Origin of the sequence: Bradyrhizobium sp. CCBAU 51627, assembly GCF_028128765.1 — a bacterium.
Classification (GTDB): Bacteria; Pseudomonadota; Alphaproteobacteria; order Rhizobiales; family Xanthobacteraceae; genus Bradyrhizobium.
The window spans coordinates 1-54603 of the sequence record NZ_LBJG01000078.1 but is presented as its reverse complement, the minus strand read 5'-3'; the positions used below and the strand labels follow the sequence as shown (position 1 = coordinate 54603).

The 54603-nt window shown below is 59.6% G+C and carries 47 protein-coding genes and 6 pseudogenes; 30 read left to right on the top strand and 23 right to left on the bottom strand.

Features of this window, described 5'->3' with window-relative positions:
- Positions 1 to 1237: thioesterase domain-containing protein (locus tag XH88_RS27685; protein WP_271671396.1), on the top strand; the 1237-nt coding region annotated here is incomplete at its 5' end.
- Positions 1238 to 1566: 329 nt separating this feature from the next.
- Here the strand turns inward: XH88_RS27685 and XH88_RS27680 are convergent.
- Positions 1567 to 1818: a hypothetical protein gene (locus XH88_RS27680; protein ID WP_271671395.1), complete on the bottom strand. Its 252-nt coding sequence runs from the start codon at positions 1816 to 1818 to the stop codon at positions 1567 to 1569.
- Positions 1819 to 2181: 363 nt separating this feature from the next.
- On the opposite strand from XH88_RS27680, the gene tnpA reads away from it, so the two are divergent.
- The 5 genes from tnpA (at position 2182) to tnpC (ending at position 6511) form a co-directional block, all read left to right on the top strand.
- Positions 2182 to 2502, top strand: coding sequence for an IS66-like element accessory protein TnpA (gene tnpA / locus XH88_RS39300; protein WP_442868481.1), 321 nt, complete (start codon positions 2182 to 2184; stop codon positions 2500 to 2502).
- Positions 2503 to 2577: 75 nt separating this feature from the next.
- Positions 2578 to 2796 carry an IS66 family insertion sequence element accessory protein TnpB gene (gene tnpB, locus XH88_RS27675; RefSeq protein ID WP_139486059.1) on the top strand — a complete coding sequence of 73 codons (219 nt, stop codon included), beginning with the start codon at positions 2578 to 2580 and terminating at the stop codon, positions 2794 to 2796.
- Positions 2797 to 3357: 561 nt separating this feature from the next.
- Positions 3358 to 4584, top strand: coding sequence for a group II intron reverse transcriptase/maturase (gene ltrA / locus XH88_RS27670; protein ID WP_271671394.1), 1227 nt, complete (start codon positions 3358 to 3360; stop codon positions 4582 to 4584).
- A gap of 33 nt (positions 4585 to 4617) precedes the next feature.
- Positions 4618 to 4812: an IS66 family insertion sequence element accessory protein TnpB gene (tnpB, locus tag XH88_RS27665; protein WP_271671393.1), complete on the top strand. Its 195-nt coding sequence runs from the start codon at positions 4618 to 4620 to the stop codon at positions 4810 to 4812.
- Between the two features lie 46 nt (positions 4813 to 4858).
- Positions 4859 to 6511 carry an IS66 family transposase gene (tnpC, locus tag XH88_RS27660; RefSeq protein WP_271671392.1) on the top strand — a complete coding sequence of 551 codons (1653 nt, stop codon included), beginning with the start codon at positions 4859 to 4861 and terminating at the stop codon, positions 6509 to 6511.
- 819 nt (positions 6512 to 7330) lie between these two features.
- Here the strand turns inward: tnpC and XH88_RS27655 are convergent.
- Both XH88_RS27655 and XH88_RS27650 read right to left on the bottom strand, forming a co-directional pair.
- Positions 7331 to 8544, bottom strand: a pseudogene (locus XH88_RS27655) (diaminopropionate ammonia-lyase).
- Between the two features lie 905 nt (positions 8545 to 9449).
- Positions 9450 to 10133 (bottom strand): helix-turn-helix domain-containing protein, encoded by a 684-nt coding sequence (locus XH88_RS27650; RefSeq protein ID WP_128948542.1) that lies wholly within the window; start codon positions 10131 to 10133, stop codon positions 9450 to 9452.
- A 542-nt stretch (positions 10134 to 10675) separates the two neighbouring features.
- Here XH88_RS27650 and XH88_RS27645 point away from each other — a divergent pair.
- On the top strand, positions 10676 to 10942 hold the full coding sequence (locus XH88_RS27645; RefSeq protein ID WP_128948543.1) for a DUF3551 domain-containing protein: 267 nt from the start codon (positions 10676 to 10678) through the stop codon (positions 10940 to 10942).
- Positions 10943 to 11193: 251 nt separating this feature from the next.
- Here XH88_RS27645 and XH88_RS27640 read toward each other — a convergent pair whose 3' ends face one another.
- Both XH88_RS27640 and XH88_RS27635 read right to left on the bottom strand, forming a co-directional pair.
- Positions 11194 to 11718, bottom strand: a complete 525-nt coding sequence (locus tag XH88_RS27640; RefSeq protein WP_128948544.1) for a MarR family winged helix-turn-helix transcriptional regulator — start codon at positions 11716 to 11718, stop codon at positions 11194 to 11196.
- Between the two features lie 154 nt (positions 11719 to 11872).
- Positions 11873 to 12115: a cold-shock protein gene (locus tag XH88_RS27635; protein WP_271671391.1), complete on the bottom strand. Its 243-nt coding sequence runs from the start codon at positions 12113 to 12115 to the stop codon at positions 11873 to 11875.
- Positions 12116 to 12272: 157 nt separating this feature from the next.
- Between XH88_RS27635 and XH88_RS27630 the strand changes: the two are divergent.
- From XH88_RS27630 to XH88_RS27620, 3 pseudogenes are all read left to right on the top strand, one after another.
- Positions 12273 to 13019 (top strand): annotated as a pseudogene (locus tag XH88_RS27630) (IS256 family transposase); the annotation flags it as partial.
- A gap of 71 nt (positions 13020 to 13090) precedes the next feature.
- Positions 13091 to 14451, top strand: a pseudogene (locus tag XH88_RS27625) (transposase).
- A gap of 67 nt (positions 14452 to 14518) precedes the next feature.
- Positions 14519 to 14977: pseudogene (locus tag XH88_RS27620) on the top strand (transposase); the annotation flags it as partial.
- A 209-nt stretch (positions 14978 to 15186) separates the two neighbouring features.
- Here XH88_RS27620 and XH88_RS27615 read toward each other — a convergent pair.
- Positions 15187 to 15594: a hypothetical protein gene (locus tag XH88_RS27615; protein WP_271671390.1), complete on the bottom strand. Its 408-nt coding sequence runs from the start codon at positions 15592 to 15594 to the stop codon at positions 15187 to 15189.
- A gap of 224 nt (positions 15595 to 15818) precedes the next feature.
- Positions 15819 to 16205 carry a hypothetical protein gene (locus XH88_RS27610; RefSeq protein ID WP_271671389.1) on the bottom strand — a complete coding sequence of 129 codons (387 nt, stop codon included), beginning with the start codon at positions 16203 to 16205 and terminating at the stop codon, positions 15819 to 15821.
- Between the two features lie 110 nt (positions 16206 to 16315).
- On the opposite strand from XH88_RS27610, the gene XH88_RS27605 reads away from it, so the two are divergent.
- A complete protein-coding gene (locus XH88_RS27605) occupies positions 16316 to 16474 on the top strand; it encodes a hypothetical protein (protein ID WP_271671388.1) in 159 nt (52 codons plus the stop codon).
- A 414-nt stretch (positions 16475 to 16888) separates the two neighbouring features.
- Here XH88_RS27605 and XH88_RS27600 read toward each other — a convergent pair whose 3' ends face one another.
- Both XH88_RS27600 and XH88_RS27595 read right to left on the bottom strand, forming a co-directional pair.
- Positions 16889 to 17113, bottom strand: coding sequence for a hypothetical protein (locus XH88_RS27600; RefSeq protein ID WP_128948547.1), 225 nt, complete (start codon positions 17111 to 17113; stop codon positions 16889 to 16891).
- 11 nt (positions 17114 to 17124) lie between these two features.
- Positions 17125 to 17847, bottom strand: a complete 723-nt coding sequence (locus XH88_RS27595; RefSeq protein ID WP_271671387.1) for a hypothetical protein — start codon at positions 17845 to 17847, stop codon at positions 17125 to 17127.
- 254 nt (positions 17848 to 18101) lie between these two features.
- On the opposite strand from XH88_RS27595, the gene XH88_RS27590 reads away from it, so the two are divergent.
- The 4 genes from XH88_RS27590 to XH88_RS39295 all read left to right on the top strand — a co-directional run bounded on the left by XH88_RS27590 (position 18102) and on the right by XH88_RS39295 (position 19934).
- Positions 18102 to 18404 (top strand): hypothetical protein, encoded by a 303-nt coding sequence (locus XH88_RS27590; RefSeq protein WP_128948548.1) that lies wholly within the window; start codon positions 18102 to 18104, stop codon positions 18402 to 18404.
- A 72-nt stretch (positions 18405 to 18476) separates the two neighbouring features.
- Positions 18477 to 19058 carry a DUF6088 family protein gene (locus XH88_RS27585; protein ID WP_442868480.1) on the top strand — a complete coding sequence of 194 codons (582 nt, stop codon included), beginning with the start codon at positions 18477 to 18479 and terminating at the stop codon, positions 19056 to 19058.
- A 52-nt stretch (positions 19059 to 19110) separates the two neighbouring features.
- Positions 19111 to 19782 (top strand): nucleotidyl transferase AbiEii/AbiGii toxin family protein, encoded by a 672-nt coding sequence (locus XH88_RS27580; RefSeq protein ID WP_442868479.1) that lies wholly within the window; start codon positions 19111 to 19113, stop codon positions 19780 to 19782.
- Entirely contained in the window at positions 19779 to 19934 is a 156-nt protein-coding gene (locus XH88_RS39295) for a hypothetical protein (protein WP_442868478.1), read from the top strand. Before XH88_RS27580 ends, XH88_RS39295 begins: the two co-directional genes overlap by 4 nt.
- A 280-nt stretch (positions 19935 to 20214) precedes the next feature.
- Here XH88_RS39295 and XH88_RS27575 read toward each other — a convergent pair whose 3' ends face one another.
- Entirely contained in the window at positions 20215 to 20427 is a 213-nt protein-coding gene (locus tag XH88_RS27575) for a hypothetical protein (RefSeq protein ID WP_271671385.1), read from the bottom strand.
- A 1149-nt stretch (positions 20428 to 21576) separates the two neighbouring features.
- Positions 21577 to 22308 carry a hypothetical protein gene (locus XH88_RS27570; RefSeq protein WP_271671384.1) on the bottom strand — a complete coding sequence of 244 codons (732 nt, stop codon included), beginning with the start codon at positions 22306 to 22308 and terminating at the stop codon, positions 21577 to 21579.
- Between the two features lie 24 nt (positions 22309 to 22332).
- On the opposite strand from XH88_RS27570, the gene XH88_RS27565 reads away from it, so the two are divergent.
- Positions 22333 to 22563, top strand: a complete 231-nt coding sequence (locus tag XH88_RS27565; protein ID WP_271671383.1) for a hypothetical protein — start codon at positions 22333 to 22335, stop codon at positions 22561 to 22563.
- A gap of 316 nt (positions 22564 to 22879) precedes the next feature.
- Here XH88_RS27565 and XH88_RS27560 read toward each other — a convergent pair whose 3' ends face one another.
- The 4 genes from XH88_RS27560 to XH88_RS27545 all read right to left on the bottom strand — a co-directional run bounded on the left by XH88_RS27560 (position 22880) and on the right by XH88_RS27545 (position 27613).
- Positions 22880 to 23833 carry a DUF3616 domain-containing protein gene (locus XH88_RS27560; RefSeq protein WP_271671382.1) on the bottom strand — a complete coding sequence of 318 codons (954 nt, stop codon included), beginning with the start codon at positions 23831 to 23833 and terminating at the stop codon, positions 22880 to 22882.
- A gap of 127 nt (positions 23834 to 23960) precedes the next feature.
- On the bottom strand, positions 23961 to 24779 hold the full coding sequence (locus XH88_RS27555) for a S1/P1 nuclease (RefSeq protein WP_271671381.1): 819 nt from the start codon (positions 24777 to 24779) through the stop codon (positions 23961 to 23963).
- Positions 24776 to 25552 carry a hypothetical protein gene (locus XH88_RS27550; protein WP_271671380.1) on the bottom strand — a complete coding sequence of 259 codons (777 nt, stop codon included), beginning with the start codon at positions 25550 to 25552 and terminating at the stop codon, positions 24776 to 24778. Before XH88_RS27550 ends, XH88_RS27555 begins: the two co-directional genes overlap by 4 nt.
- Before the next feature lie 60 nt (positions 25553 to 25612).
- Positions 25613 to 27613 carry a DNA/RNA non-specific endonuclease gene (locus XH88_RS27545; protein WP_271671379.1) on the bottom strand — a complete coding sequence of 667 codons (2001 nt, stop codon included), beginning with the start codon at positions 27611 to 27613 and terminating at the stop codon, positions 25613 to 25615.
- A 354-nt stretch (positions 27614 to 27967) separates the two neighbouring features.
- Here XH88_RS27545 and XH88_RS27540 point away from each other — a divergent pair, with 354 nt between their 5' ends.
- Complete coding sequence (locus XH88_RS27540; RefSeq protein ID WP_271671378.1) at positions 27968 to 28591, top strand: hypothetical protein; 624 nt, start codon at positions 27968 to 27970, stop codon at positions 28589 to 28591.
- Positions 28592 to 28699: 108 nt separating this feature from the next.
- On the opposite strand, the gene XH88_RS27535 is transcribed toward XH88_RS27540, so the two are convergent.
- Both XH88_RS27535 and XH88_RS27530 read right to left on the bottom strand, forming a co-directional pair.
- The gene (locus XH88_RS27535) at positions 28700 to 30025 is read right to left on the bottom strand and encodes a DUF3422 family protein (protein ID WP_271671377.1); all 1326 of its coding nucleotides are present in this window, start codon (positions 30023 to 30025) and stop codon (positions 28700 to 28702) included.
- 597 nt (positions 30026 to 30622) lie between these two features.
- Positions 30623 to 30817 (bottom strand): hypothetical protein, encoded by a 195-nt coding sequence (locus tag XH88_RS27530; protein WP_271671376.1) that lies wholly within the window; start codon positions 30815 to 30817, stop codon positions 30623 to 30625.
- Positions 30818 to 31245: 428 nt separating this feature from the next.
- Between XH88_RS27530 and XH88_RS27525 the strand changes: the two genes are divergently transcribed.
- Positions 31246 to 33717 (top strand): putative bifunctional diguanylate cyclase/phosphodiesterase, encoded by a 2472-nt coding sequence (locus tag XH88_RS27525; RefSeq protein WP_271671375.1) that lies wholly within the window; start codon positions 31246 to 31248, stop codon positions 33715 to 33717.
- A 154-nt stretch (positions 33718 to 33871) separates the two neighbouring features.
- Here the strand turns inward: XH88_RS27525 and XH88_RS27520 are convergent, their stop codons facing one another.
- Positions 33872 to 34678, bottom strand: coding sequence for a polysaccharide deacetylase family protein (locus XH88_RS27520; RefSeq protein WP_271671374.1), 807 nt, complete (start codon positions 34676 to 34678; stop codon positions 33872 to 33874).
- A gap of 286 nt (positions 34679 to 34964) precedes the next feature.
- Between XH88_RS27520 and XH88_RS27515 the strand changes: the two are divergent.
- Positions 34965 to 35394 (top strand): annotated as a pseudogene (locus XH88_RS27515) (pyruvate kinase); the annotation flags it as partial.
- Positions 35395 to 35629: 235 nt separating this feature from the next.
- Here XH88_RS27515 and XH88_RS27510 read toward each other — a convergent pair.
- Both XH88_RS27510 and XH88_RS27505 read right to left on the bottom strand, forming a co-directional pair.
- Positions 35630 to 37264 carry a recombinase family protein gene (locus XH88_RS27510; RefSeq protein ID WP_271671373.1) on the bottom strand — a complete coding sequence of 545 codons (1635 nt, stop codon included), beginning with the start codon at positions 37262 to 37264 and terminating at the stop codon, positions 35630 to 35632.
- A gap of 482 nt (positions 37265 to 37746) precedes the next feature.
- Entirely contained in the window at positions 37747 to 38694 is a 948-nt protein-coding gene (locus tag XH88_RS27505) for a FadR/GntR family transcriptional regulator (RefSeq protein WP_271671372.1), read from the bottom strand.
- A 39-nt stretch (positions 38695 to 38733) separates the two neighbouring features.
- Here XH88_RS27505 and XH88_RS27500 point away from each other — a divergent pair, with 39 nt between their 5' ends.
- The 6 genes and pseudogenes from XH88_RS27500 to XH88_RS27475 all read left to right on the top strand — a co-directional run bounded on the left by XH88_RS27500 (position 38734) and on the right by XH88_RS27475 (position 45955).
- Positions 38734 to 39699 (top strand): dihydrodipicolinate synthase family protein, encoded by a 966-nt coding sequence (locus tag XH88_RS27500; RefSeq protein WP_271671371.1) that lies wholly within the window; start codon positions 38734 to 38736, stop codon positions 39697 to 39699.
- Between the two features lie 32 nt (positions 39700 to 39731).
- On the top strand, positions 39732 to 40844 hold the full coding sequence (locus XH88_RS27495) for a BMP family ABC transporter substrate-binding protein (RefSeq protein ID WP_271671370.1): 1113 nt from the start codon (positions 39732 to 39734) through the stop codon (positions 40842 to 40844).
- A 9-nt stretch (positions 40845 to 40853) separates the two neighbouring features.
- Complete coding sequence (locus XH88_RS27490; RefSeq protein WP_271671369.1) at positions 40854 to 41930, top strand: ABC transporter permease; 1077 nt, start codon at positions 40854 to 40856, stop codon at positions 41928 to 41930.
- A 3-nt stretch (positions 41931 to 41933) separates the two neighbouring features.
- Entirely contained in the window at positions 41934 to 42860 is a 927-nt protein-coding gene (locus XH88_RS27485) for an ABC transporter permease (protein WP_271671368.1), read from the top strand.
- Between the two features lie 40 nt (positions 42861 to 42900).
- A complete protein-coding gene (locus XH88_RS27480; protein ID WP_271671367.1) occupies positions 42901 to 44415 on the top strand; it encodes an ABC transporter ATP-binding protein in 1515 nt (504 codons plus the stop codon).
- Between the two features lie 41 nt (positions 44416 to 44456).
- Positions 44457 to 45955: pseudogene (locus XH88_RS27475) on the top strand (CoA-acylating methylmalonate-semialdehyde dehydrogenase).
- Positions 45956 to 46139: 184 nt separating this feature from the next.
- Here the strand turns inward: XH88_RS27475 and XH88_RS27470 are convergent.
- On the bottom strand, positions 46140 to 47036 hold the full coding sequence (locus XH88_RS27470; RefSeq protein ID WP_271671366.1) for a LysR substrate-binding domain-containing protein: 897 nt from the start codon (positions 47034 to 47036) through the stop codon (positions 46140 to 46142).
- 110 nt (positions 47037 to 47146) lie between these two features.
- On the opposite strand from XH88_RS27470, the gene XH88_RS27465 reads away from it, so the two are divergent.
- From XH88_RS27465 to XH88_RS27445, 5 genes are all read left to right on the top strand, one after another.
- Positions 47147 to 47896, top strand: a complete 750-nt coding sequence (locus tag XH88_RS27465) for an SDR family NAD(P)-dependent oxidoreductase (protein ID WP_128948180.1) — start codon at positions 47147 to 47149, stop codon at positions 47894 to 47896.
- Between the two features lie 22 nt (positions 47897 to 47918).
- The gene (locus XH88_RS27460; protein WP_271671365.1) at positions 47919 to 48758 is read left to right on the top strand and encodes a transketolase; all 840 of its coding nucleotides are present in this window, start codon (positions 47919 to 47921) and stop codon (positions 48756 to 48758) included.
- Positions 48755 to 49765 carry a transketolase family protein gene (locus XH88_RS27455; RefSeq protein ID WP_271671364.1) on the top strand — a complete coding sequence of 337 codons (1011 nt, stop codon included), beginning with the start codon at positions 48755 to 48757 and terminating at the stop codon, positions 49763 to 49765. The genes XH88_RS27460 and XH88_RS27455 overlap by 4 nt, the downstream gene beginning before the upstream one ends.
- Before the next feature lie 180 nt (positions 49766 to 49945).
- Complete coding sequence (locus tag XH88_RS27450) at positions 49946 to 50971, top strand: TRAP transporter substrate-binding protein (RefSeq protein ID WP_271671363.1); 1026 nt, start codon at positions 49946 to 49948, stop codon at positions 50969 to 50971.
- Between the two features lie 35 nt (positions 50972 to 51006).
- Positions 51007 to 52860 (top strand): TRAP transporter large permease, encoded by a 1854-nt coding sequence (locus XH88_RS27445; protein WP_271671397.1) that lies wholly within the window; start codon positions 51007 to 51009, stop codon positions 52858 to 52860.
- 44 nt (positions 52861 to 52904) lie between these two features.
- Here XH88_RS27445 and XH88_RS27440 read toward each other — a convergent pair whose 3' ends face one another.
- Positions 52905 to 53396: an SMP-30/gluconolactonase/LRE family protein gene (locus XH88_RS27440; protein ID WP_271671362.1), complete on the bottom strand. Its 492-nt coding sequence runs from the start codon at positions 53394 to 53396 to the stop codon at positions 52905 to 52907.
- Between the two features lie 366 nt (positions 53397 to 53762).
- Positions 53763 to 53993, bottom strand: coding sequence for a hypothetical protein (locus tag XH88_RS27435; RefSeq protein WP_271671361.1), 231 nt, complete (start codon positions 53991 to 53993; stop codon positions 53763 to 53765).
- Positions 53994 to 54603 lie beyond the last annotated feature (610 nt).

Below are 54603 nucleotides of genomic sequence, written 5' to 3'. Positions count from 1 at the left end.
CGGGGTTGCGGGCACCTTGCGGGCGCACTTAAGTGCGCGACTGCCGGACTACATGGTGCCGAGTGCGTTCGTGCAGCTGGCGGCGCTTCCGCTGACGGTGAACGGCAAGCTCGATCGGAACGCGCTGCCGACGCCGGCCGATCAGGCCTATGCGCTGGCGGCCTACCAGTCGCCGCAAGGTGCGGTCGAGACGGCGCTGGCGCAGATCTGGGCCGAGCTTCTTGGTGTCGAGCGCATCGGGCGCAACGACCACTTCTTCGAACTGGGCGGCCACTCGCTCTTGGCCGTGCAGATGCTCGGTCGAGCATCAAATCTTGGGCTGAGTTTTAGCGCCACCGACCTCTTCCGCGCACCTGTTCTGAAGGAACTCGCATCGAAGATTCGTTTGCAAGTGCAGCCCAGTCACTCGGCGGTGATTTCCGTTCGAGCGAACGGATCGCAGCCACCGCTCTTCTTTGTCCCAACAGGCTTTGGCGATTGTTCGTATGTCCTCGGTTTGGCGGCGGAAATGGATGCAGACTGCCCGGTCTACGCTCTGCCCTGGCCGCATTTCGATGACGTTCGTCCACCGACTCTTGAGGCGATGGCCGCGGAGGTGATTGTTGCGATTAAACAGATCCAGCCACGGGGCCCATACCGCTTTGCTGGATACTCATCAGGTGCAATCCTGGCGTATGCTATTGCCGAGAGGTTACTGAGTGTTGATGAAGTTGTGTCATTCATGGCGTTCATCGATGTCTGTCTACCTGCGGCTTCTTCAAACGGATCACTGAAGAATTTGGCGCGAGAATTTGTTTTGGATCGTTGTGGGATCTTGCGCGATGAATATCGCGAGGTTTTTGAGCGCGACACGGAACAATGCTCCATCTCTGAGTTGCTCGAAAAGGCGCAGCAAACAGGAGCGTTAGCTCCAGATCACGATCTTCACAGTGACGTTTCAATGTATCAAAGGGCCGCGTCATTTCACCGGGCGCTACAATCGTATCGCATTCCGTCGCTCCCAATTGAAATATTCCAGTTTTATGCCAGTGAGCCTCTCAGTCGTTGGGTACCGCCTGACAAGCAATCTGGTCGCGATGCAAACCTGCCAAAGCTTGGCTGGGACCTGGTCATCGATGCGGGGGCCATTCATGCCGTACCTGTTCCAGGCAACCACGCGACAATGGTGAGCAACCCAAAAAACCGCCAAGTTCTCGCTCGAGCCATTTCAACGGCCCTAATCAGGACTCTTGAATAGACTCAAAGGATTTTCTCCGAAGGCTCAGGTTCGAAGTTTAGTTTCTAGACTAGCCCCAAATATCCATCCCACAAGACAGAACAGGAGTAGATTTGCGGGTAATCGTACCCGACGATGTTCCATTCAGCGACACGAGAACCGATTGCGGAAATCCTTGTCCCTGCGCTGCCGGACGCGGCAGCCGTTCCAGTGTCTTGTTTAGGTCGTAAGAAAAGAAGCCGGTCACACCGCCCTGAGAAGATCGCAGCGATGCTGCTGCCGATTGTGGGAGAGGAGCGCGCGGAGAGCGTCCCATGGACCGCCGTCGAGAGCCTCACCGTCGTGTCGGTTCACCTGATGATACCGAGACCGTCTTTCACGGTGAGTGTGCCGTGGCAAGCAATATGGTACTTGCGCCCAACAACAGGCATCTCGTCAGCCTGGGAGAATGACGGCACGTTGATCGATAGCTCTTTTACGAGAACTTCCTCATATCCGCCATCTCTCTCCATGATCACGCGCCACCTCCATTCGCCGCCCGGGCTTTCGTCCGCCATTGTGTTGTAGCGAAGGCGAATCAAAGTACTCATTGAAGTGCTCATCGAGATGATCTCCGACCCCATAGGTCGAAGGAAGCCATTGCCTATCCCAAACGAGGGCGAGCAGGTCGTCAAGCCCAGGAAGCCTCTCCGATGTTAGCGCACTCTTTGGGCGGTTCAACTTAGCTGCTCGAAGCGTCCGTCCAATACATACAAACGTTTGTGCGGGGCCGGTTTGGTAGATGGCTCCAAAAGAGCGCGTGGCACGACGCCGGCAACTCCGCGGACAGCCCTGATTGCAATTGCCGGTTTTCGCTCTCATTCAAATGTTGGAAATGACTGCGCAGGGTATCCCTCCGCCAAAGGCCGCCTTGTTTGACGAACGCGATCGCTGCAGGTCCTAGGGGTAATCCTAGGAGAAGCGCTATGACGATTTCGCGGGCGGAGGTGATCACATCGGTCGAGCGGCGGCGCCGGTGGTCGCAGGATGAGAAGGAACGGCTAGTAGCAGCATCGCTCGAGCCCGGAGCCAATGTTTCCGAGGTGGCTCGCGTGGCCGGCCTTCATGTGAGCCAGCTATTCAGGTGGCGCAAAGAGCTTTGTAAGCAAGGTGAAGCGAGTATAGCGCCGTTCGTGCCGGTCGAGATTGGGCCGTCTGCCGCCGCGGGAGGTGGCCGAAGCGCCATTGACGACGACGGCGGCGCGTCGACGGAAGAGCCAGGGCATCATCGAGATCGATCTTGGTAGCGGGCACCGCATCCGGGTCGATGGCGACGTTGATGGAGACGCGCTACGTCGCGTTCTCGATGCTTTGGTACGCCGATGATCCCGGTTCCAACGGGCGCGCGAGTGTGGCTCGCGACAGGCTACACGGACATGCGCCGAGGCTTTCCGTCGTTGGCACTCCAAGTGCAGGAGGTGCTGCGCAAGGACCCGCTCAGCGGTCATCTGTTCGTCTTCCGCGGTCGCCGAAGCGATCTTGTGAAGGTGATCTGGCACGGTGTGCTGCAGAGCATGAAGGAGGTGAATAACCGAATTTAATGCGTACAGCTTTATGAGAGATGGAGGACGGCCCTCCTGCATCGGCGTTTCAGGCGCAGGTGCAAAACCACGACACTGTGGCTTCGCTTAAAAGGCGCGGTCATCAGCAAGTGTTGCAAAAGTCCCGGGTTTACGGGGCAGGTAGGTATCCAGAAGGCGAGCGAAAGCGAATCTTCCGATGACGCGTCGAAAATTACTAAGATGTCGCCAAAATCAGGGGCGCGTGCCATCCCTGAGATCAATCCGTGAGGCGCCTGGATTACTGCGCGGATGGCGACCGGCGTTTAGGGGACGCGATCTGGATACAGGCTCTTGTAGAGAACTGCAGGAACCAGTCGTTGTGATGCCAAGGGAGAAGTGCAAGCGGCGCACACCGCGAGACGAGAGTACCGAAGCACAACACTGGGGCGGATCGGCTCGTAGTAGTGATGAAGGTGCTGTAATGGAGCTGGAGCGAAGGGGCCGAAACAAGTGCGTTGCGCCCATATGCAACTGTGATGAGCAGGAGGACATGTGAGTGTAACCGGACGTAAGCAGTACGATATCGACAAGCAAACAGTGATGAAGGCCTACAAACTGGTCAAAGCCAATGCGGGCGCGGCCGGCGTGGATAAGGTATCGCTCGAAGCTTTTGAGAAGGACTTGAAGGGCAACCTTTACAAGGTCTGGAATCGAATGTCTTCTGGCAGCTACTTTCCACCTGCCGTTCGGGCTGTCCCCATTCCCAAGAAGAACGGCGGACAACGCATTCTAGGTGTGCCGACAGTAGCAGATCGCGTGGCGCAGACGGTCGTCAAGCTGCAGATTGAACAAGCACTCGAGGAAATCTTCCTTCCCGATTCCTACGGCTACCGGCCCGGAAAATCCGCGCTAGACGCCGTCGGCGTCACCCGGCAACGGTGCTGGAAGATGGATTGGGTGCTGGAGTTCGACATCAAAGGCCTGTTCGACAATATCAGCCACGAGCTGCTCATGAAGGCTGTCAGGAAGCATGTGCAAGACGAATGGGCTCTGCTCTACATCGAACGCTGGTTAATAGCGCCGATGCAAGGCAAAGATGGAGCGGTCACCGCCCGCGACCGGGGCACACCCCAAGGCGGCGTGATCAGTCCCGTCCTTGCCAATTTGTTCTTGCATTATGCGTTCGATACATGGATGGCGCGGAACTTCCCGCGGTCACCATGGTGTCGATACGCGGACGACGGGCTCGTTCATTGCCGAACCAAGGCTGAAGCGGAAGCCATCAAGGCTGCCCTGAAGGCGAGGTTCAGGGAATGCGAACTCGAAATGCATCCCGACAAGACCAAGATCGTCTACTGCAAAGACAGCAATCGCCCGGGTAGCCATGCCAGTCAGTCATTTGACTTTCTGGGATTTACCTTTCGACCGCGCAGGGCAAGAAACCATCAGAAGAAAGAAAACTTCTGTACGTTCTCGCCAGCGGTCAGCAGGGCGGCGATAAAGTCTATGCGTATGACGATCCGGCAGCTCCGGCTCAGGCTTCGCTCGCAGACGGAAGTCGACGCAATCGCCTTGGAACTGAACCCCGTCCTTCGTGGATGGATGCAGTACTACGGCAGATATGGGCGGTCAGAAATGCACAACCTGTATCGGTACGTCGATGAATCTCTTAACCGCTGGGCGCGACGCAAATACAAAGGGCTGAAGAATGGAAAAGTCAGAGCCTCCACCTGGCTCAGATCGATCCGCTGCCGTAGGCCGAAGCTGTTCGCTCATTGGACGATGTTGAGTTCTGCTTCGTTACTTGTTGAGAGCCGTATGACGTGAGAGCGTCACGTACGGTTCGGAGAGCGGCTCCGGGTGCAACTCCCGGGGCCGACTCACCATGGCCAGGGAGCATGCCTGTTCACCAAGAGACTCGAGAGAGGAAGGTTCATCTGGCCATCGGTTGCCGGCGAAGCAGTAACGATCTCACCGGCGCAGATGAGCTACCTGTTGTCCGGAATCGATTGGCGCAACCCTCAAGAAACCCAGCGTCCGACGCGGGTCGGATAGTCGTTTTACGATTTGAATCTGCTGCTTGATCTGATTCAATAGCTTCATGATATCGAAGCCGGACGACCTTCCATCGGACCTTGTCAGTGCCCTGGCAGCGCTGCAGGCCGAGCGTGAGGCGCGGCTGCGAGCTGAGGCGATGGCTGCCAGTGCGCGAGCGGAGCTGTCGGGTAACGAGGCGCTGATCGCGCATCTCGAGCTGCGGATCGAGAAGCTCAAACGCGAACTGTACGGGCAGCGCTCCGAGCGCACGGCGCGTCTAATCGAGCAGTTGGAATTGGAGCTCGAAGAACTTGCCACCACGGCGAGCGAGGATGAGCTTGCCGCGCAGGCCGCGGCGGCGAAGACGCAGAACGTCCGCCCCTTCACGCGCAAGCGACCAGTGCGCAAGCCCTGGCCGGACGACATCGAACACGAGCGCGTCGTCATTGACGCTCCGACGAGCTGCGCCTGCTGCGGCGGATCGCGACTGGCGAAGATCGGCGAGGATGTGACCGAGACGCTGGAGGAGATCCCGCGTCGCTTCAAGGTCATCGAGACAGTGCGCGAGAAGTTCACCTGCCGCGATTGCGAGAAGATCAGCCAGCCGCCGGCGCCGTTCCATGCCACGCCACGCGGCTTCATCGGCCCGCAATTGCTGGCGACGATCCTGTTCGACAAGTTCGGTATGCACATCCCGCTCAATCGCCAGAGTGCGCGCTTTAAGGCCGAGAGGATCGACCTGCCGCTGTCGACGCTGGCGGATCAGGTCGGCCACGGGACCTTCGCTGTCATGCCGCTCTTCCATTTGATCGAACGTCATGCGCTTGCTGCCGAGCGCCTTCATGGCGACGACACCACCATCCGGATCCTGGCGAAGGGCAAGTGTACGACCGGGCGGATCTGGACTTATGTACGGGATGACCGGCCCTTTGCCGGCTCTGCGCCGCCGGCGGCGGTCTATTACGCCTCGAGCGACCGACGAGGCGAACACCCGCAGAGGCATCTGGCGGCCTTTGCCGGCATCCTGCAAGCCGATTGCTACAGCGGCTTCGAGCCGATGTTCGATCCGCAAAGGAAAGCGGTGCCGATCACGCCGGCATTTTGCTTCGCTCATGCGCGGCGGGGGTTCTTCGAACTGGCCGATATCGAGAAGAATGCCAGGGAAGGCCAGAAAGGCAAACCCATCTCCCCGATCGCGCTGGAGGCGGTCAGGCGCCTCGACGGGCTGTTCGAGGTCGAACGCGCCATCAACGGTCGCAGCGCCGACGAGCGGCGTGCCGTGCGCCAGGAAAAGAGCAAGCCGCTTCTCGACGACATGCACGCCTGGCTGCTGCGCGAGCGAGAAACCCTCTCGCGCTCTGCCGAGGTTCTGAAGTCCATGAATTACATGCTCAGGCGCTGGGACGACTTCGCCCACTTCCTTGACGATGGCAGAATCTGCTTGACCAACAATTGCGCTGAGCGCGCATTGAGAGGTATCGCCTTGGGAAGGCGCAACTGGACCTTTGCCGGCAGCCAGCGTGGTGCCGACCGTGCCGCCATCATGCTGACGATGATCACGACCTGTCGTCTCAACGACGTCGATCCCAAGGCCTGGCTCGCCGACGTCCTCGCCCGCATCGCCGATCTTCCCGCATCGCGTCTGCACGAACTGCTGCCCTGGGAATGGAAGCTTCTGCGCCAAGCCGGCAAGCCCGACGATCAGCAAGCCGCCTGACCTTCACCCAACGCTATCATACAGCTCGCCACGCCCGCGCGCATGCGTCAATCAGGCGGCCTTCGTCGTATGCGTACTGCGCAGGTGCCGTCCAATTCGTTGCGCCCGATCGCCTGGTAGCTTTGAAAGCAGGTGAGTACGACACGATCGAATGGCTGAACCAGTCCGAGCTTGCAAAGCGGCTCCAGGCTTTGCGAGCAGATCATGCCGCGTGCCGCCTGCCGCGCGATACCGGACCATCTATGCTTGCCGGCGCCCAACCGAAAACAGCCCCGGTTCAGACGGAGAGCCGTGGGAGCATTCCGTCGGGCCGCATTCCTGCCACCCATATCCGCAAGTCAGGCGCTACTCCGGACGGACAGTGCTGCCCTCCAAGAAGTGCCCGGATGTTTCCGGCACGGAGCGCCTCTCGCCATTCCATTTGAGGCCATGCATCGGCAACTCGAATATGGGAGCGGCACCGTCTGAAGCCGGAAAGGCTGTTCGAGTCGATCATCAAAAGATACCAATTTGATATCCGTGACGGCGGCCAATTTATCCGTGACGATGAAGGTGTCGAGCTGGACATAACGAAGCTGCGCGCGAAGAGGCGACTACTACGCTCTCAGAAATGGCGCGCGAATAGGCCAGAAGCAGGCCGCATCACCGCGTGGCAATTGAAGTTCGCGATGATCATGGACCTGTCTTGCAGGCGAGCGTTAGCTTCGCGGTGAAACCACTCGAGCGACTTGAAAGGCTTCGGCAGGAATCGAAACAAAAAGTGGGGTGCCGACCCGGACAATTGGGATCCATCACGCCGTAAGGCTCGCAAGCGTTACGCTACTGGTCCTTGGTCAGTGTAGTATTTCGCGCGGTCACCTGCGCTGGCAACAGGCCGACGAGCTCCTCGTACAGACGAGGATCGGTCGCGCCCTCGGTGTTGATTACGAAGACCCGCGCATTTGGTCCAAGACCGCTCTTTTCCCGCAGGTTCTGGTCGGAAGCAACCTTCAGCAAGCCCGCGAGACCGACACCGCCGCTCTCGCCTGCGACAACGGCCGGGTCGCCGTGCCTAGGATTCGCAAGCCGCCTCATGACGCTGATAGCATCCGCATCATCTACAGTCATAAACGCATCCGCTACCCGTGAAAGGATGCGCCAGGCAACGAGCGAGGGTTCGTAGCATTCGAGCATCGCCATCACAGTCGGTTGCCATGATCTACCTTTACCGGGTGTCCGGCCCGGGCGCTTTCAAACAGGCACGCCGCCCGCGCGGGGTCGACAACCGTAAAAAACGGGCGGCTATCGCCCAGCAGAACTGAAAAATGCCCTGCGATCGCTGCTGACACTCCTCCCACACCCGACTGAACGAAGACGTGGGTTGGAGCTTGGGGCAACTGGCGCAGTGCTTCGCTCACGAGGGCGGTATATCCCTGCATTACGAGTCCGGGGATACGCTCGTAGCCCGGCCAGGATGTGTCAGACACCGTGATCCAATCATTTCCCGCAGCAACTTTGGAGGCTTCGGCGACGGAGTCGTCGTAGTTGCCGTTGATGCGAATGATCTGCGCGCCAAAGCGAGCGATCGCCGCGATACGCTCATCGCTGACACCTGCGTGAACGAAGATGACGCACTTCGCGCCGACGAGCTGAGCACCTTGAGCCACTGATCTGCCATGATTGCCATCTGTGGCGCACGATACAGTCATTTCTCGTGCGATGGCCTTCACTTCAGGTGTGTGCAGCTCTGATATGTTGATGACGCTGCCGAGCCTCCGGGTTGCTTCCTCAAGCACAAGCCGGATCACGGCATAAGAGCCGCCCAAAGCCTTGAAACTGCCAAGACCAAGCCGATGCGCCTCGTCCTTGAGGTAGATCGAGGCGACGCCGATCTCACGAGCAAGGCCTGGCAACGAAAGGAGCGGCGTTTCCTTGTGACCTTCGCGATGCCGAAGAAAACACTCGACCTTGCGAGCGGCCTCGACACTTAAGTCGTCTGCATCGCAAGGATCTAGGATAGCTCGGTGATCGACGTGCGAGTTGAGGAGCAACATGAACCAACTCTCTTCCGATTTCAGTGTCTAAGACTCAGGCCTTGGCTCTGGCGACAGTGAAAACATATAACCGGCATACTCATCAAAATGAGCCCCTTTCGGTGATTTCGTCCGCGCCACTCTTTACCTGGGAGTGGCACGGCGTCCCTCAACTGCGACAGCTTCTCGCAGTGGCCTATGTTGACGCGGAAACGAGTAGCAACAGGGGACGTCCTAGTTCTACATCCAATTGCGGGCCGCTGTTATGTCTGATCGTCTGTCAGAGCAAATCAACCCACCGAATTTGGAAATCTGCGTCAATCGGCGCTTTAAGCGTGGTGCCGAACCGCTCTGCAATACTTCAGCTCGCCTGGCGAACCAATCTGTCTGCCATTTTCCGTTAGGGAAGTAGCAGGCTAGGTCTGTCCGCCGACCTCACCGCTGATCCAGTGCGGATGCGCTGCTGCCATGAAGATCGGATGCTCTATCGCGAAAACCGATGTTTGCCGGGGACCAGCATGCTACGGATCGCTCGCACGAGGCGGCCGAAATCCTCAAACAGTGGAAGGTCAACGCACCGTAAGCGAGGTCAAAAGTGGCCTTCGGTAGTTCCAACGTGTCGAGATCGGGCAATCCGATACGTGACGGCGCCGTACGGTGTGTCCGCTTTTGCTCGCGCGATCGTTCGAAGCGGCGGTCGAGTCTATTGCAATGGGTTGCCGTCGTCACCGGTGTTGGCTCAAGAGCCTATATGATCCGGCAGTGTTTACCGGCACCGCCCGAAGGCACATCGCAGCGTTCGGGAAATAGCACTCGATAGCTGATTGGTTGCGCCTCGGAGGTGAGATCAATTTATTCCTGAATGTGCGGTAGTTGCTGCGCGGGCGATCCTAACCGCGACCGAAGGGTTTCACGCCATCCGCATCTTAGCTTTGCAGGTCAAGGCTCGCGAGCCGCTGCCGGTCCAGAATCACGATCTCGCGTTGGGTATTGCCGATGAAATCGAGAACGCCATCAGTGTGCAATTGCGATACTGCACGCGAAACGGTCTCGACGGTCAAACCAAGGTAATCCGCGATGTCGCGCCGAGACATTGGGAGCGAGATCACGTCAGCAGCCGTGAGTCGTTCATCCATCTCGTGCAAGAACGCGGCAACGCGCTCCAGAGCAGTTTTACGTCCGAGCAGCAGCATATGGTCTTCGGCGTGTTGCAAGTTATTCGTCGTCAAGCTGAGCAAGGTGCGCCAGACAACCGCGTCATGCTCGGCGACCGTCTCAAGGTGTTGCCGTCTGATCAGGCGAACAGTGGTTTGGATGATCGCTTCCGCCGTAAATCGGTAGATTCCGCCGTTCTCGAGTCCAAAAATATCACCCGGCAAATGAAATGCACCAATCTGGCGCCGCCCATCGGTGAGTAATTTGCAGGTCCGTACCGCGCCTTTCCTGACCTGGTAGACGTACTCGGCTGGCTCACTCTCGATGTAGATGGTTTTACCTTTCTTGTAAGTGAATTCACTCAAGCTGACGATCGGATTCGAGCCGCTCGATATGCCGAGCTCACTGAGCGAATTGATTCGGGACCTATGGTCTTTGGTGATGCTCACGAACATGGTCCGACACTCCTGAACCAGAACATGCGAAGTGAATTGGAGCCTCGCGAATCGATCCGGCGCAATCTATGGATGTCATTGTAACAGCGGCTATGAAGAGAAGAAGTCGTGTCGTTGTGACGCAGCGCGCGCAACTGTTGAGGGTGACGCAATGTGTGGCCTCCGGTCGACGTTGGGGGCCCCGCAACACGCGTCGGAGCGAACGAAGCGATCGTTAATCGACTGCTATACGAATGTTCTGCTGCGCAAAGGAGCCAAGTCGCGCTTAAAAGATGCATTTCACTGCGGAGTATCTTTGAAAGGCGGCTTCGGATTGCGAGTGAGTGTGTCCTGGACCAAGGACGGGGGCGGATAATCGGCTCCAGCCCTCTTATTACCCCCACCCTGATATCAACGTCTGCTCAAGTGCCCCCGTCGAGGCTCCACGGGTGATTGTCTTGATGACGATGGTCCAACTGGACCCGACAGCGGCAATTGACTAAGATCAAATCATCTAATTCGGATACTCTATCCTTCAGCGAATTAAGGAGGCAAGAGATCTCATGCGTTACCTTCTCGCGACTGGAATCCTAGCACTTCCTATCCTCGTCAGCTTTGGATCAGGTTCGACCGCTGCTTCACGGGTTCATTCGTACACCCCACCGGCTCGCCAAGACGTTTATTGCCTGCAGGGCCGAGCCTGGGGATATCCGGGCAACTGCCAGTTCTCGACCTACAGTCAGTGCATGGCTACCGCATCCGGCACCTATGCTTATTGCGGTATCAATCCGATCTACGCCTTCGAGCGACAGGGAAGGCAATTGCGCTGAGGCGAACGTCGTCAGGTCAGCCAAGCAGCTTTGAATGGACGGGCGGGCCGTTCAAACTCTTGTTGCGGTTCGTTCGACCCCAGCCGCTGAATCGGCTGATTGAGCCCTTCGTTCGACTGCGCCCGGCGCCGTGCTTGCATCTGGACGGCATATCCGCTCCCGGGGCGGGGCGACACTGTTCGAAAGGGATCTGCTGGCTCAGATGGTCTCTCGGAAGATAGCAGAAGGCCCGCGTTCTTCCCAGTACTGTCTCAATCTGTCTCAGAGTCCAGCGCAGCGTGCAGCCGAGCCTTCTCCAACCGAGACCTGAGTCCACTCAAACAGGCCGCCAGTTTGGCGAACTCCTGAATGCTGAGATAATCAAAGACGAACTGCTCAAGCTCCTCCTGCTGCCTTGCAATGCTCGCAAGGCTCTTGCGAGCGATGTCCGTGAGCGACAAAAGGACATACCTGGCATCATTCATGTCAGATTTCCGGCGCACGAACCGCTTACTCTCGAGCTCCTTCGATTGCTTGGTGATGAAACCCGACTCAACTCTCATCAGCCTGGCGACGGCATTGACGGGAACACCATGCTCTTCTTCTAGCTCCGTGAGAGCCATCAAGATCATCATTTGCGGACCAGTAATGCCAAGCGCATTCGCGTGGTAGGACCGAAGATCGTCAAGACATATGTCGATTGATCTGATCTCCCACGTAAAACGCCTGAGTAGATCCTGGCTGACGCGCGGCTCCTTCCGGGAGCGTGTTGCTAATGCAGGCAGCTTGGGTGGCATCTGATCTCAGGAGCTCCATCCTCAAAATATTGCTTGCTTGCTGGCTGGGCTCAGCAAAGAGGACCGATCCTCGCTGATCACTTTGACGCCCAAAGCGCCCGATCAATCAGGCGCCACAGCCAGACCATTCGTTCCGGTTCGATTTATGAGGATATCACCCAGGGCCGGCTTCGAGTGTACCACGCAAATTCGCAAAATCGTTGCGATTAAATCCGTCAAAAACTCGATGGTCTCCGCCGTATTTATGTCCAGCGCCGCCCTTATGCGCATTTGAGCTGCAATGCAGCGCGAGAACGTGAGCAGCGAGGCACCAAGCGGCTTCGGCTTCGCCATCATCGGGCTTGATAAATCCATAACCCTTTGTCGCGCTGAAGCACTTCACAATACCGGTTGCCACGGTCGTGTCCCCAGTGATGGTGTAGTTCGGTAGAGCAAAGCCGTCCGCCCGCGCGCCCTCAAATAGCGCCGTAGCGGGTGGACGGCTTTGCGGTGGTCACCGGCAATTCGCCGGTAGGGTCGGGTTGCTGACACCAACCTGATTCGAGGAACCACCGATGACCGACGAGATGATGAACCTTCGCGCGCTTGTGGAGAAGGCCCCCGACGCCGACCTGCTGCGCGAGATGATTGGCTTTGCCGCCCAGCGGCTGATGGAGTTGGAGGTCGCCGGGCTGACCGGCGCGGCCTACGGCGAGAAGAACGCCGAGCGCCTGGCCCAGCGCAACGGCTACCGCGATCGGAGCTGGGAGACGCGCGCCGGGGTCGTCGAGCTGCGCATTCCCAAGCTGCGCAAGGGAAGCTACTTCCCGGGTTTCCTGGAGCCGCGCCGGATGGCCGAGAAGGCGCTGACCGCCGTGATCCAGGAAGCTTATGTGCAGGGCGTCTCGACCCGCTCGGTCGACGACCTCGTGCAGGCGATGGGCATGAGCGGGATCTCCAAGAGCCAGGTGAGCCGGCTGTGCGGTGAGATCGACGACAAAGTGAAGGCCTTCCTCGCCCGCCCGATCGAGGGCGACTGGCTGTATCTGTGGATCGACGCCACCTACGTGAAGGTGCGCCAGCAGGGGCGCATCGTCTCGGTCGCGGTGATCGTCGCAGTGGGTGTCAACAGCGATGGCCGGCGCGAGATCCTGGGCATGGATATCGGCCCCTCCGAGGCCGAGACGTTCTGGACCGCGTTCTTGCGCAAGCTCGCCCGCCGCGGGCTGCGCGGCGTCAAGCTCGTGATCTCCGATGCGCATGAGGGCATCAAGGCCGCCGTCAGTAAGGTGCTCAATACCGCTTGGCAGCGCTGCCGCGTGGGGTCGTTGAAAAAGCTGCAATTGGCTGATTCCGTTCTCATCGGCGATTCGCGATCGGCGGAGCAAACGAGATGCTGGGGCGCAAGGAGCGGGATCAGTTGGAGCTCTTCATCACTGGCACGCTCAGACAGCTCGTCCCAGATGAGCACGTGCTGGCGCGGGTCGATCGCGTGCTCGACGTATCTTGGCTAAGGGAAGAGGTTTCCGACTGCTATTGCCCGAACGATGGTCGGCCAGGCATCGATCCGGAGGCCGCGGTCCGCCTGATGCTCGCGGGTCTGCTCACCGGCATCGTACACGATCGCAAGTTGATCCGGGAGGCTCAGGTTAACATCGCCATTCGCTGGTTTGCTGGTTATGGCCTGCATGAGCAGCTACCACACCATTCCAGCCTGACGCGCATCCGCCAGCGCTGGGGCGAAGAGCGATTCCGTAGGATCTTTAAACGCACGGTCCAAGCCTGTCTGAAGGCCAAGATCGCAACAGCCGAAGTGGTTCACATCGATGCGTCGCTAATCCGCGCCAACGTGAGTTGGGACAGCCTCACCGAGCAGCATGTGGTGGATGTGCTGAGCGAAAATCAAAGCGAAGATGAGAGAAAGGCCCGGCAAAGCGGGAAGTACAAAAAGGTCTGCACGACTGATCCCGATGCGACAATGGCTACGAATGCCCGAAACCGGCGGCTGGAACCCGCTTATAAGCAGCACACTGCCGTCGATGACAAGGTCGGTGTCATTCTGGATGTCGCGGTCACGACTGGACAAACGAACGAAGGAGAGATGATCGAGCCGCAAGTCGATGAGGTTGAAGCGATTACGGGCATCGACATAAAGGTGGTCACCGCCGATGCGGGCTATGCCTACGCTAAAGTCTACGGCGCGCTCGAGCGGCGCGGCATTGATGCCCTCATCCCAGCTAAAGCGGAACCAATCAAGAGTCGCGTACCGCTCAGACGCTTCCGGTACGATGCCAAGAACGACATCTTGAAGTGCCCGCGAGGGCGTATCTTGCGCCCCGCTCGGCCCATCAAGCACGGCCGTTTCTTTTACTCGAAGGCGAAGGATTGCACCCGGTGTCCGCTCAAGGGCGATTGCCTATCCAAAGGGCGGGTTAACAAAGCGGTCGTTGTCGGTGACCATTATCCGGCACTGCTGCGTGCCCGCCGCCGTCGCGAGCGATGGACTAAGCAGGATCGACATCTCTATCAACGCCATCGCTGGCGCTCGGAGGGCTTCCACGGCGAAGCCAAAACTTGGCATGGGCTGGCGCGCGCCATACGGCGCGGTCTACCGAATATGAAGATCCAGGCCTACCTCACGGCCGCCGCCATTAACTCAAGCGGCTGGCAACCGCTCTCCTTGCGCTTATTCTGTCTTGGATTGTCCCTCAGAATGCGTTTGCGGCTTCAGATCGGTCGTGGCGCGAGCTTTGACGCGGGGGCCAGGATAGCCCGTCGCTGCATCGCGCCGAAATCTATTGGCCACTTCTTCAACGACCCCCGCGTCCACTTCATGCGCAACGTCCTGGCCGATGCCGGCAAGAGCGGAAGACGCGTCCTCTCCGCCTTCATCGCCACCGCCTTTGCCCAGGACGATGCCGAAGCGGCCAAGGCTCAGTGGCGCAAGGTCGCCGACCAGCTCCGTCCCAAACTGCCAAAGCTGGCCGCCTTCATGGATGACGCCGAGCCCGACGTGCTCGCCTATATGAGCTTCCCGCCTCAGCACCGTGCCAAGCTGCATTCGACCAATCCGATCGAGCGCCTCAACGGTGAGATCAAGCGGCGGACCGAGGTGGTCGGCATCTTCCCAAACGAGGACGCCATTGTTCGCCTCGTCGGTGCGATCCTGCTCGAACAGAACGACGAATGGGCCGTCCAGCGCGCCCGCTACATGACGCTGGAAACCATCGCTCCCTTGAGCGATGATCCCATCGTCGGCTTGCCCGCCGTGGCAGGCTGATGCCTTCCGACCCGCCGGAAAATTGGCGGTGGCCTGCTGTCAGTTACACCACGCCACGGGGCACGATCGGTTGCCACTACAATGTCCCCGTCTCAAACAACCGCGATCTAAGTATGGCTTCGAGGCATCAGGCCCGTGCGCGGGGGGGCAATGTTGCTCCGGCACGATATGGAGCAACATTGTCGCCGGGCGTGAGCTTTACGGAGAAGCTAGGTGGAACGCCCATCGCGCGCCCTCAGCCGCTTTCGGCGGAGGTGCCGGCGACTGGCACTGTGACCTTGTCGGCCCGGCGCAAGCGCGGGAAGCTTACTTGCAAGGGGGTTCTCAGCCATGCCTTCGAGCGTTCGCTCCTGAGAGTCAGGTACGCTCTTCTGTTCCAGAAGAGCAAGAAAGGCCCGGCCTTTGTCGGTTATGATCCATTGTCCGGGTTCTCGCGTAACCAGCCCTTGTCCGAAAATATTGAGATCCAGCGCCCGCGCCGCCAATCGCTTCGTACGATCCGTCCACTCCGGACCGCTGGTGTAGAACACCGCCAGGTACTCCTTCAGGACGGCAAGGCTCGCCCGGCCCTCCGGTTGGCCGGCGAGAATCTTAAGTATCGAGATCTGAAAACTCACCTTCTCCAACCAAGCGCGGTAGCACCAAAACCGCAAATCTTAGCGGCACCTGCCGGACCCCGCGCTCGACTTTAGAACAAGAATTTCAAAACAAATGCTGATGCGGATACGGCAGATTGGGGCGCGAGTTTAGACCGTCCTTGTCGAGCTGGGGAGGCCCTTTAAAGGAAATAGAGAAGCCCAGCGACGGCACCCCAGAAAATTATGCCGGCGAACGCCATGTCTTAGCCGCCTGAGCGCCCAAGCCGCTGCGCTGTGCCGATTTCATCGATCGCGTCCGCCAGCCCTTCTAGGAACACTTGGTGCCACGCATCATCGTCGGGCAGCTCCCACTCGGGAAGGCCGGCGACGTATCTGGTCAGAGCGATAGCGCCCGCGATCGTGGTTGGCTTTGAACGGATGAGCACATTTGCATGCTCCGAGAGAGCCAGGTTCCTTTGGCCGCTGATCTCGTCGGCGGCAAAAAAGTCGGCAACATCCTCGAGCTTGGCTGAAACCGACGCCGCCGCATCGTGGTGCGCGGACAGCTCGCGATGACGCTCGATCACTACGAAGATCGGATCCCGATCTTCTGCAGCAGCCGACTCGGTGGAAATTTCTCGCGATGGCAATGATTGGCCCCGGGCAAATAGCGGGCCGACGCTAGCATAGTGTCCGCGGCGATTATCAGCGTAAGGGAGCTTTCTTCCGCTGTCTTTCTGCTCAATCCGCTAGCCAAATCATGGGTTTGATCGACTCCGCGGAGGCAAGGCTTCTCTTTACCAAAGTTCTGGAACTGACCGCCGAGATGCTCGGCTTAACCGACGCACTCAAGGAGGCCGCTCACGAACGTTCGCATCTCGTCGGACGGATCACCACCCATCACGTTTCTTTACTCTGAAGCTGCTCTAAAAGAGCCTGCAAAGCCAAAAGAACCTGTTAAGATGTCGAGGCCAAAACCTGCTAGGAGCAACAGTAATGCAATCCACCGACCTGCTCCCCCGCTCCCAAGCCAAAGGGAATTGTCGCTCCGCGGACACGGGCCAACGGAAAGCCTAATGGATCTGCTGCAGGCAGAGCTGGCTGGTCGGCTTCTTGTTCCGCCGAAAGTGTTTTTGCCTCCTCAAGGCAAAGAAAGAGGTCCGCCGGCGGCTCCCACGCGACGCAGCCGAAGATAATCGCGGTTTCAATTGATCTTGGAAGCCCGACCCTAGCGTCCGGCTTTTCTAATAGCCGGCTCGAGCGGTCTCTGGCTGCCTCGGTTTGTGCGGTTTGCGCTAACACACCTCGTTCGACCTGAGGGGCGGGATTTTTCTCAGTGACCGTCAATCTCGCGCATGAGGGCCACCTGCCGTATGACAGTGTGAAGAAACCGCATCTCGTCGTCGGTCACGCGCCGGTTGAAGTAGAAGCAAAGCATCTTCTCGTTTTCGGCATCGCGGCCGGCGGCAGGGCAGCGCAGCGGCTCCTGCTTCGCGCCGCTGACAAGCCGCAGTGCGGGCCGCGAGTGTGGTGCCTCGGTCTTGGGGGTGTCTGGCACGGGACGGGCTCTCAACGAGTGGGCGAAGCTACTGGCGGGTTTTTGGGCAGGCGGCAGGCGCGCTTCTCCGCATCCACAGCGATCGCGGAGAGCGCTTCGTTCTGATCAATGAGCAGAGAGATCGCCTTCGTCGACCAGTCCTCGTAGGTCAGCGTGCCGGAGTTCCACAAGAAGACAAGCGCGCGGGCGACCGCGTTATGGCGCGATAGTTCCTGCAGTTTGCGTTTAAGCTCGGCGTTCATTTGCTCGGGCATGATCTTCTCTTCGTCGAGGTCGTGTCGGTGGTTATCGGGCGACGCTAAGCTCGAGGAGCGCAATGCCTCGAGCCTGTTGCCGCCATCGCGCCAGTGGTCCCGATCTTTCGTGATGTCGCGCTCGGCCCGATCGCGGACACGGGGGCTTTTAACATCGCAACCAGTGCGATAATCGGCGCCGATCGGCCACCTTCTGCCGTCTTTCTGCTTGATCAGCAGAGGGTTAACAAACCCAGGCGCGAGTAGAGTGGAGGCGACTGCGACATCCATGATGCAGCTGCCCGGCGAGCGGCGGCAATAGTTAGCGTCATCGCCGACAAGGTCTTTAGCACCGTCGCGAATATGGCGGACCCCGAACGTGCGCTTTCCGGCGAAATGATCCGCAACTAGGACGAAAAACGGCGCGCTTTCTATGCGATCCTCCGTCTCGATCCCCTCCAGGATCAAGCGGCTGCGAGGTCCGGTTGGATTCGCCTCCATTGCCGGGCCTCGCTTCCGCCCAGTAGCGGAAGAGCTAGTCTCTGGCTGTTCAGCCGGCGCCAGGCCTCATTGTCGGGGTCTATGTGCGAGACCGCCAACCGTCCAACCGATTTGGAAGCCGGCGCGGGGCTTCCTCAAGCATATCGGCTAAATCGCGCCGTTGCCCGCCCGGAACAGTCACCGCCGAACGTATGGCGCCGCAACAGCGAGGCGGCTACAAGCGGCAGATGATCAACCGATGCGCATAACGGGAATTGATCAAGTGCTACGATTGCGGCGGTAGTATCTCGTTTTCAGCCATTGCCTGGCCGCACTGCGGGTCGCGTGAGCCAGCCGGGCCTTATACGCAAAGCTCAAGAGAGCGGCGCCAACACCGGATCGAAGAGAAAAACGATCAGACCCTGATCGGTGTGGCGGCAATGTGCTCAGGTATGGGCGCCTTGTACGGCGCGGTGACGGCCGGCGCACTCAGCGCCTTCGGCTACGGCCTGCTCGGCGCCATCATCGGCGTGCCGACGGGTTTCATCGTCAATGTCAGCCGGCGCCTACTTGGGTGACGCTCTGGACTTCGTATAAGCGAGCGGTCGAAGACGGTTTGTTGCAAACCTAACTGAGGCGCGTTTTCTGCGATGATTTCAAGCCCGAATTTGGGCGCTGGCGATCCCGGCAGGACGAAAGCCGTTGCCGAGCGCATTTTGAACCAGGTGAACACGCTCCCGGAAGGCGCTTTGATCAGCGCCAAGGAATTCCTGCATCTGGGTAGCCGGGCGGCCGTCGACCAGGCCCTGAAGCGGCTTCAGGAAAAGAAGCAGTTGATGCGCATCACCCGCGGCGTCTATGTGCGCCCTGTGGAAACGCGGTTCGGCATGCGCGCGCCTGCGCCGGAGAAAGTGGTCGCCAACCTCGCGACTTCGCATGCAGAGACCGTCGTCAGCCATGGCGCAGCGGCCGCGAACGCGCTCGGCCTGACAACGCAGGTGCCGACCAAGCTAGTCTACCTGACCTCTGGGCGCAGCCGCCGTCTTAATCTCGGCGCGCAGGTGGTTGAGATGAAGCATGCACCGCAGTGGATGCTCCTGCCATCGCATCGGGCGGCAGGGGAAGCTGTGCGGGCGCTGGAGTGGATCGGGCAGCGCGGGGCGCCCGAAGCCCTGAAGACTTTGAAACGGACGCTTCCACCCTCAACGGTGGCAGAGCTGGTTGCGGTTTGACCGGCACTTCCCTCGTGGATGTCTGAATCCATCAGCCAGGTGTTCAAAGCCCATGCCGGATAACTACCTGACGCTCTCCCGCGAGGAGCGCCTCGAAGCGCTCGGCGCCGCCGCGACGCTGTCGGGACGACGTGTCCATCTCCTGGAAAAAGACATCTGGGTCGTCTGGGCCATCGACGGGCTGTTCAAATCCGAGTTCGGCGAGCATCTTGTCTTCAAGGGCGGCACGTCGCTTTCGAAGGGATACGACGTCATCGAGCGCTTTTCGGAAGATATCGACGTCACCTATGACATTCGCCAGATCATTCCCGAAAAAGCGGGCGAAGACCCAATCCCGAAAACCAACAGCCAGGCGGGGATCAACGAAAAGCTTGCGACCTGGGTCAAGGAGAAGGCGCTCGCCGTTATCGAGAAACACATCAAGGATACTGGGGTGGATGCCACCGCGATCCTCGATGGCGCCGTGCATGTCTATTGCCTTAAGCCAGATGCGCAGCGGCATCGCAGTCGATCGGTTTCTGCTCCGAGGAGGGCAATCAGCAGGACCGCTACTCGCGCCACTGGCATGACCTCGTACGGCTGGACGATGAGGGCTACGCCCAAGCCGCCTTCGATGACCGGGATCTTGCCAACGCGGTCGCTGCCCACAAGTCGAAGTTCTTCCGTGCAAAGGACAGCGAAGGCAATCCGATTGATTATGCGAAAGCGGTCTCGGGCGGATTGAAGCTCATTCCCGATGCCGAAGCGCTTAAGGTGCTTGAAGCCGATTACAAGAAAATGGCGGATGACGGCGTACTGTTGGATGACGCCGAGCCGTTCGAAAAATTGATCAAGCGTTGCCGGGAGCTTGAACGCTGGGCGAACGGTGGGGTGTAGCGAGAAGCGATCTTTACGGTAGTGGCGGCTGCACTCTCCGATTCTAGCCAGGCGTACTCACGACATCCGCGAAATCCGTCACCGAATTTGCGATGTCTCCTCAAAGGTGCTCGGTCCATCGCTTGATCTTGACGTCAACCCGCACCATCAGGTCACCTTCGAAATCAGGTTGCGCCGTTAGGGACACGCTGACGAACCCAGGTTCGCCAGCGGGAGCGAGGGGGAGCTGCCAGACTTCATATCCAGTAACACCCGACTTGCTGCCTTTCGGCACTTGGGCTCAGAGCTCCACCGTGCCGCGAGCTCCGGCGCTACGCGCTCCTCGAAGTCCACTGTCCATACCTGCGCGGAGAAACGCCGCCATCACCGATTCCGAGGCCTTGAGGTTGCGGATCGTGTCTTTGCTTTCGGTCACGATTGCGCGCTCGCGCGTGCGGTCCGTAAGCGGATTGCCGGTTGTGGGAGGCGTTCCAATGTCCAGGCGATCAGCCATTGCGGCCACCATTCTGGAAATGGATCGGCACCCTCACCACCAACGGCGAAGCGCATCAATGGGCAGGGTGAGTGGTTTCGTTTGGGCAATCCATGTTGCCGCATCGATAAGCAAATTGGGCACCATGATTTCCATGTCGGGCCATCTGCGAATGAGCGGCGCATGATCGTTGGCGAGTTCTTCCTTGAGAATCTGGGCGGGCCAAGCACAAGCGTCGTTATGTCGGGTTGCGGGTATCCCTGATCAACGACAACGCGAGCGATGCATTTCCCGCCGCACAGGATATCGAGAGGCGGCTGACCAGTTCTTGAAGGAATAGGAGATCATCACCGAGGGGCAGAGGAGCCCCAAGTGGGTGCAAGGTTATCGTGACCGCTTGCGGCTGCACCTGCTGCCGTTCTTCGGCAGCATGGCTCATTCCCAAATCACCCCAGGCAAGGCGCAGGAGTATCAGGTTCACCGTATACAGACGTCGCCGACGGGCAAGGCGCCTGCCCCGAAGCACTCTCCATGATGAGATTGTAACGCCGCGGCAGGTGCTGAAGACCGCCATCCGCCACGAATGGCTGGCGTACCCTCCTGACTTTTCTCCGCCGTAAGTCCCAGGGCAAGGTGGTGCACCGGCCGTGGTTCAGTCCCGAGGAATACAAGTCGTTGTTCGAGAAAACGCGGGAGCCGCGAAGCAGGCGCAACCGCAGCACAAGTGGTCCTCCGAACAACTACACGACTACCTCGGCAATACGGGCTTGCGTCCGGACGAGGCCAAGAATCTCCAGCATCGCGACGTCATGATCGTGGAGGAGGGGCCCTCGTGGACCGAGGATCCTGGAAATCGAGGTTCGCGGGAAGCGAGGCGTCGGCTATTGCAAGAGCACGCCGTGGCGGTCTTTCCGTATGAGCGACTGCTCAACCGTCCCAAGTACGTGCCGCAGGGACGAGCCAAAGAGCGCAATCGTAAGAAGAATCCCCGATAGGTATTGCCGCCGGAGTTTCCCAAGCCCACTGATCGCGCATTTCCGGGCAACCACATCGGGCAATTCAATCGCTTGCTGGAAAACAGCGAGTTGAAGCTCGACCGAGATGGCAAGCCACGTACCGCTTACAGCTCGCGCCATACAAACGACAGGAGTCCGAACGCGTTCCAAATTTTCAGCCGGCCTTAGGTTTCGGAAAGTCTTTCCGTTCACAATCCTTCAACGCCCGACTATCTTGCTTGCACCACCATGTTGTCAGTGGCACCCCAAGATCCGTGAGAGCCACGGACGCTTCGGCGCTTGCCGAAGCGCAATCATCGTCGCACACAAGAATGGCGCCTGGCAGCTTGCGGCTTCCAGAGACATCCGAAAATGACTTTGCGTCGGCAAGGCTTCTGCTAACCGCTACCGGCCATCGATAGGAAGCTTCAATCGCGATGACATGGTTGCCGCCGACGCAGTCAGCTTTGCTTCTGTCGGAGACTGCCATGTCTGGGATCTTTCCTTCGCAGTATTTGCCCCGCCACTCGCCAGGCTCATCTCGTGGCACCATGGTCTTAAGAAGTGCGACCTGACTGTCGGTAAGGCTGAGCGACAGCGGTGGCTGGACGAGGCCATACTTATCGTAATATGTGAACTGACAGTGCTTGGGCTGAACCGATGAAAACATCCCATTCACTGGATAGGTTTGCGCATGTGTAAGGCGACCGAAGAACGATACGGTTGACCGTGTAGGCACCTCGGGAAACGCCTTTGTGCCTCTCTGCACATCGTGGAAGTTGAAGGTGTATATTTCGCGCTCGTTCGACCGGGTTTCGCCAGCGCAAGCAAAATTGGACAGAATCGAAGCCACGGAAAAGCCGCTGTTGACCAATTGTCCTCTCAGCAGGCTTTCGTAGTTCGCCACGCGATCCACTCGGTTGGAGGCGGCTTGATCGTCAAGGCCGACGTTTACGATATCGCGATTGAAGACGTGAACAGTAACGGCGGCGCGATCTCGCTGCAGCCAGCCCAGGACCGTGCCGACGGCTGGATAAAAAAAGGCAGTGATCAAGGCCGCTATTGCCGCTGGCATCCCGACCCAATCACGAAAGGTCTTCGCGGCAGTGCCCAGCGCAGAAAAAGCCTTTTTGCGCGGGGTGATTACGGCGATGTCGGATAGGCATTCCGGACACTTCCTGGCTTGGCCTGGAATCTTCCGTTCGCATCTCGGGCAATGTTTCGTTATCATTCGAATCCTCGCGACGTCACTGCATTGGTTGTTGTAGATCGCTTGCACTCGCGTCCTGCACTCCCCTCACATGAGATCGCGCCATATGCCAATCGCTCGGATCGACGACGAGGGCGAGCTAGTCGGGCAGCGCAGCTCGTTTGTGGATGCGATCGCTTCTACCGTTCTGACGAAGGTCGCCGTTGGAGCGATCTGGGGTCCTCACGTGGATCTCCTATCTCGATCACCGGCGATGCTTTGACGAACCTTAGAGCTTGAAGATGTCAGCTCGACAGCGTGCTCCCCTGATACGACAATCGTCATTGCCGACGTCATACACGACGAGCAATTCGCCATCCTTGAAGCAAATGCCTTCGGGCGCCACGGAGCCGTTCGGCCAGCAATAGACCCGCCTCGGGCGCTGAATCCGCTTTGTCATGCGCCGGCTCCACTGGTAAAGCCGGAAGGGCCCATGCGCGGCTGTGACCGGCCCGGCCAAGACGAAGATCGTCTCACCCCGAACTGTCAAGTCACGAACGCCCAAGCCGTGGAGGTCGAGAAAATGAAGGATTGGAGGCCGCGCGCTCACCTTGTTGACACCCGTCAGGGACAGTTCGGCTACGAGCGCGATACTATCGACGACAGGGCCTCTTAGGCCGATGAAGAGCCGGTTCTTGCCGATAGCAAGGCCCTCAATATCCAGCCCGTTCTCCTTGCTAGGCAGGCCGACAAATGGGCGGATGAAGGGGTCGCCAGCTAACCGCTCCCTCAGGCTTTTCCGGCCCGTCAGCGGCACTGCATAACTACGAGGCCGTTCATTGAGGAGCGAGTCGACAGCGACGCGTCCGAGTAATCTTCGGCTCTTGCGCTCGCGCAACTCCGGATCGACCATGGTGGCCTTTGACTTGCGCGCTTGCTTGCGCACGATGCAATGCGAACCACAGAGCCACAGTTCGCCGTCCCGAAAGTCGAGCGATTCGAGGTCGATCTCGTCACCATCTTTCTTGCCAGGAAGATGATCGAATATCTCGTCGAGCCCGAACTGACGCAACAGCCGAAACCCTCCTCGATGAGGTTCGAGACATTCGACCGTGCGGCCTTCGTCTGAAGCCGTCCAAAGGTAGGGATCCGCCCAAACGATCGCGGAGATATTGCGGACGAGCGCAGCATCCTCGCCAGCAGCTTGATAATCAAGCCAAACCGATCGTCGCTTGATGGCCATCTTCTGACTTCGCCGCAAGGTATGTCAATACGTGCTCAAGTCGCGTTCAGGGTCCTGCGAGCACATCCTCTAGGATAGCCTTCAGGCGCGATGCGCTTTTCATCATTTGATCGTTGAGATCGTCTTTTCACGGCGCAGCCGCAGCGTAAGCATCGCCGAGCTCCACGGCATGTGCCGGATCGTTAGCCGCCGGCGTTCCTGCCGGCAACAGCTGGTAAGCCTTAATTCCGAGTGCATGCGTGTCATTGGCCCAAGCCGCAATGCGAGCCTCGTCATAAGGGCCACCTTCGGCTGGGGGAAGCGCGATACCGTCCAGCGCGTCAGCATAGCTCCCCCATGAATAAGCTTGTAACTCGATAAGAGAGTCGTCCCACATGCTGTGAAACGAGGATGACCGACGGTAGCTTTTTCCATCTTGCCGCTTAGCCTGAAGTGAGACGAAAAGCGTGTTACCTCCGCCGTCGTCCCCGTTGCAGCTCGCATGAAGAGGTTGACCCAAATCACCAATCAGGTGAACTACGAGGCGTAGCGCGTCCCGACGCTCGCGGATCGGTTTGGTTCTGTCCTTGAGGGTAGCGATCGCGATCGGCAGGCCCTTGGCGATACAATTGCCCTGGTTGTTCTTTTCTGGACAATCGGCCTCGCCGTAAGCGGGGTGCGAGATATCGATGTCAACAAAATGCCAGCGATAGGTGCCTTTACCTTGCTCAGTGAATTTATAATCGTCCGCCCAGTTGGAGATCGAGGCGAGCGAAGTTTCGCCTATCAACTCCTTCAAGGCCGCGAGCGTCCTCGAATTAAGATGGCGTTGCGCGAGCTCGGCAATGACGGAGTGACCAAGCTGCCCCCATGCCCACGCCGAACTCGGCCAAATTGCCCCCATAACGAGCGCGAAAAGAGCATATCTGCAAGTTTGCTTGCGTCTCGTTACCCCGGCTGCGGTCATGGACGACATACTCCTGCATTGCCGGGCACGACCGGCGTTTCGTAAAGGCCGGGTGCGGCAGGTTGCCCGTCGAACATGATGCCCATCTGACCGGCAAGACCGGAATTGGCGTTGACCTCGCGGCGCTTCTGGTTGATGGCCCGCACAATATTCCATTCGTCGTGAGAGCCATAGCTGAAGGTCACCGACGCACGGAGCCCGTAGTAGTCCCGAAAAGCGCGGCGGCCGACCGCCTTCAATTTCTCGTCTGTCTTGGCGGCCTCGTCATAATAGCTCTCCAGACGTTCAAGGTCGCCCGCCCCCGTGAGTCCGAAATGGCGAGCGTAGTCAGAGGGACCGACAAAATAGACAAAATCGAGTTCGCTGAGCCCGTCCGGTCCTTCCAGGACTTTGGTCCACATCAGCATGTAGTCGGCACCTGTCGCTCCTGCAGGAAGCGCGAACTCCGCGGCGCCAGGATTCAGTACCCACGCCGCGCTTGCACCGAGCCGGGCTTCGATGCGGGCTTTCGTCTCGACGGCAGTTTTGGCGTTCTCGTTGAACCATCCGCCTCCCAGCGTAGACAGCGGGATGCTGAGATAGCCTACGGCCCTGCCCTTTGCTTTTTCCGCAGCAAGCAGTTTGCGGATAGTGTCGACGTTCTTTTCGACGGCTTCGCTCAGGCCGCGGTCCACGCAATAACAGAAGCCGTTGGCAGTGCACTGGGTGAGCTTTTCGGCCTGGACGCTACCCAAGGTGCAGATCAAAATAAGTAGGACCAAGGCAGCTTTCATTGAAGCTCTCCTCTCAGATCCAATGGGATGCAAGCCCGTCCGTGAATGACCGGGCGCGAGCTAGGCGAAGTATTCTTCTTTGGAGAACAGCGGTTTGACCGACATGACCACGTCGCCAACGCCCTGGGCTCGCACGAAAGCTACCTCGCGGTCCTTCAAGGCTCGCGGAAAGACTACACCTGTCTTCTCCTGGAGATCACGAAGTGTGATCCGCGCCCACAGCCATTCGTCGAAGTCGAGTGCTTCCGGACGAACTAACCCCTCGATTAGGTTGGCCTGCGTCAGGACGAACGCGAACACCTTCTCTTTGCCGTCCGCGTCATCAACATAGGCAACGACTTTCCAGAACTCGCGCGGGAGATAACAGTCCTCACCGAGCTGAACGAATTTCTTGTCCTTGTTTGAAAACACCGGACCGCCCATCACAGAGACCCGCAGCCTATGTGGCGCTTCCGAATCGAACACCGTGTTCTCCAGCCGGCCCCAGAGCCCACCGTCCGGATCGCCGCTGGTATCGTCGCTCTGGTTGAACGCCTTATGCTGCGGTGTAATGTTTGTGTAGAAGAAGCTATCGTAGTTACCCTGCTTTGCCTCCTCAAGGCTTCCCCAGCAAAGATCGGCCCGGCGCGCAATATGCCCCTTATCGAGCACATTGTCATAATAGATGTCGTTCGTGAGCTGGTAGTCCTCGAGATCGCCACGCCGATCGGTACGGAAACTCACGCGTTTGATCCGTTTGAATTCGGCGCCATCGATGTTCCAGGCCACGCAAGCGGGATATTTCCGCCGCTTGCTCAGCCAGACTGAGAAGTGGCAGTACCGGAGCTCTTCATCGCCATCGAGCTTTGCCAGGTCGCGTTTTAGGCTTGGCGTGAACTTCGGTGGTTCAATCTGGAACGGCAGGAAACTGGGATCAAAGCCTTGCCGAAACTCTTCAATCCCTTCCGGCGCGGCGATCTCAGCCTTGACTGCGCCGATTGGCTCGATCTCCAGCTTATTCATCACGGAGCGAGCAAGGCAGGCCAACGCAAACTCAGCCGTTCCGCCATCATCGTCGTCGCCGGCGAAGTGAAGACCTAGCATGACGTCTGTCGGTTTGCCCTTCGAGTCAACAGCCATCCAGATCGAGCCGGAATCTCGCCCGCGACTAATCTCATTGTCCGGTGCCGGCTTCTTGGGGTCCGGGCCGATTTCAAAACCCCCAATGATGGCGGTCTGGCCGCCGGGATAGGTCATCCTCGTGTTGACCTCAAGCCGCGTGACAATTCCGAAAGTCACGCCGGAGGTCCGTCCGCTCTTGACCACCCGGTCGTCCAGCTGAGGCTCACCAATCTCGCTGAAGGACGTGCCGAGCCCGATGATCTTGTTAGAAAATTTCCGTCCTGTGATGGATGCGATCGCGCAATCACCGGCGGGACCAAGATGGCTGCGCAACAGCTTGCCGATCCGATTAAGCTCGACTCGATTATCGTCGAATTTACCCGGTTGCACGACGTCGTCGCCGAGCCTCCCTTGGGATCCCTGCATCACATGCCAGTTCGACAGCATGACGGTGCGCTTGGTCTGCTTGTCGCGCACAAAAGTCCCGAGCGTTCCGGCTGTCGTGAAGAGGTTGCCCAAGCTCACGCCAGGAAGAACGGGGTCAGCTCGGACACGGCGCTCGTTCTTTGGCTCTAGACCGAGCTTCTTAAAGCTCGGCGCGTACTTTCGCTCGATGACATCCGTTGGAATTTGCTCGCCGTCGACCTCCAGATATTTGGGGATCGGCTTGGTTCCGAGCTGCGGCAGCGCTTCAGCAACGGCTTTCGCTTGGACCGAGAACTGGATCGCCAATTCCGGCGTCTTCTCGCCCTTAGTTTGCTTGTAGCCGATTCCGACGCTCGTAATGTTGGGATCACTCAGAAAGCCTTCGGCGCGGGCGCGAACATAACGTCGAAGCTTTTCGAGCTTCTTCTCGGGAATGCCCCCGGCCGACTTGCTGCCCTTAGTTTTGTTCGTCGCTTGCTTCTTGGCGGCCTTGCCACGCGGAGATTGCTTCGTCCGCAACGTTTTCTTCGCCATTCTGAAAATCCCTCAAGAAATGACAGAGCATGCGCAGTGCAAGTTGATGCAACAAAAAATCTCGACGGAATCCGGTCCTGGCGGCGCAAGACATTCCAGCCCATCACCGGAGCCGACCAACGGCAAAATATCGAGTGCCAGTATAGATTGATATTTTCTGGTATGTCTACCGGCCTAATTGTCTCAGCGACGGTGGATCGGACGTGTAACGTAAGCCGATGCCTGGGGAGACGCCCTGTCCGCTGGTCGACGGCCCTGACGGAGCTTGGCGAGAAGGTTCGGCTTGAAATGCCGGCGCGGATTCAACTCAGGGCGAAGCGGCCTATACCCGAACGCTCCTATACGAGCAATCCAATGATGGTAAGCCCCAACGCGCCGCTTGAAATATCCGGCACTGTCAGCGCCAGCAGCGTCTACACCTCCGGAACATTCCGGGTCGGCGGCACCGGAAGCGAAACCTGCGCAGGCCTCTCAGACTACGGCAAGAACCGCTACAACCCGGTCACCGGCCACATGCAGGTCTGCGTCCCGCGCCAAGACACGCCCGTGCGGCAACGCATGAAGCGACAATGCCTCTACGAAATCCGCCAGGGCCTGAACCGCAAAAATCCGCCATCTCACCCAACGAAACTTTGCAAATACGTCGCCCGCATCGGCGCCTCGTACTATCGCAGAAGCCGCTGCAAACCCTTCACCCGCCCCGAGCAGCGGATTAGTACACCGATGGCACGGCTTCATCAGGTGATCAGACAAAAGCTAAGGGAGACAAGACACGTCACCCGATGTTCTTGCATGACATTTAATTTTATTTGTATGATGTCCATCGGAATAATATTTCTTGTCTACCGCGACTATCTCGGTCTCACTATCTTCGCCAACCTCTTCGCCGACGAGGAAGGTGAGGGCCAGCCTGATCTGGTCCCGTCCCAGCCGTCGCAACGGCGACTGACCCGATGCAAAAATGCCTCGCCCCGTTAGTCCGGGCGAGCATTACCTTGCGCAGGAGCCGGCCGCGATCTTGCGGCAGCGTCGTACCACGACCATGCGAGCTTCGCAGGATGGACGCACTGATTCCGTCAAGGAACTTCAGTCGCAGGCGACCGAGGGCGCGTCGTCGTGCTTGAGGTGCCGCTTTCGGACATTATAACTCACCAGCCAGATCACGCCGACTGCGATCGGCACGAAGGCTGCGGTCAGGAACGAGGGCTCTACTCGCAGTCCGACGTCATGCGCGCCCTTGGCAAGATAGCTAAACAAGCTGACCACATAATATCCTATCGCCCCGACCGATAATCCTTCGACCGTGCACTGCAGCCGAAGTTGCTGTCTCGCGCGCTCGTTGATGGCCTGCAACAGGTCACGATGTTGTCGTTCGATTTCGACGTCGACACGGGTTCGCAACAGATCGGCGGCACGCGCGAGCTTGACCGACAGAGCGGCCTGACGATCCTCTACGGTCGCGCAGGTTCGCATTGCGGGCGCCATGCGGCGCGCCAGAAACGACGACCAGGTTGGATAACCCGAGACATCGTTGCCTTCAATGATGGACAGTCGCGATTGGACCAGCTCGTTGTAGGCCCTGCTGGCGCCGAAGCGAAACAGGCTGCCGGTGGCGCCTTTTTCGAAGGAGGCGGCCAGCCCCGTCAGCTCGGCAAGCAGATGGTTGTTGAACTGCAGCCCCTCACCGCTTTGCATTTTTTCGAGCGCCTCAACAAGACGGCGGTCGATGCGATCGACAGACGGTGCAAGCTCAAGGGCCGCCGACAGGCCAAGGAGGGCCAACGGACGGTAAGTCTCGATTTCCAGGAGCCGTTGCACCAGCGCTCCGAGATCGTGCGATGTCAAGCCGTGGTCGCAGACGAGGATGTTCGTGAAGCCTTTTTCGTCCACGCGGAAGTCTGAGGCGGCAACGCCTGCGCCGCTCTTTGTGGCAACCATGGCCAGGCTGTTCTTGTCAAAAATCTGTTCGGCGCGCTTGGTCGGCGAGGCGCACCGTTCCACTTCTAACCTGATCGCAACTAGCAACTGTCCGGTCTGCCGCAATGCGCGGATCAGCGATCGGACAGTGCCATCAACTTTGTCAAATTGGTGTTCGGCAGGACCATTTGCGTTAGTCCAGATCCAAGTGAATGTTGTAAATTCCGAATGCTGCTCCCAGCGCAGCGTAGCGGGCCCGATGACAATCTGATGAAGTTTCGCCGATTGCTCAGGCGGTGGAAGATTGCGTTCGAGGCAAAAATCGATAAACCGGCAGCGATCGCTTGTGGCCGCCTCACCCTGCGCAAGAAAAGCCAAATGGATTACGCTGACGGGCGAGACAAGGCCCGTGAAAGGGCGCGCGTGCACTTCGCCGAGTACAGCGTGGCGTTGAGGATGTGGTGTGAAGGTTCGCAGATCCATTTCATCGATCATGTATTGACGCCTTGTGAGCTGGTAACCGTGAGGAGGTGAGAAGCAATGGCGGTGCTGGGAAACGGTTTAGCAGGAGCGTCTCTCGATCTCCCAGTGGGGTGCAGACAGAAGACCTCCGGTGCGGCAACCGTATTGTCGATTGACGAAATGAGGCCCAAACGCGACTCTCAACTTGGTCCCGCCGCAAAACTTCTTGGACGCGGAGAGGCGGTGCAGGATTTGGGCCAGCACCGTAGAAGGGGGCGCCCCCACGCTTTTCGGGGCGCAATGTGGCTTTCGAAGACAGTCGGAGACAGTTTCGAACATCAAGCGCGCTTGTAATCTGACAGGATGCGCACGTGGCGCAGGGCGCCGGGAATTGCCTGTTTCGCACGGTGATCGCTAGTCAGGCGGCTGCTATACCTGAGACGCCATACTGTGGTTGGATTGACCATGCAGAGGCCGGAGACTGATCGCGCCCAACACGTTCAAGGCGTCATCATTTCGAAGGTCGCCAAGGATCCTGTTTGCGGCTTCGGGGAACGGTCGCGCTGATCTCGGGATCTGACAGCAACCCACTCAAGCTCCTTAGTCAGGGGCGGGCCAACCGAGACGGCGTTATTGATTGCGGATCGCCTTCATGGAAGGCTGTACGGTCAAGCGATAGAGCACGAGGGGAGCCGCTCTGAGCTCTTCGATCAGCGTGCCGCAAGCAGGGCAGTGGTAGCTTCCTTGGATGCCACGTTCAGACGTAAGCTCAAGACGGCGGAAGCCGGCACCGCATTCCGAGCACGTCACATCACTCTTTTTCATGCGTGCCCTCCTCGCGATGGCAGCCGTCACATTTGTTTAACATGCGCTTAGTTACCGCGCATCTCCCTGGGACGCCATTCAAGGACAATCAACATTGCGGATTTGCTGTCGCCTGCGCCTGTCGGCAAATGGTCGTCGTACAAATCGGACACCGACAAAAAATTGCGCTCGGTTGTAGAGCGCTCTTTCGTAGAGGTTCAAACCATCGTGCGAAGCTTCTCGTCGTCATCCTGACACCGACAACCGATTTTCGTCGTATTCTGGCTGCTCGTCGCGGATTTCCTGCGTCGTGAGGAAAAAGACGGTCACGCGTGACGCGAAAGGCTCCGCTATGGATCAGCATGACCGCGCCGTCCGTTTAAGGGTGAATTAAGCCAAGCTAGATTTGATGCCGCCCGGGCAGGAAACTTAGGTCAGTGGGGCGTGTGATGAGTGCTGCCAACGAGCAATCCGCGGTATGGGATACGAGGCTGTTCAATGACATGCCGGTCTTGCGGCGAAAGTGGCAGGCTGCGCTCAAGCCCGGCGAGACGCTTCCCCGCTACGAAAATGTGCTGCTGGGGAGCCTTGGGCGGCTTGCCGATCATCTTGTGCTGCTCCGGTGTGACAATGGCGCGTTTGCGGTTTCGCGCACTGGCCGCTATGTGCAGAACTGGTTGGGCGATGCCCGCTGGGACATTCCGCTGGATGCGTTGCGTCCGGACTGCGCGACAGCCCTCACCGGGACGGCCTCAAATGCGATTGCAAACAACCATCCCTATCTGGCAACCGCTCATTGCGTGCACGACGGCATGGTACGGACCTACGACGTGCTGGCTCTGCCGACCTTATCGCGTTGGGGCGGTACACTGGTCGGCGTCTATGTCAACGAGCGGGCTACAGAATACAATTTGATCGATGCAATCTTTTGCAAGACCGACGATGGCGTCGTCTCCCTGTCAACCGTTCGCGATCCCGCAGGCAGACCATTTGATTTTCAAGTTGTGCACCACAACGAGGCAGGGGCAAGGCTCCTCGGTGTGGAAGAGGGCAGCCTGTTGTGGCAGCGCCTCAGCAACTCAGACCATCTGCTCTGTTCGCATGAGATGATAGAGCGGTTGGGCGCCGCGGTCGCGAATGAATTCGGTGACCAGTTCGAGATCGAATACGGTGATCAGAGCCTGCGCTTGCGCCTCAGCGCCTTCGGCGACATCGTGTCCGTGGTCATTTCCGACGTTACGTCCTTCAAGCGCCGGGATGCCTCGTTCAGATTGCTGTTCGACAGCAATCCGATGCCGATGTGGGCGCTCGACGCCGAGACAATGGAGTTCGTGAGGGTTAATGACGCAGCAGTGCAGCACTATGGCTATGCTCGCGAGAGCTTCCTGCGAATGAAAGTTCACGAGATCTGGCCAGACGACGAGCGGGTCAGCTATACGCGGGCGCTGCGGGACGCGGGCGATATCTATCAGTCCGAACACCCCTGGCGCCATGTCAAGGCTGATGGCACTGAGATTTCTGTGCTGACCTTTGGGCGACGCCTGATGATTGAGGGGCGCGAAGGGTATCTGGTCGTGGTGGTCGACATCACCGAACGGCGCAAAGCCGAGGCCCGTATCGCCCATATGGCACTTCACGACGGGCTGACCAACCTCGCCAACCGCGCACTCCACCAGAAGTGGCTCGGGGAGGCGCTTGAAAGGGCTAATGCAGCAGGTAACCGCGTCGCGGTGCTGTGCATCGACCTTGACCTCTTCAAGAACGTCAACGATTCGTTCGGACACCCCATCGGCGATCACATGCTCGAGCAGGTGGCCGACCGGCTACGGTCCAGGGTCGCCGGAAACAATCTGGCGGCACGGCTCGGTGGCGACGAATTTTCGATCATTCTCACGGATGATACCTCGCCGACGCATGTGAGCCAATTCGCGGCCGACCTGATCAGGACGTTGAGTGCGCCTTACGAGATTGACGGCAATCAAGTCGTTATCGGTGCCTCGGTCGGAATCGCGCTGTCACCAGGCGATGGCACGACCAGTGCCGAACTGATGCGTAACGCCGATATGGCGCTCTATCGCGCCAAAGAGGATGGCCGCGGAACGCATCGCTTCTTCGAGCGCGAGATGGATCAGCAGGCGCAGCGGCGGCGCGAGATGGAGCTTGATCTGCGCCGTGCCTTTGCTGGTCACGAATTCGAGCTGCACTATCAGCCCCTGGTTGATATCGCGAGCGACAAGATCTCTGGCTTTGAGGCGCTTCTGCGCTGGCCGCACCCAGAGAAGGGCATGATCTCGCCGGCCGAGTTCATTCCCCTTGCGGAGGAAATCGGACTGATCGGGCCCCTCGGAGAATGGGTGCTGCGCGATGCCTGTAACGAGGCGGTAAAGTGGCCTTCGGAGATCAAGGTTGCGGTTAACCTGTCCCCGGTTCAATTCCGTAGCCGCAATCTGGTTCAGGTGGTGATTTCAGCGCTGGCGAAGTCCGGCTTGGCGCCGACGCGGCTCGAGCTTGAAATCACCGAATCTGTGTTTCTGGCGGAGACGGAGGCAAATCTTGGGATCCTGCACCAGCTCCGCGAGCTTGGCGTCTCCATATCGCTGGATGATTTTGGAACGGGCTATTCCAGCCTCAGCTACTTGCGCAGCTTTCCCTTCGACAAGATCAAGATCGATCGCTCCTTTGTGAAGGATCTGGCGAAACGCTCCGATTGCGGGGCCATCGTGCGGGCGATCTCGGGCCTCGGGCGTAGCCTCAACATCACAACGACAGCGGAAGGGGTGGAGACTACGGAGCAGCTCGATTGGCTTCGCGCCGAGGGCTGCAACGAGGTGCAAGGATTCTTGTTCAGTGGCGCCAGGCCATCCGCCGAGGTGGGGCAGCTGTTGGTTCGCTTTGGCGCAAGGGCGTCCAAGGCGGCATGAATTGCCGATCCCGCAGGAACAGGTGCTTCAAATCGAGGGCTCGTAAACCGAACACGATCAGGCCACGAGGTTGTCAGAAGCCGTCATTGGCGCGCACGAGTTGATCTTCGACACTTCTCGCGCGCCTTGACTGCGGAAGTGCGTCGCGTGGACGTCAATGGGGTACTTCAGCGCTCCTCTGGGCGGCAGCCGGCACAAGATGCACGATCCGATATCCATTCTGATGCAGGTACCGCAGGAACGCAGGCAGCATGGCCGCCGTCCGCGTCTGCGCATCATGCAGCAGAATGATGCCCTTACGAGCGGCCTTGAGCCGCTCGATCAGGATTGTGAGCTCCCGCTCTGGAGTTATGTTCTCCCAATCGCTCGCCCAAAGATCAGCTCCGAACACGACAATTCCGCGCGCCTGCAAGAGATCGAGTGTCGCAGGTGTCGCGTCGAAGTAGGGGAACCGGAAGAACGGTGTCGAGGGCATTTTGGTGGACACACCGTTAAGCGCCATTTCGACGCCGGCGATACCGCGCTCGATGTCCTCTTTCGCCTGCTCGAACGGGATTTTCGACATCATCGGATGCGACCAGCTGTGGTGCGCTACGGTGTGGCCCTGGGCGGCCATACGCCGCACGAGCTCGGGAAATTCAGCCGAGGATCGGCCGACCAGAAAGAACGTGGCTCGCGCGCATTCCTGTGCGAGCGCAGCCAGCACCTTATCCGTGTTCGGCGGCCGCGGTCCGTCATCGAAGGTGAGGACGACTTCATAGTCCGCCAAAGGAAGCGTCTCTGGAAAGTTCTTCAGCCCCACCCGGGGGAAGAGCGCGGCATCGACAGCGAGCACCCGCGCCGTGCCGAGCGCATCCCGCCGATTGCAGCTAGAGGCGTCTGTCACGGCAGTACCGGCGAGCAACGCCAGCCCAGCGCAGCCGATGCGAAAAGCTAATCTAGGCAGGCGCAACTCTGTCATTGCGCGTTAGTGCGACCTTGATTGTTGGTGAGGCCCGTGGTGCTCGGCAGACTATCTGATCGGCATCGCCGGATTTCGGCGCATCGAGGGTATGTCGTGCGCAAAATGGTCGTCGAATGTCCTTTATCCGCTCGAACCGCTCCTGCCGCCTGTCTTGCTTGGGCTGGAGGCAGGCGACTTGGCTCTTCGCGCAGGACGCGACCGGGTGGGCGCGGAACCAACCGCCGACCGCATCGATGGCGGCGGGTTCAGCCGAAGGCCATCCGCTCTAGCTTCCAACGTCCTAGGCCAAGATCTACTGATCGACGATGGTCGCCTGTGCGTTCACGTTAAGACGCTGCTCCGCGACAGTCTCGAGGCTGAGGTAATCGTTGGCGGCAAAATCTTCCAACCACAAGGGCGTTAATCTCCCTGTGACGATCTTGGATGTGTCTCCGCTTACTCCAAAAGACCGAGCGGACTTAGAATTGGGCCTTCGACTCGGCGTCGATTGCGTCGCGCTGTCGTTTGTGCAGCGACCGGGAGATCTCATCGAGGCGAGGGGCCTGATTGGAGATCGGGCAGGCCTCGTCGCGAAGACGAGAAGCCGGTTGCTCTCGATCGGGTCGGCGACATCATCGGCGTGTCTGACGCGCTCATGGTGGCGCGGGCGATCTGGGCATGGAATACCCCACGAAGGCGTCCCGGGTCGGCAGAAGGAGCTGGTGGGAGCCTGCTGACTGGCGCGGGACGCGTCATCGTGCAGACTCATTTTCCCCGGGTTCGAGTTCATCCCTGCGACGGCCGCTGTCGTAAGATCATCCGTTTAGCTCAACACGACGATAAAGCTGCTGAGTCTCTAACAGGCGCATAGAGCACGTCCGCGGATGAAGCGAACGTGCTGCTGGTGCTGTGGCCAAGCTGATCAGGTTGTAGAGCATTGCTTCGCGGAAGTCTTGTACTTACGTTCGATCAGCGCTGCGCATGAGGGGTCTTGGTCGCGGGCTGCTTTGGTTTCGATAGATTACCGGAAGACACTAGGGAGGAACGGTCCGCCTCTACTGCTCGCTCGACGATGCCTCGTGCTAAACCATTAGCCGTTTCGAACCGAGCTATTCCACGGCGAATGCGAGCCCTTTCAGAAAACGTCATAGTTCGTTTTACCTTCTGGCCAGTCCGCAGCAGTACGTAATCAAGCACCGATTTGTTATGCTCAGCCATCCTGGCCGCGGCAATCCACCCGTGAGGCAAGCGTGCCTCACGCTTGATGCACCAGTACGGCGCGCGGTCTTGCCTTCCGCACCAGAGGGCGACTCGAATTGAGATGTTGACCGATCCATTCACGCGCAAGTAACCCGCCCGAGAGACGGTTCGGCCGCCGGCCTTTTTGATGACGGTGGCAATTTGCGAGCCCAGCTTGGCCTTTTGCTCGGCCCACAGCGGACGCGACTCAAGGAATTCATAGTTTCGCTTCGGAGTGTAGCCGATTAGCCGGTACACGTTCATCATACTGCCGAAGTGAGTTTGATAGGTGGAGGCGCAGGGAAGGCCTACCGTGCTGGCGATGATAGCAGAGCTCAGACGTCCTTCCTTGACCAGCGTTTTGCGTAGTCGGGCAAGCATCTCCTCTTCATTGAGGTCGACACGCCGTTCCTCAATGATCTTCTTTGCTTTTAGGAAGGTATCGCGTTCAATGATCGGCTCGATACATCCCTCGCTGGTGATCCAAAGCTCGGGAGGATTGCAGGTGGACTTCCGCCGTAGCTTACGTGATCGACGGTTAAACGTCAGGTTCCCGATGTAGTTCTCGTTTCTAAGCACCGTGTTAACAGCTGCACGCGACCACCGACGTCTTGTGCTCGTGAGTATCTCCTTCCGGTTTAGCTCCCCCGCGATAGTCGCTTCCGACTTTACTTGCAGAAATCGCTCGAAGATCCACTTCACCACGGCTACTTCCGCGGGGATGCCAGGTCGCAGTCGGACGTGATCAGTCGCGAGGTACTTCTGATCGCCGTTCTTCAGCACGCCGCGAGACTGCTGACTGTGGTCGACAAGCTCTCGCAGAAGAGCATAACCAGGGCGACCTCCGAGCTTGAAGCCAAGTCGAGCGAACCGGCATTGCGCGGCGTGAACCTTTGTCGAAAGCTCACGACTGTACTCCGCTGCCATTACGCGCTTGATGTTCTTGATGATGCTGGAGAGCAGGCTGCCATCATTATCAAATTGCTCAGCACAATACACGATATTGATGCCTGCCTGTTTGCAGACGAATTCGTAGTACGCGCTCTCGTCAACGTCCTGAAAGCGGCCCCAGCGGCTCACGTCATAAACCAGAATATGACCAAAATCGGCTTCCCCTGTTTGAACGTCCTTGATGAGCTGGATAAGGCCGGTCCTGTTCTTGATGAGGAGGCCGCTCTCTCCCACGTCGCGGTAGGTCCGTACAATCGTCAGGCTATGGGCGTGCGCGTATGCTGCAATCACAGCAGCCTGATTCTGAATCGAGTATTGCTGCCGTTGTGTCGACATGCGAACATATTGTGCCGCTCTCTGATCGAGCTGTGATCGTGCCGGATGAGCCTTATAAATGTCGAGGGCGTTCGCCATCATTCTCCCTCCCCCAAGATTACACTGCTCCAAATCAAACATCTCTCGGACCTTTTCAGCAAGAATTAATTCGATTCAAAATGAGCGTGCTCTGGCCGTCGATTCACTTGTGCGACCGCCTCTCTTCGTAGTGCGCGTCCCAAGGAGCATGTTCGAAGCCCTCTACAATGCCGAAGGATGGTGACCGCGCGAGGGGCAAAAGTAGCTTGCCTTCGGCGTTGCGTGCCTTGGGGTGTTTTGCGATGCTGCCGAAGCTTTGCGGAAGGGCAAGGCCATCGAAGGATGGGGCCAGTCGAAAGGCCGCTTTCGGCGACGTGAAGAGCAGAGGATGGCAGCCTTAAACGTCATTGGCCATCATCATCCCGACTATTTGTCCGACTATTTCACCCGCGTTCGTTGCATTTCAATCAGGTTGTTTTTTGTGCGAAACTGGTTCGCTTAGAGGGAGCTGAATTGACCGCCTTCTGCAAGTAGAACGCTGATCAGGACAGCGGTCGAGGGCGTGGCGCCATTTCCGAGTCGAGGATCAGTCGACCATCGAGACGCCCGTCCAGCCGCTTTACGTATTCTGAAGCTTCCTCCATATGCGCCTTCATGAGCGCGCGCACGCGCTCGCTGTCGCGCGCGCGGGCGGCCTTGGCAATCTCGGTATGAATCTTGACGTTGGCGCATCCGAATCTCGTGTGCTCCTCCGGAGGCGTCTGGGTGCTGAAGACAACCAGCCGACGGAGCATCTCGTTGATCAGCTCGCATGCGAAGCGCAGGAAAGGATTGGGGTTTGCGGCAGCCAGGATGTCGTGAAAGTCGAGATCCGCCTGCCGTTGGCGAACCAGAAGAGAGGGCTCCTGCGAGGCCGGCTGGCACGTTTCAATGTTCTGCTCGAGCGCATCGAGCTGCTCGTCCGACAGAAATGGCACCGAGCCGGCAGCTAGTTCCGGCTCCAGCAGGCGCCGCGCCGCATAGATGTCCTCCATGCTGACTTCTTTGAAAAACAGGTAGTTCTGCAACAGCTGAAAGGTGCGCTCGAGCGGGACCTCCATGATCGTCGCCCCGCCAGTCGGGCCGGTGCTGATGGTGATCAGTCCCTGCACCTCGAGGGACTTAAGAGCCTCGCGGATCGTGCTCTTGCTGACCGAAAACAGCCGCTGAAGCTCCTTCTCCATGGGAAGCTTGTCGCCCGGACAAAGGTTCTTCTGGGTGATCAGCTGCTTGATCTCTCCGGTGACGAGATCGGCCCGTTTTTGAATTTTCAGCCGCCCCCCCGGCCGCGGCAATTTTTCCAGTTCGACCGCCATTCCGAATTCTCCAAAGCTGCCAATAGGTTCCAGGGTCGGCTCCGGGGCGAGCTGGCGCGGGGCCAGGCAAAGAACCGACTCCCCAATTGACACTTCTCCCATAATAGGCATATTCGTGCAAATCCGGTTTATCATGATAAATAGAATAGACCGGTCGGATGAAAGGGAGCAAGCATGTCGATCGGGCGGAAGATCCCGGAAATCTGGGCGGCGATACACACGCCGTTTGACGCCTCCGGTGCCATCGACGAGGCCGGAGTCCGCCGGAACGCCCGCCACTACATCGCAACCGGATTGGCGGGCGTGTTCTGCAATGGGTTGATCGGCGAAGTCTGGTCGCTCACGCTGCAGGAGAGAAAGCGTATCATCGAGGTCATTGCAGACGAGGCGGGCGGGCGCCTTGGGATTTCCGTGGTGATCTCGGGTCCCTCGGTGGAAGAAACCATCGAGCTCGGCGAGCACGCGCGTCGGCTTGGCGTCAGCCACGCCGTGCTGATGGTCCCAACCTCGGGGCCGCGATCCCCCGCGCAGCAGTTCGCGTATCTACACCACGTCTGTGTCCGCTTGGAGATGCCGATCGTCATCTTCAACGCGCGAACCGCCGCGGGCAGCCCATTGGATCCGGGCGTTTTCACGCAGCTATGTTCGCTCCCAAATCTCAAGCTCCTGAAAACGACAGGCAATGCAGCCGAGAACGCGGCGCTTCGCCAGGCCGCGCGAAACGGCGTGCTGGTGTCGGACCCGTTGGAAGAGAACTTCTTCGCCAACATGCAGGCCGAGGGCCAGTCGATCCTCTATGCCGACCCCGAGCCTTACCTCTATCAACGCGGCGAGTTTCGCCCGATCGCGGAATACGTGGCTCTGTTAGCGGCCGGCCGGACGGACGAAGCAGCACGCATCTGTGCTTCACTCGCGCCGCAGCGGATCATCTTCAACAAGTGGATCATGGACCCGCTGAAGCGCGGCCACATGCCGAACGCAGCGGTCAAGCATTGGTGCGATCTGATCGGCCTTTCCGGCGGCGCCGTGCGCTCGCCAGTCACGCCGCTGTCCGCTGCTGAAAGGCGGGAGCTGGAAGCCGACCTCATCGCATGTGGTGCGCCCGGCCTGCCGTCTGCTGCCGAACGAATTTCGTCGTGACCTGCTGATTGCAATCTTCAACGGAGAGGAACATGACTTTGAAGCCTGTCGACCGTCGCTCGGTGCTCCAGATGCTGGCCGCTGCCGGCTCCGCACCATTCGTTCTCAAGAGTACCGTTGCCCTTGCGGAGACGCCGCTCACCGTCGGAGTTCTCTACTCCGGCTCCAAGCAGGATTACGGCTTCAACCAGTCCCACGCGCAGGCCGCCGCGGCGCTCAAGAAACAAACCGGCATCAAGGTGGTGGAGGAGGAGCGCGTTCCGGAAACGATCGCGGCCCAGCGCAGCATGGAAGGCATGATCCGTCAAGATGGCGCTCAACTCATCCTGGCGACGTCCTTTGGTTACTTCAAGCCGCACGTCTTGGAGATGGCGGCCAAGTATCCGGATGTCACCTTCGCTCACACCGGCGGCGTGTGGACGGCGGGCATGCCCGAGAACATCGGCACGTTCTACGCCTATATCTTCGAGGCCCAGTACATTTCGGGAATCGTCGCTGGCCACATGACGAAGAGCAAGAAGCTCGGCCTCGTCGCTGCGAAGCCGACGCCAAATCTTCTGCGCAGCATCAACGCGTTCGCGCTTGGCGCTCGCTCGGTCGATCCGACCATTCAGGTGCAGGTCATCTTCACGGGCGACTGGGTGCTTCCTGTGCGCGAGGCGGAAGCGACGAACACGTTGGTCGACCAAGGGGCCGACGTCATCGCCGCCCAGGTCGATAGCCCGAAGGTCGTGATCGAGACGGCGGAGAAGCGCGGTGTCATGTCATGCGGCTACCACTCGAGTCAGGCCGATGTGGCTCCCAACGGCTATCTCACCGGAGCCGAGTGGAACTGGATCACGCCCTATCTTGTCTATGCCGGAAGCGCGCGTGGCGGCAAGAAGCCAGAGCACTATCTCCGTGCCGGGCTTGGCGATCATTTCGTCAAGAATAGTCCTTTTGGAAAACTCGTTACGCCTGAGGCGCGCGCGGCGGCCGAGACGGCGCGGGCAGACCTCATCGGCGGCACGCGCGTGATCTACAGCGGCCCGCTCAAGGACAACAAGGGCAACGTCGTCATCCCTGCCGGCGTCATGCAGAGCAGCAGCGACCGTGCGCTCGACGGCATTAATTATCTCATCGAAGGCATCATCGGCCAAGTCTAGGAGGCGCTCTTGTCTTCGATCTCCGGAATCGAACCCGTGCCTTCGAAGCCGCTGGGAACCGCAGCTCAACTGAGTGTGGCCTTGCCTGTCCTGGCGGTGCTGCTCGCCTCCGCCATCTTTGCGGCGTTCGTGGCCTTGTCCGGACAGAACCCCGCCACGGTGTTCGGTCTGATCGTCCAGGGCGGCTTCGGTAGCAGCTTCGCCTGGCAGGATACCTTGTCACGCGCAGCTCCTTTGGTCCTCGTGGGCCTCGCCGTTGCGATCCCCGCGCAAGCGGGGCTGGTGATTATCGGCGGCGAGGGGGCCTTGGTGCTCGGCGGGCTCGCGGGTGCCGTTGTGACGTTGCCGTTCGCGGGAGTGCACGCGCTTCCCATGCAACTCCTGATGTTGCTGGCCGGCGCCTTGATCGGAGGGCTCTGGTTCGGTCTGGCAGGTGTGCTCCGCCAATATCGCGGCGTCAACGAAACGATCTCGAGCCTGCTGCTGTCCTATATCGGAATCGCCGTCTTCCACCACCTGACCGAAGGCATGTTGCGCGATCCGGCAAGTCTCGACAAGCCGTCGACCCACCCTATCGATCCCTCCTACATGCTGCCGACGCTGCCAGGTGTGGGCGTTCACGCCGGCCTTGCCGTCAGTCTATTGCTGGCGATCGCCGCACATGTCGTGCTCCGCTACACCCGCTGGGGGTTTGCGCTGCGAGTGGTTGGCGGAAGTGCCCGGGTCGCGAGGATGATCGGGCTTGCCGTGAATCGCTGGATCCTCGGCGCCTCGGTCGTGGCAGGCGGCATGGCGGGCATTGCCGGCGCGATCGAGGTGGCGGCAGTGCAAGGGACGGCCAACTCCTCGCTCATCGTCGGCTATGGCTACAGCGGAATCCTCGTCGCCTTTCTGGCGCGGCACCAGCCGCTTGCGATTGTCGCCGTCGCGCTGTTGATCGGCGGCATGCAGGCGAGCGCCAGCTTGCTGCAACGGCGCCTCGGACTTCCGGATGCGACAATGCTGGTGTTTCAGGGGCTGATCTTCGTCTGCGTCCTCGTCGCGGATGCAATCGCGCAACAACTCCGAGAAACGACGCGGAGGTAAGACATGGACGCTACATCAATCGGCTGGCTTGCGCTGCCGCTTGCGATCCTGGGTGGGGCGATCCGTGTGTCGACGCCCTTCATTTTCGTGAGCATCGGCGAGCTGATTACCGAGAAATCGGGGCGTATCAATCTAGGCCTCGAAGGTACGCTAATGCTCGGTGCCATGGCGGGATACGCGATCTCCTACCTCTCCGGCTCGCCCTGGCTCGGCGTGCTTTCCGCGGGACTCGCCGGAATGGCCTTTGGGTTCCTGCATGGCCTGCTGTGCAGTGTGAAGCGCGTCAACGACACCGCGATCGGCATCAGCCTGATCGTGCTGGGTACGGGGCTCGCGTTCTTCCTGGGCAAACCCTTGATCGAGCCCAAAGCGCCGCCGCTTCCCTCGATCGCGCTCGGATTCTGGTCAAGCGTACCGCAGGTGCGAGCTGCGCTGGATGTCAACGCACTGTTCTTCGTCGGAATTGCATTAGCTTTTGCGGTCTACGTCTTCCTGAACAGGACCGGCTGCGGGCTGATGCTGCGCACCGTGGGAGATAGCGAGGATGCGGCACGCGCGCTTGGGTTTCCTGTATTGCGGGTGCGCATCATAGCAACCATGGCGGGCGGCTTTCTCGCCGGCATCGGCGGCAGCTTCCTGTCGCTTTCGTATCCGGGGAGCTGGAGTGAAGGCCTGTCGAGTGGTCAAGGCATCATGGCTGTCGCGCTCGTCATCTTTGCCCGCTGGCGTTCGATCAACGCCCTGGGCGCATCGCTGCTGTTCGGCGGGGCGGGGGCTCTCGGTCCTGCGCTCCAGGGCATCGGTGTGACCGGCTACTACTACCTGTTCAATGCGGCTCCCTACATTCTGACCCTTGCAATCATGGTTGCGTCCACATCGCGGGCTGCTCCGTTCGCCGATGCGCCGGGCGAGCTCAAGCTGCACCGGTGAGAAGCGCCGTGACGAGAATTCATCCTCGGAGGATAGTCCGATGAGCGTTCCGCAAGTCGAGCTCAAGAACATGACGAAGCGTTTCGGGGCAAACCTCGCTCTGAACAACGTATCGCTGCTGATCCGCTCGGGCACCGTCCACGCGCTGCTCGGGGAGAACGGCGCGGGGAAGAGCACGTTGGTCAAATGCCTGGTGGGCTTTTACCATCCGGACGAGGGTCACATCCAGGTGGATGGGCGTGAGCACCGGCTGAACTCGCCTAGGGATGCCGATGCGCTCGGCATCGGCATGGTGTATCAGCATTTCACTCTCGTGCCGTCGATGACGGTGGCGCAGAATCTCGTCGTCAGCGGTGCGAGACTGCCGGCCTATATCAACTGGCAAAGCGAGCTGAGGCGGCTGGCCCAAGTCACCAGGAAGCTTCCGTTTCACGTGCCACTCGACGTACGCGTCTCGCAGCTCTCTGCGGGCGAGAAGCAGAAGGCCGAGATCGTCAAGCAGCTCTATCTCGGGCGCAAGCTACTCATCCTAGACGAACCGACGTCGGTGCTGACGCCGGCAGAAGCCGATGAAGTGCTCGGCCATGTTCGCAGCCTGACACGGGCGGGCGAACTCAGCGCTATCCTGATTAGCCACAAGTTCCATGAAGTGCGCCGATTCGCCGACGACGTGACGGTGTTGCGTCGAGGCGCGTCGGTGAGAACGGGCCCCGTCGCCGATTTGACTGATGACGCTCTGGCAGAAGCTATGATCGGAGAGCCCGTCAGCAAGATGGTGCAGCACGCGCCGAAATCACCGCCGAAGTCCGATATTATCCTCTCCGTTAGGGACCTCTGCGTGAACGGCGACAATGGTCTTCCGGCCGTGAAAGATCTCTCGCTCGAGGTGCGAGCAGCGGAGGTTGTCGGGATTGCCGGGGTATCCGGAAATGGCCAATTGGAGTTTGTCGAGGCCATGATGGGGCAGCGTGACCGCAGCGGTACGATGACCGTCTCCGGATCGCCGTTCAACGGTACGCGAAGGGAGATCGCCCGCCTTGGTGTCTATGGCTTGCCGCAGGAGCCGCTGAAGAACGCCTGCATCGATCGCATGTCGCTGGCCGAGAACCTTGCCCTGCGTAATTTCGATCGGGTGCCGCTCTGCCGTGGTATCGCAATGAACTACGGCGCGCTCGCAGAGCAGGCCGAGAGGCTGGTCGCACAATTTCGTGTCAAGGCCCCTGGCCTGAACGCAAGCATGAGCGCGCTATCCGGTGGCAATGTTCAACGCGCTGTGCTGGCGCGAGAGCTCACGCAGGACGTTCGATTGCTGGTCGCGTCGAATCCGACGTTCGGTCTTGATTTCGTTGCGTGCGAAGAAACGTACCGCCGGATCGTCGAGGCACGGAATCGCGGAACCGCCGTGCTGCTCATCTCGGAGGATCTCGACGAGTTGCTTGGCTTGGTCGACAGGGTCCTCGTCATGAGCGCGGGTCGCATCGTCTATGAAGTGTCAGCCGACGGTGCGGATAAGCGCGTGATCGGAAAATACATGGCGGGAATGAAAGCGGCCTGACTCGAGGTGCGCGTCGGATCAGAATCTAGAAGGAGACGTTCGTGGTCACGCAGATCAATCATTTCATCGATGGCAAGCAGGTCCCGGGTAGCACCGAACGAAGCTCGCCGGTCTTCAACCCGGCAACGGGCGAGCAGACGGGCCGTGTTGTGGCCGCCAACGCGGCCGTGGTGGCGGATGCGGTATCTGCCGCGAACAGGGCGGCACAGGGTTGGGCCGACACGACGCCTCTCAGGCGTGCACGCGTCCTCAATCGCTTTCTGCGCATCCTCGAGGATCGCGCAGGTCAGCTTGCCGACGTGATCGTCTCCGAGCACGGCAAGGTTCACTCCGACGCTCTGGGCGAGTTCAGCGCGGAATGGAGGTGGTCGAGTTTGCCACGGCCGCTCCGCAGCTCCTCAAGGGCGAACTCACCGAGAATGTCGGTACCCGTGTCGACAGCTATTCTACGCGCCAGCCGCTCGGCGTGGTCGCCGGAATCACGCCCTTCAATTTTCCAGTCATGGTTCCGATGTGGATGTTTCCGGTCGCTCTCGCCTGCGGAAATGCGTTCATTCTGAAGCCATCTGAGCGCGACCCGTCGGCGTCACTCATCATGGCGGAGTGGCTGAAGGAAGCCGGTCTGCCGGACGGTGTGTTTAACGTGGTCCAAGGCGACAAGGAAGCTGTCGATGCGCTGCTGCATCACCCAGATATTTCGGCGATCAGCTTCGTGGGCTCCACACCCATCGCGCAGTACATCTATTCGACGGCCGCGAATACCGGGAAGCGCTGCCAGGCGCTCGGTGGCGCCAAGAACCACATGATCGTGATGCCCGACGCTGACATGGATCAGGCGGTCGACGCATTGATGGGGGCCGCCTACGGCTCCGCCGGCGAACGCTGCATGGCAATCTCGGTTGCCGTGCCGGTCGGCGAGGGGACCGCGGACAAGCTGATCTCCGCGCTCGAACCCAAAGTTCGAGGCCTGAAGGTCGGACCGGGTACCGACCGCGAGGCAGAGATGGGGCCTCTCGTGACGCAACAGCACCTAGAGAAGGTCCGGAGCTATATCGATGCCGGCGTCGCCGAGGGCGCAAAGTTGCTGGTCGACGGACGCAAGTTCAGGATGCAGGGCTACGAGAATGGTTTCTTCGTGGGCGGAACCCTGTTCGACCATGTCAAACCGAACATGAAGATCTACAAGGAAGAGATCTTCGGACCTGTGCTGTCGGTGGTTCGAGCGCCGGACTACGCGACAGCCGCGCGACTGATCAATGAACACGAATTCGGCAATGGCACCTCCATCTTCACACGTGATGGCGATGCTGCGCGGGAATTCGCCCATCAGATCAAAGTCGGAATGGTCGGCATCAACGTTCCAATTCCGGTGCCGATGGCCTTTCACTCGTTCGGTGGGTGGAAGGCCTCGATTTTCGGCGACCACCACATGCACGGTCCGGAGGGCATTCGCTTCAATACGCGAATGAAGACGGTCACCAGCCGCTGGCCAACCGGAATACGAGCCGGTGCCGAATTCGTCATGCCGACAATGTCGTAGGAGAAATGCCATCGAGTCTTTGGATTGCCGCTTCCTCCCTGACTACGAGGGCCTCTCTGGCCCTCGCTTCTTTTCAGGCAATTAGATCCGATGCAGCCTTGGTACCACATTCCTGCCACTAAGAGCCGGATGGATGGAGCAGGCTCTGGACTTGTTTGGGTATGGTATTGCGACAGAGCTGCGCTCACCGCGAGGAGCGAACGTCTCCACCACCGAGTTGTGCCACAACCCAATCTGCAAAAGCTCGTACCGCCGATCTTTGCCGGCCTGCGCGCGGGTAGATTAGGCGGTGGCCGACGTAGCTGATATCGTTTGCGCGCCCTGCCAATGGAGCCACCAATCGCCCGCTCGCCAACTCGCGTTCCGCTAGAAGCGTCGATTCCAGCGCTACTCCCAAACCCTCCGCGGCTGTCGCGATCGCGAGAAAGCTGCGATCGAACCTCATGCCGTGGAGCGCAGGGGCTTCCAATCCGTTCGCCGTGAACCATTGGTGCCATTGAACCTGCTTGACATCCGAGCGGATGAGCGTCTGCTCCATGAGATCGGCCGGTCTTCTTATCGACTTCGCGAGAGCGGGGGAGCAGAGGGGGGTGACCGTCTCCTCCGGCAGAGGAATAATCTCGACACCCTCAGCACGCGGCGGACCGTAGACGACGTCGATATCAAAGTCGTCATTGCTGAAGCGCGCGTAGTCCGTGTTTGCAGCCAGGCGGACTTCGAGCTTCGGATAAGCAGCGAGAAACTGTGCAAGCCGTGGTGCCAGCCATTGCGCGGCAAAGCTCGGGGCTGAGTGGACGCGCACCAATTGCGGTCCGCGCGCAGCAACTTCTTCAAGGCCGCGGCGGAGCTGATCGAATGCCGCTCCCGTGTGGCGCATCAGATTCTCGCCGGCTGGCGTGAGCCGCACGGATCGCGCACTGCGCTCGAACAAAATGGTCCGAAGCGTGTCCTCCAGCTTGCGGATGGCATGACTGACCGCACTCGGTGTCAGGTGAAGCTCATTCGCCGCATCGCGAAACGATCCGGTGCGGGCGGCGGCTTCAAAGGCGCGAATCGCCGATATCGGGACGTTTGATAGCATCCCATAAGTGAACCAGATTCATCCATCCGTGACAACTGTGCGTTTGTCTGTTGCGCCTCCCCGGTGCATTCCTGGCCTTGCAAAGGAAAAACAATTAGTGGGAGGAACTGATGCTGCTCAGCGGTAAGACTGCCATCATTTCGGGCGCGGCCTCGCCGCGCGGCATCGGGCTTGCCACGGCACGGCGGTTCGCTGCCGAGGGAGCTCGGGTCGCCATTTTGGACATCGATGCCGACGCTGCTGTGGATGCTGCAGCATCGCTTGGAAGATCCCACATCGGCCTTGGGTCCGACGTCGCCGACAAGTCGTCCTGCGAGCAGGCTGTTGCCCGGGTGATCGAATCCTTCGGCAGCATCGATATTCTGATCAACAATGCTGGTATCACCCAACCGGTGAAGCTCCTGGAAATTACGGCGGCCGACTGGGATCGCATTCAGGATGTCAATCTGAAAGGTGTTCTTTTCCTCTCCCAGGCCGTGATCCCGCACATGCGTGCGCGCAAGTCCGGATCGATCGCCTGCATGTCCTCGGTTTCGGCCCAGCGCGGCGGCGGAATCTTTGGCGGCCCGCATTATTCGGCGGCCAAGGCTGGCGTGCTCGGTCTCGCAAAGGCGATGGCCCGTGAGTTCGGCCCGGACGGCATCCGCGTCAATTGCGTGACGCCGGGCCTGATCGGCACCGATATCACCGCGGGCAAGCTGACCGACGAGATGAGGGCGAAGATCCTGGAAGGCATTCCGCTCAATCGCCTCGGCACGGCAGACGACGTCGCCGGCATTTACACTTTCCTGGCCTCGGATCTCTCCGCCTACGTGACTGGTGCCGTGATCGACGTCAACGGCGGCATGCTCATCCACTGAGCGCAAGACAAGGTCCAGATCGATGGAAACGCTGACCAACACGCCCAAGCTGGCGGATCGCGCCTACAACATTCGCCGCAATGCGCTGCGCATGGGCGAAGTCCAGGGCCAGGGCTATATCGCACAGGCGCTGGACATCTCCGACGTCCTCGCCGTGGCCTATTTTCACGCGATGCGCTACCGGCCGGAAGATCCCTCCTGGGAGGAGCGCGACCGTTTCCTGTTATCGAACGGGCACTATGCCATCGCGCTCTACGCGGCCTTGATCGAGGCGGGGATCGTCCCCGAGCACGAGCTCGAAACCTATGGCAGCGACGAGAGCCGCCTGCCGATGTCGGGCATGGCCGCCTACACGCCCGGAATGGAAATGTCGGGCGGCTCGCTTGGGCTTGGGCTCAGCATCGCCGTTGGCATGGGCCTGGGGCTCAAGCGCAAGAAATCCGACGCGCGGGTGTACACGTTGTTCTCCGACGGCGAGCTCGACGAGGGCTCGGTCTGGGAAGCCATCCAGTCGGCGGGCCACTACAAGCTCGACAATCTGATCGGCATCGTCGACGTCAACAATCAGCAGGCGGATGGTCCTTCGACGCAGGTGATGGCGTTCGAGCCGCTGGTCGAGAAGCTTCAAGCCTTCGGCTGGTTCGTGCAGCGGATCGACGGCAATGATCTCGATGCCGTCATTGCCGCGTTCGATGCCGCCAAGTCTCATCCCGCGCCGAAGCCGCGGATGATCGTCGCGGACACGCTGATGGGCAAGGGCGTTCCTTTCCTGGAGCAGCGCGAGAAGAATCATTTCATCCGCGTCGAGCAGCACGAATGGCAGCTCGCGCTTGCTGCGCTGGAAGCTGGGAGGCAGGTATGAAGACCGTGAGATCTGCACCACAGCCGGGTAAGGCGCGCCTGACGACCTCGGCCATGATCGCGTCGATCGCGGCTGAAGGACAAAAGACGAAGCCAGCGCCCTTTGGAAGGGCTCTCGTCGAGCTTGCACGCAGCCGCTCGGACGTGGTCGGCATGACGGCCGATCTCGGCAAGTACACCGACCTACATATTTTTGCGAAGGAATTTCCGGACCGCTATTACCAGATGGGTATGGCCGAGCAGCTTTTGTTCGGCGCGGCCTCCGGTCTTGCCGCCGAAGGCTTCATGCCCTTCGCAACTACCTACGCGGTGTTCGCTTCGCGCCGTGCCTACGACTTCATCCACCAGACCATCGCGGAGGAAGACCGCAACGTGAAGATCGTCTGTGCATTGCCCGGCCTGACGTCGGGCTATGGTCCGAGCCATCAGGCCGCAGAGGATCTCGCGCTGTTTCGCGCGATGCCCAATATGACGGTCATCGATCCCTGCGATGCGCATGAAATCGAGCAGCTGGTGCCCGCCATTGCGGCGCATCAGGGACCGGTCTACATGCGCCTGCTGCGGGGCCAGGTGCCGGTCGTGCTGGACGAATACGACTACAAGTTCGAGCTCGGCAAGGCCAAGCTGATCCGTGACGGAAAGGACGTCCTGATCATCTCATCCGGCATCATGACCATGCGCGCGCTCGAGGCCCTGCAAGCTTTGAAAGACGACCGTGTCGATGCTGCGGTGCTCCACGTTCCCACCATCAAGCCGCTCGACGCGGAGACGATACTGCGTGAAGCCGGCAAGTCAGGCCGGCTGGTCGTCGTTGCCGAAAACCATACGACCATCGGCGGACTTGGCGAGGCAGTCGCCGCACTCCTGATGCGTTCGGGCGTTCATCCGCCGTTCCGGCAGATTGCATTACCGGACGAATTTCTTGACGCCGGCGCACTTCCGACGCTGCACGACCGCTACGGCATTTCCACCGCCGAGGTCGCAAGGCAGATCAAGCAGTGGCTTTAGCGCACCGGCACTAAGCGCCAGTCAGGCCAAATCCGAGTGAAGAGTTGCGCCCGCTGCATGTTGCGGCGGGCGAGCCATGGCTCCTGCCCGAATGCGGGCGGTCGAGGAGCCCGGACAGCTGAAAGCCCAGCGCAGGCTGATGCAGCCGACACAACGCCAATACAGGATCAGGAGGAAAACATGACTGTCTCGAAGCCCGGACGCATCAGCCGCCGTTCGCTATTGATGGCGGCGAGCGCCGTACCTCTCTGCGGGATTCTGACCCGTCCAGTGTCTGCCGCCGAGTTCGTCTACAAGTTCGCAACCGGACAGGACCCGACCCATCCGGTGAACATCCGCTCGCAAGAGGCGATCGACCGCATCCGCGAAGCGACCAGCGGCCGGCTGGAGATCAGGCTGTTCCCGGCCAATCAGCTCGGCTCGGATACCGAGCTGCTGACGCAGGTTCGCAGCGGCGGCGTCGAGTTCTTCAACCAATCCTCCTCGATCCTTGCCACCCTGGTGCCAAGCGCGGGCATCGTGAACACCGGCTTTGCATTCACCGACTACGACAGCGTGTGGAAGGCGATGGACGGAGAGCTCGGCACCTACATCCGGGCGCAGATCGCCAAGACGCCGATCATGGCGGTGTCGAAGACCTGGGACAACGGCTTTCGCCAGGTGACCTCGTCCAGCCGCGAGATCCGCACCCCGGATGATCTGAAGAATTTCCAGATCCGCGTTCCGCCTGCGCCGCTGCTCACCTCGCTGTTCAAGGCCCTCGGCGCCGGGCCGACGCCGATCAACTTCAACGAGGTTTATTCTGCGCTGCAGACCAAGGTCGTCGACGGCCAGGAGAATCCGCTGCCCATCATCGCGACCGCGCGCCTCTATGAGGTGCAGAGCACGTGCAGCCTGACGGGGCACGTCTGGGATGGCTACTGGATCCTCGGCAACAAGCGCGCTTTCGAGCGCCTGCCAAAGGACGTGCAGGAGATCGTGACGCGCGAGCTCGACCGCTCCGCGGTCGATCAGCGTGCCGACATCGCGAAGCTCAGCCAGTCACTACGCGCCGATCTTTCGGCCAAGGGCCTCAAATTCATCGACGTCGATCGCGCCGCCTTCCGTCAGGCCTTGTCTAAAACCAGCTTCTACGCCGACTGGAAAGCCAAGTTTGGCGAGGAGGCATGGTCCCAGCTCGAAAAAGCGGCGGGCCAGCTATCATGACCAGCATGAGCCATACGCCGCATGTCGATGCCGGTATGGCGGCCGGCGCGTCTCAAGCAGGCTTGCGCAGTTGGGTGGTAACGGCGAACACTGTGCTGGGTCATGTCGTCGCTATCCCGGCAGCGCTACTGGTGCTGGCAGAGATCGCAGTGCTGTCCTCGGGCATCGTGGGTCGATACGTGTTCCGTTCGCCGATCATCTGGTCCGACGAACTCGCTGGCATTCTCTTCCTCTGGCTCGCCATGCTCGGATCCGTGATCGCGTTCCAGCGCGGCGAGCATATGCGGATGACCGCCATCATCGGTGTTCTCCGTGCGGAGGTTCGCGCATTCCTGGATGTTGTGGCGGCCGCGGCATCGCTGGCATTCATCGTGCTTGTGGTCTGGCCGGCCTATGAATTCGCCGCCGATGAGGCCTTCGTCACGACGCCGGCGCTCGAGATCGTCAACAGCTGGCGCGCGGCGGCGTTGCCGATCGGGATTGGATTGATGCTGATCGCAGCGGTTCTCCGGCTGATCCGCATCGCGAGTCTGCGCAGCTTGCTGGGATCACTGGCGATTGTCGCCGGCATCATCGGAACGTTCGTTCTGCTCGCTCCGGTCCTAAAGCCGCTCGGCAATTTGAACCTCCTGATCTTCTTCGTTTTCGTTGTGGGGGCGATGGTCTTCGCGGCCGTGCCAATCGCGTTCGCATTTGGTCTTGCGACGGTCGGCTATCTCGCCTTGACGACCAGCACGCCCGACGTGGTGATGATCGGACGGATGGACGAGGGCATGAGCCACCTGATCCTGCTCGCCGTGCCGCTTTTCGTCTTTCTCGGCCTCCTGATCGAGATGACGGGCATGGCACGCGCCATGGTCAGCTTCCTGGCGAGCCTCCTGGGCCACGTGCGCGGCGGACTGCACTACGTGCTGGTCGGAGCGATGTATCTCGTCTCGGGCATTTCCGGCTCCAAGGCAGCGGACATGGCTGCGGTGGCTCCGGTGCTGTTTCCCGAGATGCGGCAGCGCGGGGCCAAACCGGGAGACCTCGTTGCGCTTCTCGCGGCGACCGGCGCCCAGACCGAGACGATCCCGCCCTCGCTGGTCCTGATCACGATCGGCTCGGTGACGGGCGTGTCGATCTCGGCATTGTTCACCGGCGGCTTGCTTCCGGGCGTGGTGCTCGCGGTCATGCTCGCGGCCGTGGTGTGGTGGCGATATCGCCGCGAGGAGCTGTCCCACGTCAAAAGGGCGAGGGCCCGTGAGATTGGCCGCGCCTTCGTCATCGCAATACCGGCCATCGCGCTGCCGTTCGTGATCCGGACCGCCGTCGTCGAAGGCGTCGCGACCGCAACGGAGGTCTCGACCATCGGCATTCTTTATTCGGCCTGTGCCGGTCTCTTCATCTATCGCCAGTTCGACTGGCGTCGCATCTATCCGATGCTGGTCGAGACAGCCTCGCTGTCAGGGGCGATTCTGCTTATCATCGGCGCGGCGACAGGCATGGCCTGGGCGCTGACCCAATCGGGATTTTCTGCCTCTCTGGCCAAGTTCATGACCAGCCTTCCCGGCGGGGTCCCCGTCTTCCTGGCCGTGACGATCGTGACTTTCGTGATCCTGGGCAGCGTGCTGGAGGGAATCCCGGCCATCGTCTTGTTCGGTCCGCTGCTGTTCCCGATTGCGCGGCAGGTCGGGGTGCACGATGTCCACTACGCGATGGTGGTCGTCCTCGCCATGGGCATCGGCCTGTTCGCTCCGCCGTTCGGCGTCGGCTACTACGCGGCCTGCGCCATCAGCCGCATCAATCCGGACGAGGGCATGAAGCCGATCGTGGGCTATATGATCGCGCTTTTGATCGGCACGCTGATCGTTGCCGCCGTGCCCTGGCTATCGATCGGCTTCCTTTGATAACGAGCGAGGCGTCCTCGCGGGAAACATCGCGAGGCATCTCGTCAGGCGAATTTCGGCAGATGCAGCGGGAGACCTTCGCACGGCATGTCGATCTCCTCGACCTGGCCCTTGCCGACCTCAGTGACGCGTAGCTTTCTGCCTTCGAGCGCAAACGCACAATTGGTCGGTTGGGGTCCGTCCAGGACCAGACGATCCACGACCTCACCCCGCTGGTCTAGCACCGTAACGTTCTTCTGGTTGTAGACCGTGCAATAGAGCCGGCCGTCCGTTCCGAAGGCCATCCCGTCCGGCCCTTTGAAATCCGGATTGGAATCCGGCTGCAGCACGTTGCCGAAGACGACGCGCTTCGGCGCCGCCTCGCCACGCACGTCATATCGGTAGACCTCGCCCGTGAAGGACGCGTTGGCGTAGAGGTGGTTGTCGGGACCGAAGGCAACGCCGTTGGTGAGGCGGATCTTGCGATCGAGCACGCGGAGCACCGTCACGGCTGCGGGATCGATCTCGTATACACGGCCGTCCCAGTCGAGATCCATATACCCGTCGACGAAGGCCTGGCCGTTGATGAAATCCTCGGCGGCGTCCGGAGTCGGTCATGTACAGTAGTCCGTTCGGACGGAAGCAGAGGTCGTTAGGTAACAGAAAGCGGTCCGCGCCTTCGCCCTGCATGCGCCGGATCTCGTTTCGCTTTGGTCGATGCAGATCTTCGGCTCTCTGTAGTTTGCAGCAAAAAGGGGGCCGTGTCTCAATACCGGCTTTGATGATCATCGAGATCGTGGGAATGCCGTCGCCTTCAAGCTCCGCAGGACATCGTCGACTGCGCTCCCTTTCGGCAAGCTGCTAATATTCACTGTGAGGAGCCCCTGCGCTCTCCAGTTGCGGGTGCGAACCAGTGCTGCGGATTAATCCTGGTTCATTCCGTATTGAGATGCGAACCCGGCGCCGGATTTTTCGCTCGATGCTGCAGAGTCTTCTATTTGCCAAGACGGACCCTGCTCCAGCCCCGCATCTGGAGGTTCCAGCTTTGTGAGGCCCTCAGGAGTGTTCAGGCTGCTTTCGCTTCCAAAGTTGCGGGCTTTAAGCGTCTCCCGCAGGCGCTCGATACGCGCGATCCGAAAGCCTTGGATCGCCATCAGTGTGGTTTCCTCGGAACAAGCGCGTATATTCCGGCGACGAGGCTCGACAGCTATTGTAGGTCTTTCGTAAAACGCGAGCCAGTCACACTGACGGTCCCCCACCCCCCCAGTCGGGGCCATGAAGGCGCCTCATCTCGCGCTGAGCACGTCTGATGAAGGCGCGTTCTAGCCAAAGCCCCGCACCGAATGACGCGCCGAGCGCGAGTATGCAGGCAAAATAGCTGTTCACCAAATCCCAAGTAGCGTTGCAGCCAGCAATTGCGATGAAAGTTCCTGCCATGACGTTTTGCGAGTGCGTCTGACCATATTGGTCCTGGGCAAATAGGAGGTGCAACATTAGCATTGCAGTGATGGCGATAATCTGCGCGAAGCAGCGGTCTCCTGCCGTCTTTCTGCTCAATCGGCATTGTCAAGAGCCAAGGTCTACTTATGAGTTAACTGCGCGGCAGGTAGTTGCCCACGAGCGGCCACGCAATAGGTGTCGGGTCCAAGTCAGACTGTGGATACGGAGGCCAAAAGTTGCGCACTTGCCTTTTCTTCCCGAATTAATAGAATTGACTGATTTTGGGGCGAATTGGCCGCCCAACAACACATAACTCGGAATTAT

Bases quoted from the DNA above. Each gene is read 5' to 3' on its own strand.
- XH88_RS27680 (WP_271671395.1), bottom strand. From the start codon at position 1,818: ATGAGCACTTCAATGAGTACTTTGATTCGCCTTCGCTACAACACAATG.
- tnpA (WP_442868481.1), top strand. From the start codon at position 2,182: ATGACGATTTCGCGGGCGGAGGTGATCACATCGGTCGAGCGGCGGCGC.
- tnpB (WP_139486059.1), top strand. From the start codon at position 2,578: ATGATCCCGGTTCCAACGGGCGCGCGAGTGTGGCTCGCGACAGGCTAC.
- ltrA (WP_271671394.1), top strand. From the start codon at position 3,358: ATGAAGGCCTACAAACTGGTCAAAGCCAATGCGGGCGCGGCCGGCGTG.
- tnpC (WP_271671392.1), top strand. From the start codon at position 4,859: ATGATATCGAAGCCGGACGACCTTCCATCGGACCTTGTCAGTGCCCTG.
- XH88_RS27650 (WP_128948542.1), bottom strand. From the start codon at position 10,133: ATGTTCGTGAGCATCACCAAAGACCATAGGTCCCGAATCAATTCGCTC.
- XH88_RS27645 (WP_128948543.1), top strand. From the start codon at position 10,676: ATGCGTTACCTTCTCGCGACTGGAATCCTAGCACTTCCTATCCTCGTC.
- XH88_RS27640 (WP_128948544.1), bottom strand. From the start codon at position 11,718: ATGCCACCCAAGCTGCCTGCATTAGCAACACGCTCCCGGAAGGAGCCG.
- XH88_RS27605 (WP_271671388.1), top strand. From the start codon at position 16,316: ATGGGTTTGATCGACTCCGCGGAGGCAAGGCTTCTCTTTACCAAAGTT.
- XH88_RS27595 (WP_271671387.1), bottom strand. From the start codon at position 17,847: ATGGAGGCGAATCCAACCGGACCTCGCAGCCGCTTGATCCTGGAGGGG.
- XH88_RS27585 (WP_442868480.1), top strand. From the start codon at position 18,477: ATGATTTCAAGCCCGAATTTGGGCGCTGGCGATCCCGGCAGGACGAAA.
- XH88_RS27580 (WP_442868479.1), top strand. From the start codon at position 19,111: ATGCCGGATAACTACCTGACGCTCTCCCGCGAGGAGCGCCTCGAAGCG.
- XH88_RS27575 (WP_271671385.1), bottom strand. From the start codon at position 20,427: ATGGCTGATCGCCTGGACATTGGAACGCCTCCCACAACCGGCAATCCG.
- XH88_RS27560 (WP_271671382.1), bottom strand. From the start codon at position 23,833: ATGGCCATCAAGCGACGATCGGTTTGGCTTGATTATCAAGCTGCTGGC.
- XH88_RS27555 (WP_271671381.1), bottom strand. From the start codon at position 24,779: ATGACCGCAGCCGGGGTAACGAGACGCAAGCAAACTTGCAGATATGCT.
- XH88_RS27550 (WP_271671380.1), bottom strand. From the start codon at position 25,552: ATGAAAGCTGCCTTGGTCCTACTTATTTTGATCTGCACCTTGGGTAGC.
- XH88_RS27545 (WP_271671379.1), bottom strand. From the start codon at position 27,613: ATGGCGAAGAAAACGTTGCGGACGAAGCAATCTCCGCGTGGCAAGGCC.
- XH88_RS27540 (WP_271671378.1), top strand. From the start codon at position 27,968: ATGATGGTAAGCCCCAACGCGCCGCTTGAAATATCCGGCACTGTCAGC.
- XH88_RS27535 (WP_271671377.1), bottom strand. From the start codon at position 30,025: ATGATCGATGAAATGGATCTGCGAACCTTCACACCACATCCTCAACGC.
- XH88_RS27530 (WP_271671376.1), bottom strand. From the start codon at position 30,817: ATGAAAAAGAGTGATGTGACGTGCTCGGAATGCGGTGCCGGCTTCCGC.
- XH88_RS27525 (WP_271671375.1), top strand. From the start codon at position 31,246: ATGAGTGCTGCCAACGAGCAATCCGCGGTATGGGATACGAGGCTGTTC.
- XH88_RS27520 (WP_271671374.1), bottom strand. From the start codon at position 34,678: ATGACAGAGTTGCGCCTGCCTAGATTAGCTTTTCGCATCGGCTGCGCT.
- XH88_RS27510 (WP_271671373.1), bottom strand. From the start codon at position 37,264: ATGGCGAACGCCCTCGACATTTATAAGGCTCATCCGGCACGATCACAG.
- XH88_RS27505 (WP_271671372.1), bottom strand. From the start codon at position 38,694: ATGATAAACCGGATTTGCACGAATATGCCTATTATGGGAGAAGTGTCA.
- XH88_RS27500 (WP_271671371.1), top strand. From the start codon at position 38,734: ATGTCGATCGGGCGGAAGATCCCGGAAATCTGGGCGGCGATACACACG.
- XH88_RS27495 (WP_271671370.1), top strand. From the start codon at position 39,732: ATGACTTTGAAGCCTGTCGACCGTCGCTCGGTGCTCCAGATGCTGGCC.
- XH88_RS27485 (WP_271671368.1), top strand. From the start codon at position 41,934: ATGGACGCTACATCAATCGGCTGGCTTGCGCTGCCGCTTGCGATCCTG.
- XH88_RS27480 (WP_271671367.1), top strand. From the start codon at position 42,901: ATGAGCGTTCCGCAAGTCGAGCTCAAGAACATGACGAAGCGTTTCGGG.
- XH88_RS27470 (WP_271671366.1), bottom strand. From the start codon at position 47,036: ATGCTATCAAACGTCCCGATATCGGCGATTCGCGCCTTTGAAGCCGCC.
- XH88_RS27465 (WP_128948180.1), top strand. From the start codon at position 47,147: ATGCTGCTCAGCGGTAAGACTGCCATCATTTCGGGCGCGGCCTCGCCG.
- XH88_RS27460 (WP_271671365.1), top strand. From the start codon at position 47,919: ATGGAAACGCTGACCAACACGCCCAAGCTGGCGGATCGCGCCTACAAC.
- XH88_RS27455 (WP_271671364.1), top strand. From the start codon at position 48,755: ATGAAGACCGTGAGATCTGCACCACAGCCGGGTAAGGCGCGCCTGACG.
- XH88_RS27450 (WP_271671363.1), top strand. From the start codon at position 49,946: ATGACTGTCTCGAAGCCCGGACGCATCAGCCGCCGTTCGCTATTGATG.
- XH88_RS27445 (WP_271671397.1), top strand. From the start codon at position 51,007: ATGGCGGCCGGCGCGTCTCAAGCAGGCTTGCGCAGTTGGGTGGTAACG.
- XH88_RS27440 (WP_271671362.1), bottom strand. From the start codon at position 53,396: ATGGATCTCGACTGGGACGGCCGTGTATACGAGATCGATCCCGCAGCC.
- XH88_RS27435 (WP_271671361.1), bottom strand. From the start codon at position 53,993: ATGGCGATCCAAGGCTTTCGGATCGCGCGTATCGAGCGCCTGCGGGAG.